The 56752-nt window shown below is 61.5% G+C and carries 51 protein-coding genes and 2 tRNA genes (1 of these 53 cut by a window edge); 35 read left to right on the top strand and 18 right to left on the bottom strand.

Annotation, left to right across the window (positions count from 1 at the left end):
• The 3 genes in view from carB to ACF8FB_RS10980 are tightly spaced (at most 2 nt apart) and all read left to right on the top strand, a layout consistent with a single transcriptional unit that may run on beyond the window.
• A protein-coding gene (gene carB / locus ACF8FB_RS10990; protein ID WP_003249937.1) for a carbamoyl-phosphate synthase large subunit crosses the window boundary here: on the top strand, positions 1 to 681 show its end. 2541 nt of this gene lie to the left of the window's left edge; only the last 681 of its 3222 coding nucleotides appear in the window; its start codon lies beyond the left edge, outside the window; its stop codon occupies positions 679 to 681.
• A gap of 2 nt (positions 682 to 683) precedes the next feature.
• The gene (gene greA, locus ACF8FB_RS10985) at positions 684 to 1160 is read left to right on the top strand and encodes a transcription elongation factor GreA (protein ID WP_024717413.1); all 477 of its coding nucleotides are present in this window, start codon (positions 684 to 686) and stop codon (positions 1158 to 1160) included.
• On the top strand, positions 1138 to 1587 hold the full coding sequence (locus ACF8FB_RS10980; RefSeq protein WP_012053750.1) for a hypothetical protein: 450 nt from the start codon (positions 1138 to 1140) through the stop codon (positions 1585 to 1587). The genes greA and ACF8FB_RS10980 overlap by 23 nt, the downstream gene beginning before the upstream one ends.
• A gap of 12 nt (positions 1588 to 1599) precedes the next feature.
• Here the strand turns inward: ACF8FB_RS10980 and yhbY are convergent, their stop codons facing one another.
• The gene (gene yhbY / locus ACF8FB_RS10975; RefSeq protein ID WP_003249945.1) at positions 1600 to 1908 is read right to left on the bottom strand and encodes a ribosome assembly RNA-binding protein YhbY; all 309 of its coding nucleotides are present in this window, start codon (positions 1906 to 1908) and stop codon (positions 1600 to 1602) included.
• Between the two features lie 102 nt (positions 1909 to 2010).
• Between yhbY and rlmE the strand changes: the two genes are divergently transcribed.
• From rlmE to ACF8FB_RS10895, 16 genes are all read left to right on the top strand, one after another.
• Positions 2011 to 2634: a 23S rRNA (uridine(2552)-2'-O)-methyltransferase RlmE gene (rlmE, locus tag ACF8FB_RS10970; protein WP_003249947.1), complete on the top strand. Its 624-nt coding sequence runs from the start codon at positions 2011 to 2013 to the stop codon at positions 2632 to 2634.
• Positions 2635 to 2840: 206 nt separating this feature from the next.
• Entirely contained in the window at positions 2841 to 4745 is a 1905-nt protein-coding gene (gene ftsH / locus ACF8FB_RS10965) for an ATP-dependent zinc metalloprotease FtsH (protein ID WP_012053749.1), read from the top strand.
• Between the two features lie 8 nt (positions 4746 to 4753).
• Positions 4754 to 5605 carry a dihydropteroate synthase gene (gene folP / locus ACF8FB_RS10960; RefSeq protein ID WP_010955359.1) on the top strand — a complete coding sequence of 284 codons (852 nt, stop codon included), beginning with the start codon at positions 4754 to 4756 and terminating at the stop codon, positions 5603 to 5605.
• A 16-nt stretch (positions 5606 to 5621) separates the two neighbouring features.
• Positions 5622 to 6962 (top strand): phosphoglucosamine mutase, encoded by a 1341-nt coding sequence (gene glmM, locus ACF8FB_RS10955; protein ID WP_392511333.1) that lies wholly within the window; start codon positions 5622 to 5624, stop codon positions 6960 to 6962.
• 65 nt (positions 6963 to 7027) lie between these two features.
• Complete coding sequence (tpiA, locus tag ACF8FB_RS10950) at positions 7028 to 7783, top strand: triose-phosphate isomerase (protein WP_003249956.1); 756 nt, start codon at positions 7028 to 7030, stop codon at positions 7781 to 7783.
• Between the two features lie 4 nt (positions 7784 to 7787).
• Positions 7788 to 8186 carry a preprotein translocase subunit SecG gene (secG, locus tag ACF8FB_RS10945; RefSeq protein WP_020193781.1) on the top strand — a complete coding sequence of 133 codons (399 nt, stop codon included), beginning with the start codon at positions 7788 to 7790 and terminating at the stop codon, positions 8184 to 8186.
• Between the two features lie 21 nt (positions 8187 to 8207).
• Positions 8208 to 8293: transfer RNA gene (locus tag ACF8FB_RS10940), tRNA-Leu, on the top strand.
• A 100-nt stretch (positions 8294 to 8393) separates the two neighbouring features.
• Positions 8394 to 8470 (top strand) — tRNA-Met (locus ACF8FB_RS10935).
• Positions 8471 to 8599: 129 nt separating this feature from the next.
• Positions 8600 to 9058, top strand: coding sequence for a ribosome maturation factor RimP (gene rimP, locus ACF8FB_RS10930; protein WP_003249960.1), 459 nt, complete (start codon positions 8600 to 8602; stop codon positions 9056 to 9058).
• Between the two features lie 59 nt (positions 9059 to 9117).
• Positions 9118 to 10599 carry a transcription termination factor NusA gene (nusA, locus tag ACF8FB_RS10925; RefSeq protein WP_003249963.1) on the top strand — a complete coding sequence of 494 codons (1482 nt, stop codon included), beginning with the start codon at positions 9118 to 9120 and terminating at the stop codon, positions 10597 to 10599.
• 27 nt (positions 10600 to 10626) lie between these two features.
• On the top strand, positions 10627 to 13167 hold the full coding sequence (gene infB / locus ACF8FB_RS10920) for a translation initiation factor IF-2 (protein ID WP_003249965.1): 2541 nt from the start codon (positions 10627 to 10629) through the stop codon (positions 13165 to 13167).
• Positions 13168 to 13283: 116 nt separating this feature from the next.
• The gene (gene rbfA, locus ACF8FB_RS10915; RefSeq protein WP_392511332.1) at positions 13284 to 13682 is read left to right on the top strand and encodes a 30S ribosome-binding factor RbfA; all 399 of its coding nucleotides are present in this window, start codon (positions 13284 to 13286) and stop codon (positions 13680 to 13682) included.
• Positions 13683 to 13685: 3 nt separating this feature from the next.
• Positions 13686 to 14603 carry a tRNA pseudouridine(55) synthase TruB gene (gene truB, locus ACF8FB_RS10910; protein WP_049586945.1) on the top strand — a complete coding sequence of 306 codons (918 nt, stop codon included), beginning with the start codon at positions 13686 to 13688 and terminating at the stop codon, positions 14601 to 14603.
• Between the two features lie 148 nt (positions 14604 to 14751).
• Positions 14752 to 15021: a 30S ribosomal protein S15 gene (gene rpsO / locus ACF8FB_RS10905; RefSeq protein ID WP_003249971.1), complete on the top strand. Its 270-nt coding sequence runs from the start codon at positions 14752 to 14754 to the stop codon at positions 15019 to 15021.
• A 250-nt stretch (positions 15022 to 15271) separates the two neighbouring features.
• Positions 15272 to 17377, top strand: coding sequence for a polyribonucleotide nucleotidyltransferase (gene pnp / locus ACF8FB_RS10900; protein ID WP_020193780.1), 2106 nt, complete (start codon positions 15272 to 15274; stop codon positions 17375 to 17377).
• A gap of 263 nt (positions 17378 to 17640) precedes the next feature.
• A complete protein-coding gene (locus ACF8FB_RS10895) occupies positions 17641 to 17991 on the top strand; it encodes a BON domain-containing protein (protein WP_003249976.1) in 351 nt (116 codons plus the stop codon).
• A 75-nt stretch (positions 17992 to 18066) separates the two neighbouring features.
• Here the strand turns inward: ACF8FB_RS10895 and ACF8FB_RS10890 are convergent, their stop codons facing one another.
• Positions 18067 to 18369: a putative quinol monooxygenase gene (locus ACF8FB_RS10890; RefSeq protein ID WP_010955355.1), complete on the bottom strand. Its 303-nt coding sequence runs from the start codon at positions 18367 to 18369 to the stop codon at positions 18067 to 18069.
• A gap of 60 nt (positions 18370 to 18429) precedes the next feature.
• On the opposite strand from ACF8FB_RS10890, the gene ACF8FB_RS10885 reads away from it, so the two are divergent.
• Complete coding sequence (locus ACF8FB_RS10885) at positions 18430 to 18843, top strand: VOC family protein (protein ID WP_010955354.1); 414 nt, start codon at positions 18430 to 18432, stop codon at positions 18841 to 18843.
• A gap of 81 nt (positions 18844 to 18924) precedes the next feature.
• Here the strand turns inward: ACF8FB_RS10885 and ACF8FB_RS10880 are convergent, their stop codons facing one another.
• From ACF8FB_RS10880 to dksA, 13 genes are all read right to left on the bottom strand, one after another.
• Positions 18925 to 21861, bottom strand: coding sequence for a DUF748 domain-containing protein (locus ACF8FB_RS10880; protein ID WP_392511331.1), 2937 nt, complete (start codon positions 21859 to 21861; stop codon positions 18925 to 18927).
• 78 nt (positions 21862 to 21939) lie between these two features.
• Positions 21940 to 22809, bottom strand: a complete 870-nt coding sequence (locus ACF8FB_RS10875; RefSeq protein WP_392511330.1) for an oxygenase MpaB family protein — start codon at positions 22807 to 22809, stop codon at positions 21940 to 21942.
• A gap of 42 nt (positions 22810 to 22851) precedes the next feature.
• A complete protein-coding gene (gene acs, locus ACF8FB_RS10870; protein WP_392510526.1) occupies positions 22852 to 24786 on the bottom strand; it encodes an acetate--CoA ligase in 1935 nt (644 codons plus the stop codon).
• Positions 24787 to 24960: 174 nt separating this feature from the next.
• Positions 24961 to 26625: a glucose-6-phosphate isomerase gene (gene pgi, locus ACF8FB_RS10865; protein ID WP_003249988.1), complete on the bottom strand. Its 1665-nt coding sequence runs from the start codon at positions 26623 to 26625 to the stop codon at positions 24961 to 24963.
• A gap of 206 nt (positions 26626 to 26831) precedes the next feature.
• On the bottom strand, positions 26832 to 27695 hold the full coding sequence (gene panC, locus ACF8FB_RS10860; RefSeq protein WP_350298567.1) for a pantoate--beta-alanine ligase: 864 nt from the start codon (positions 27693 to 27695) through the stop codon (positions 26832 to 26834).
• Positions 27692 to 28492 (bottom strand): 3-methyl-2-oxobutanoate hydroxymethyltransferase, encoded by an 801-nt coding sequence (gene panB / locus ACF8FB_RS10855; protein ID WP_392510319.1) that lies wholly within the window; start codon positions 28490 to 28492, stop codon positions 27692 to 27694. The genes panC and panB overlap by 4 nt, the downstream gene beginning before the upstream one ends.
• Positions 28493 to 28754: 262 nt before the next feature.
• Positions 28755 to 29234, bottom strand: a complete 480-nt coding sequence (gene folK / locus ACF8FB_RS10850; RefSeq protein WP_010955348.1) for a 2-amino-4-hydroxy-6-hydroxymethyldihydropteridine diphosphokinase — start codon at positions 29232 to 29234, stop codon at positions 28755 to 28757.
• Complete coding sequence (locus tag ACF8FB_RS10845) at positions 29231 to 30613, bottom strand: polynucleotide adenylyltransferase PcnB (protein ID WP_070096298.1); 1383 nt, start codon at positions 30611 to 30613, stop codon at positions 29231 to 29233. The genes folK and ACF8FB_RS10845 overlap by 4 nt, the downstream gene beginning before the upstream one ends.
• Before the next feature lie 913 nt (positions 30614 to 31526).
• The gene (locus ACF8FB_RS10840; protein WP_010955346.1) at positions 31527 to 32969 is read right to left on the bottom strand and encodes a sigma-54 dependent transcriptional regulator; all 1443 of its coding nucleotides are present in this window, start codon (positions 32967 to 32969) and stop codon (positions 31527 to 31529) included.
• 4 nt (positions 32970 to 32973) lie between these two features.
• Positions 32974 to 35949, bottom strand: coding sequence for a sensor histidine kinase (locus ACF8FB_RS10835; RefSeq protein WP_010955345.1), 2976 nt, complete (start codon positions 35947 to 35949; stop codon positions 32974 to 32976).
• A complete protein-coding gene (locus tag ACF8FB_RS10830) occupies positions 35933 to 36109 on the bottom strand; it encodes a hypothetical protein (protein ID WP_003250005.1) in 177 nt (58 codons plus the stop codon). The genes ACF8FB_RS10835 and ACF8FB_RS10830 overlap by 17 nt, the downstream gene beginning before the upstream one ends.
• A 244-nt stretch (positions 36110 to 36353) precedes the next feature.
• Positions 36354 to 37241: a tRNA glutamyl-Q(34) synthetase GluQRS gene (gene gluQRS / locus ACF8FB_RS10825; RefSeq protein ID WP_033730627.1), complete on the bottom strand. Its 888-nt coding sequence runs from the start codon at positions 37239 to 37241 to the stop codon at positions 36354 to 36356.
• A 63-nt stretch (positions 37242 to 37304) separates the two neighbouring features.
• The gene (gene dksA / locus ACF8FB_RS10820) at positions 37305 to 37751 is read right to left on the bottom strand and encodes an RNA polymerase-binding protein DksA (protein ID WP_392510318.1); all 447 of its coding nucleotides are present in this window, start codon (positions 37749 to 37751) and stop codon (positions 37305 to 37307) included.
• A 210-nt stretch (positions 37752 to 37961) separates the two neighbouring features.
• Between dksA and ACF8FB_RS10815 the strand changes: the two genes are divergently transcribed.
• Both ACF8FB_RS10815 and sfsA read left to right on the top strand, forming a co-directional pair.
• Entirely contained in the window at positions 37962 to 39134 is a 1173-nt protein-coding gene (locus ACF8FB_RS10815; RefSeq protein ID WP_392510317.1) for a pyridoxal phosphate-dependent aminotransferase, read from the top strand.
• Positions 39134 to 39847, top strand: coding sequence for a DNA/RNA nuclease SfsA (sfsA, locus tag ACF8FB_RS10810; protein ID WP_004575787.1), 714 nt, complete (start codon positions 39134 to 39136; stop codon positions 39845 to 39847). Before ACF8FB_RS10815 ends, sfsA begins: the two co-directional genes overlap by 1 nt.
• Here the strand turns inward: sfsA and ACF8FB_RS10805 are convergent.
• Complete coding sequence (locus ACF8FB_RS10805; RefSeq protein WP_010955342.1) at positions 39810 to 40154, bottom strand: Rieske (2Fe-2S) protein; 345 nt, start codon at positions 40152 to 40154, stop codon at positions 39810 to 39812. The genes sfsA and ACF8FB_RS10805 overlap by 38 nt on opposite strands.
• A gap of 148 nt (positions 40155 to 40302) precedes the next feature.
• Here ACF8FB_RS10805 and ACF8FB_RS10800 point away from each other — a divergent pair, with 148 nt between their 5' ends.
• The 4 genes from ACF8FB_RS10800 to ACF8FB_RS10785 all read left to right on the top strand — a co-directional run bounded on the left by ACF8FB_RS10800 (position 40303) and on the right by ACF8FB_RS10785 (position 43975).
• The gene (locus tag ACF8FB_RS10800) at positions 40303 to 41187 is read left to right on the top strand and encodes a hemin ABC transporter substrate-binding protein (protein ID WP_392511329.1); all 885 of its coding nucleotides are present in this window, start codon (positions 40303 to 40305) and stop codon (positions 41185 to 41187) included.
• A 50-nt stretch (positions 41188 to 41237) separates the two neighbouring features.
• Positions 41238 to 42221 carry an iron ABC transporter permease gene (locus tag ACF8FB_RS10795; RefSeq protein ID WP_162490572.1) on the top strand — a complete coding sequence of 328 codons (984 nt, stop codon included), beginning with the start codon at positions 41238 to 41240 and terminating at the stop codon, positions 42219 to 42221.
• Positions 42221 to 42988, top strand: a complete 768-nt coding sequence (locus tag ACF8FB_RS10790; protein ID WP_392511328.1) for a heme ABC transporter ATP-binding protein — start codon at positions 42221 to 42223, stop codon at positions 42986 to 42988. Before ACF8FB_RS10795 ends, ACF8FB_RS10790 begins: the two co-directional genes overlap by 1 nt.
• Before the next feature lie 102 nt (positions 42989 to 43090).
• A complete protein-coding gene (locus ACF8FB_RS10785) occupies positions 43091 to 43975 on the top strand; it encodes a ChaN family lipoprotein (protein WP_392510314.1) in 885 nt (294 codons plus the stop codon).
• Positions 43976 to 44131: 156 nt separating this feature from the next.
• Here the strand turns inward: ACF8FB_RS10785 and ACF8FB_RS10780 are convergent, their stop codons facing one another.
• Positions 44132 to 44434 carry a TfoX/Sxy family protein gene (locus tag ACF8FB_RS10780; protein WP_392511327.1) on the bottom strand — a complete coding sequence of 101 codons (303 nt, stop codon included), beginning with the start codon at positions 44432 to 44434 and terminating at the stop codon, positions 44132 to 44134.
• A gap of 157 nt (positions 44435 to 44591) precedes the next feature.
• Positions 44592 to 46154, bottom strand: coding sequence for an AAA family ATPase (locus tag ACF8FB_RS10775; RefSeq protein WP_392511326.1), 1563 nt, complete (start codon positions 46152 to 46154; stop codon positions 44592 to 44594).
• A gap of 115 nt (positions 46155 to 46269) precedes the next feature.
• Here ACF8FB_RS10775 and mrcB point away from each other — a divergent pair, with 115 nt between their 5' ends.
• The 9 genes from mrcB to msrQ all read left to right on the top strand — a co-directional run bounded on the left by mrcB (position 46270) and on the right by msrQ (position 56144).
• Positions 46270 to 48591, top strand: a complete 2322-nt coding sequence (mrcB, locus tag ACF8FB_RS10770) for a penicillin-binding protein 1B (RefSeq protein ID WP_392511325.1) — start codon at positions 46270 to 46272, stop codon at positions 48589 to 48591.
• 15 nt (positions 48592 to 48606) lie between these two features.
• Positions 48607 to 49407 (top strand): M48 family metallopeptidase, encoded by an 801-nt coding sequence (locus ACF8FB_RS10765; protein ID WP_010955334.1) that lies wholly within the window; start codon positions 48607 to 48609, stop codon positions 49405 to 49407.
• Complete coding sequence (locus tag ACF8FB_RS10760; RefSeq protein WP_003250034.1) at positions 49407 to 49739, top strand: YqcC family protein; 333 nt, start codon at positions 49407 to 49409, stop codon at positions 49737 to 49739. Before ACF8FB_RS10765 ends, ACF8FB_RS10760 begins: the two co-directional genes overlap by 1 nt.
• Positions 49740 to 50147: 408 nt before the next feature.
• On the top strand, positions 50148 to 51872 hold the full coding sequence (locus ACF8FB_RS10755) for an acetolactate synthase 3 large subunit (RefSeq protein ID WP_392511324.1): 1725 nt from the start codon (positions 50148 to 50150) through the stop codon (positions 51870 to 51872).
• Position 51873: 1 nt separating this feature from the next.
• Positions 51874 to 52365: an acetolactate synthase small subunit gene (gene ilvN, locus ACF8FB_RS10750; RefSeq protein ID WP_003250040.1), complete on the top strand. Its 492-nt coding sequence runs from the start codon at positions 51874 to 51876 to the stop codon at positions 52363 to 52365.
• Positions 52366 to 52421: 56 nt separating this feature from the next.
• Complete coding sequence (gene ilvC, locus ACF8FB_RS10745; RefSeq protein WP_003250043.1) at positions 52422 to 53438, top strand: ketol-acid reductoisomerase; 1017 nt, start codon at positions 52422 to 52424, stop codon at positions 53436 to 53438.
• Between the two features lie 150 nt (positions 53439 to 53588).
• A complete protein-coding gene (gene pssA / locus ACF8FB_RS10740; protein WP_003250045.1) occupies positions 53589 to 54440 on the top strand; it encodes a CDP-diacylglycerol--serine O-phosphatidyltransferase in 852 nt (283 codons plus the stop codon).
• A 79-nt stretch (positions 54441 to 54519) separates the two neighbouring features.
• Positions 54520 to 55533 carry a protein-methionine-sulfoxide reductase catalytic subunit MsrP gene (msrP, locus tag ACF8FB_RS10735; protein WP_003250049.1) on the top strand — a complete coding sequence of 338 codons (1014 nt, stop codon included), beginning with the start codon at positions 54520 to 54522 and terminating at the stop codon, positions 55531 to 55533.
• On the top strand, positions 55533 to 56144 hold the full coding sequence (msrQ, locus tag ACF8FB_RS10730; RefSeq protein ID WP_020192767.1) for a protein-methionine-sulfoxide reductase heme-binding subunit MsrQ: 612 nt from the start codon (positions 55533 to 55535) through the stop codon (positions 56142 to 56144). The genes msrP and msrQ overlap by 1 nt, the downstream gene beginning before the upstream one ends.
• Positions 56145 to 56752 lie beyond the last annotated feature (608 nt).

The raw sequence follows: 56752 nt of genomic DNA, 5'->3' as shown, positions 1-56752 counted from the left end.
ACCGTACCGTTCGTGTCCAAGTGCATCGGCACGTCCCTGGCGATGATCGCGGCCCGTGTCATGGCGGGTAAAACCCTGAAAGAGCTGGGCTTCACCCAGGAAATCATCCCGAACTTCTACAGCGTGAAGGAAGCCGTCTTCCCGTTCGCCAAGTTCCCAGGGGTTGACCCGATCCTCGGCCCTGAGATGAAATCGACCGGTGAAGTCATGGGTGTCGGTGACAGCTTCGGTGAAGCCTTCGCCAAAGCCCAGATGGGTGCCAGCGAAGTGCTGCCGACTGGCGGTACCGCGTTCATCAGCGTGCGCGACGACGACAAGCCACAAGTGGCTGGCGTTGCCCGCGACCTGATCGCCCTGGGCTTCGAAGTGGTTGCCACTGCCGGCACCGCCAAGGTTATCGAGGCGGCTGGCCTGAAAGTGCGCCGTGTGAACAAAGTGACCGAAGGTCGCCCTCACGTGGTCGACATGATCAAGAACGACGAAGTGTCGCTGATCATCAACACCACCGAAGGTCGCCAGTCGATCGCCGACTCCTACTCGATTCGTCGCAATGCGCTGCAGCACAAGATTTACTGCACCACTACCATTGCGGCTGGTGAAGCCATCTGCGAAGCGCTGAAATTCGGTCCGGAAAAGACCGTTCGTCGCTTGCAGGATCTGCATGCAGGACTGAAAGCATGAGCATTACCAAATACCCGATGACCGTCCAGGGCGCTCGCGCCCTGGAAGAAGAGCACCTGTTCCTGAGCAAGACCGAGCGCCCGCGCCTGAGTCAGGCCATTGGTGAAGCGCGTGAGCTGGGTGACCTCAAGGAAAACGCCGAATACCATGCCGCCCGTGAGGAGCAGGGCATGGTCGAAGCGCGTATCCGTGATATCGAAGGCCGTCTGCAGAATTCGGTGGTCATCGATGTGACCACCATCCCTCACACCGGCAAGGTGATTTTCGGTACCACCGTGGTACTGGCCAACACCGAAACCGATGAAGAGGTGACCTACCAGATCGTTGGCGAGGATGAAGCTGACGTGAAGCAGGGCAAGCTGTCGAGCGGCGCACCCATTGCCCGTGCCATCATCGGCAAGGAAGAAGGTGATACTGTCGTCGTCAAGACGCCTAGTGGCACGGTCGAGTACGAGATTGTCGAAGTCAAGCACATCTGACCGACGCCTGCGGGCGCCATCCCTCGAGGGGATCCTCTGGCAACTGGCCCAGGTTTTCTGGGTCGGTGGCCTGTGGGTGTTCCATGTAGGGCTGGTGCCTGCGCTCAAGGTCAGTGGCCTGGCCCCGCTGCTGGTACAGGATATCGCCGGGCAGATCGACCGCTGGTTGATCGGCGTGGCGTTGCTTGGCTTGTTGACCCAGCTGGCAGTGCTGGCGAGGGTGGACGGCCTGGCGGCCTGGTGGCGGCAGTTCCGCGGCCAGATGCTGTTGCTCGGCTTCGGGGCCTGCGTGGGGTATTACACCTTGCGCTACGGTATTTCCGTGGGCGAGCGCTGGCAGATGTTCTGCTTCCTGGTGCTGGGCTTTTCCGGCATCGTGCTGGTGGCCCAGCCGGTACCGGTCAGGGCGCGTTCACCGCGCCACTGATCGGAGCTACCGTTACTTGTAACGGTGGATGTTGGACAGCTGCTTGTTCGGCTGTGGGTTCTTGCGGTAGATCAGGGCTTTCTTGCCGATGGTCTGCACCAGCTCGGCACGGCCGGCCTTGCACAGCTCGGCGATGGTCTCGGCGCGTTCTTCGCGGTCTTCCGAGCGAATCTCGACCTTGATCAGCTCATGGTCGACCAGAGCGCGCTCCAGTTCGGCGATCACGCCTTCATTCAAACCGTTGCCAGCAACGATCAGGACCGGCTTCAGGTCATGACCAATGGACTTGTATTGCTTCTTCTGCTCGTTATTGAGCGGCATAATCTGACCCTTTCCGTCTGATTCTGTAAAATTGACCGGCATTTTACCCGAGGGCCACCGGCTCCGCCCAGTCAATCACGACGCATATCATCGAGGTGCCCCGTGGTACAACGTTCCAAAAGCAGCGCAAACTGGCTGCGAGAGCATTTCAACGACCCTTTTGTGAAGCAGGCGCAGAAGGATGGGTATCGCTCGCGTGCGAGCTACAAACTGCTGGAGATCCAGGAGAAGGACCGCCTTATCCGCCCAGGCATGAGCGTGATCGACCTCGGCGCGGCCCCTGGTGGCTGGTCCCAGGTGACCAGTCGTCTGATTGGTGGCCAGGGTCGCCTGATCGCTTCCGACATTCTGGAAATGGACTCGATCGCCGACGTGACCTTCATTCAAGGTGACTTCACCCACGACGAAGTGCTGCAGCGCATTCTCGAAGCGGTGGGCGATTCGCATGTAGACCTTGTGATTTCCGACATGGCCCCCAATATGAGTGGTACGCCCGCGGTGGACATTCCGCGTGCCATGTTCCTCTGCGAGCTGGCCCTCGATCTGGCGACCCGCGTACTCAAGCCCGGGGGCGACTTCCTGATCAAGATTTTCCAGGGCGAAGGTTTTGACGTGTACCTGAAGGACGTGCGCAGCAAGTTCGACAAGGTGCAAATGCGCAAGCCGTCGTCGTCACGGGACCGTTCCCGGGAGCAATACCTGTTGGGCAGGGGCTTCAAAGGGTAATGAAAGGTGTGAAGCGGGGTGGTCGATAGTTAATTCCAATCGGCCACTGCGTCAGGATCGTCCGAACTTCGTGTAGTCTAGCTTTCACAAAGGGTTACAGACGGTGCCTGCGGCTGCGTAGGTAATGTAGTAAGTTAGGGCGATGAATATCATGCGAGGCACGGCTGCGTCGTGCGCCGGCCTCAGAGGGTAGCTAATTGAACGACATGGCAAAGAATCTGATCCTGTGGTTGATCATCGCAGCTGTCCTGGTGACAGTGATGAACAACTTCTCCAGCCCTAACGAGCCGCAGACCCTCAACTACTCCGACTTCATCCAGCAGGTCAAGGATGGCAAGGTCGAGCGTGTGACCGTCGATGGCTACATCATTACTGGCAAGCGCACCGATGGCGACAACTTCAAGACTGTGCGCCCGGCCATCACCGACAATGGCCTGATCGGCGATCTGGTCGACAACCACGTGGTCGTCGAAGGCAAGCAGCCTGAGCAACAGAGCATCTGGACGCAGTTGCTGGTGGCGAGCTTCCCGATCCTGGTGATCATTGCCGTGTTCATGTTCTTCATGCGCCAGATGCAAGGTGGCGCGGGCGGCAAGGGCGGGCCGATGAGCTTCGGCAAGAGCAAGGCGCGCCTGCTGTCCGAAGACCAGGTCAAGACCACGCTGGCTGACGTTGCGGGCTGCGACGAGGCCAAGGAAGAGGTTGGCGAGCTGGTCGAGTTCCTGCGCGATCCGGGCAAGTTCCAGCGCCTGGGTGGCCGTATCCCGCGCGGTGTGCTGATGGTCGGCCCACCCGGTACCGGTAAGACCCTGCTGGCCAAGGCCATCGCGGGCGAAGCGAAAGTACCGTTCTTCACCATTTCCGGTTCGGACTTCGTGGAAATGTTCGTGGGTGTCGGTGCCAGCCGTGTGCGCGACATGTTCGAGCAGGCCAAGAAGCACGCCCCGTGCATCATCTTCATCGACGAAATCGACGCCGTTGGTCGCCATCGTGGCGCCGGCATGGGCGGCGGTCACGACGAGCGTGAGCAAACCCTCAACCAGTTGCTGGTGGAGATGGACGGCTTCGAGATGAATGATGGCATCATCGTCATCGCCGCCACCAACCGTCCGGATGTGCTCGACCCTGCGCTGCTGCGCCCCGGCCGCTTCGACCGCCAGGTGGTGGTTGGCCTGCCGGACATCCGTGGTCGCGAGCAGATCCTCAAGGTGCACATGCGCAAGGTGCCGATTGGCGAGAACGTCAACCCGGCGGTCATCGCGCGTGGTACCCCAGGCTTCTCCGGCGCCGACCTGGCCAACCTGGTCAACGAGGCTTCGCTGTTTGCCGCGCGTTCCAACAAGCGCCTGGTCGAAATGAAAGAGTTCGAGCTGGCCAAGGACAAGATCATGATGGGCGCCGAGCGCAAGACCATGGTCATGTCCGAAAAGGAAAAGAGAAACACTGCCTATCACGAGGCTGGCCACGCCATTGTCGGTCGCCTGGTGCCTGAGCACGACCCGGTCTACAAGGTTTCGATCATCCCGCGTGGTCGTGCCTTGGGTGTGACCATGTTCCTGCCGGAAGAAGACCGCTACAGCCTCTCCAAGCGTGCGCTGATCAGCCAGATCTGCTCGCTGTATGGCGGCCGTATCGCCGAGGAGATGACCTTGGGCTTCGATGGCGTGACCACTGGCGCGTCCAACGACATCATGCGCGCCAGCCAGCTCGCTCGTAACATGGTGACCAAATGGGGCCTGTCCGAGAAGCTCGGCCCGCTGATGTATGCAGAGGAAGAGGGCGAGGTGTTCCTCGGCCGCAGTGCCGGTAGCCAGCATGCCAGCGTGTCCGGCGAGACTGCCAAATTGATCGACTCCGAGGTGCGCAGCATCATCGATCAGTGCTACGCCACTGCCAAGCAGTTGCTGATCGACAACCGCGACAAGCTCGAGGCGATGACCGAAGCGCTGATGAAGTACGAGACCATCGATGCCGATCAGATTGACGACATCATGGCTGGGCGCACACCACGTGAGCCACGTGATTGGGACGATGACAAGCACTCGGGCACGCCTGCGGCCCAGGATGAGCGTCCGGAATCGCCAATCGGCGGCCCAGCGGCTGAACACTAAGGGCATCTATGAGCTCAGTGCAGTACCCCACCCGGTTGCCTTGCGGCAGCCGGGTTCTTGATTTGTCGCATACCCATGTCATGGGTATTCTCAATATCACCCCCGATTCCTTCTCCGATGGCGGTCGCTTCAGTCAGCGCGACGAGGCCCTGCGCCACGCCGAAGCGATGGTTGCCGCCGGCGCAACGCTGATCGATATCGGTGGCGAGTCCACGCGCCCGGGTGCGCGTGCAGTCTCGGTGACCGAGGAGCTGGAGCGTGTGGCGCCAATGGTCGAGGCCATCAACAGTCGCCTCGACGTGGTCATTTCGGTCGATACCTCCACGCCTGCTGTCATGCGTGAAGCCGCGCGCCTGGGGGCCGGGCTGATCAACGACGTGCGGGCCCTGGAGCGCGATGGCGCCCTGGACGCTGCGGCGGATACCGGTCTGCCGGTGTGCCTCATGCACATGCGTGGCGAGCCAGGCAACATGCAGGACGATCCGCAGTACCAGGACGTGACCGCCGACGTCACCCGTTATCTTGAACAGCGGATGGCCGCCTGCGCCGCAGCGGGCATTGATGCTGACAGAATCATCCTTGACCCGGGCTTCGGTTTCGCCAAGACACTGGCGCACAATCTGAGCCTGTTCAAGCACATGGAAGCGCTCTATCGCCTTGGGCGCCCACTGCTGGTGGGCGTTTCACGAAAGAGCATGATCGGCCTGACGCTGGAACGTCCGGTCGGCGAGCGCTTGTACGGCAGCCTTGCGCTGGCGGCGTTGGCCATGACCAAAGGGGCGAGCATCCTTCGGGTACATGACGTGGCCGAAACCGTTGATGTGGTACGCATGATCGCTGCGGTGCAAAACGCCGAATAAGAACATTGGAGTCCCTATGAGCAGAAAATACTTTGGTACCGACGGCATTCGTGGCCGCGTCGGCGAATACCCGATCACGCCTGACTTCATGCTGAAGCTTGGCTGGGCGGCCGGCATGGCCTTCCGCAAGCAAGGCCATTGCCGCGTGCTGGTGGGCAAGGACACGCGTATCTCCGGCTACATGTTCGAGTCCGCACTCGAAGCCGGCCTGTCCGCGGCAGGTGCCGATGTGATGCTGCTCGGGCCGATGCCGACACCGGCCATCGCTTACCTCACGCGTACCTTCCACGCCGAAGCCGGCATCGTCATCAGTGCCTCGCACAACCCGCACGATGACAACGGCATCAAGTTTTTCTCGGGCCAGGGCACCAAGCTGCCGGACGAGGTCGAGCTGATGATCGAAGAGCTGCTCGACCAACCGATGACCGTTGTCGAGTCGGGCAAGCTGGGCAAGGTTTCGCGTATCAACGATGCCGCCGGCCGCTACATCGAATTCTGCAAGAGCAGCGTGCCGAGCAGCACCAGCTTCGACGGCCTCAAGCTGGTGGTCGACTGCGCCCATGGTGCTACCTACAAGGTTGCGCCCAGCGTATTCCGTGAGCTGGGTGCCGACGTGACCGTGCTGCATGCGCAACCGGACGGCCTGAACATCAACGAAGGTTGCGGCTCGACACACATCGAATCGCTGCAGGCCGCTGTACTGGTCGGGCATGCCGATCTCGGCATTGCCTTTGACGGTGACGGCGATCGCGTGCTGATGGTCGACCACACGGGCGCCATCGTCGACGGTGACGAGCTGCTGTTCATCATTGCTCGCGACATGCAGGAACATGGCAAGCTGCAAGGCGGGGTGGTCGGTACGCTGATGAGTAACCTGGGCCTGGAGCTGGCGCTCAAGGACCTGGACATCCCGTTTGTGCGAGCCAAGGTCGGCGACCGTTACGTCATGGCCGAGCTGTTGGAGCGTGAATGGCTGGTCGGCGGTGAAAACTCCGGTCACGTCGTGTGCTGCAACCACACCACAACGGGCGACGCGATCATTGCCGCGCTGCAGGTGCTGATGGCGCTCAAGCGCCGGGGCGAAACCCTGGCCCAGGCCCGTCAGGCCCTGCGCAAGTGCCCGCAGGTGCTGATCAATGTGCGCTTTGGCGCCAGCAAGGTCGACCCGCTGGAGCACCCCGCCGTCAAGGAAGCCAGTGCCAAGGTTACCGAAGCGCTGGCGGGGCGGGGTCGTGTGCTGTTGCGCAAGTCCGGTACCGAGCCGCTGGTGCGGGTCATGGTTGAGGGCGAGGACGAAAGCCAGGTGCGGGCCCATGCTGAAGCACTGGCCAAACTGGTCGGCGAAGTTTGTGTCTGAAGGCGCTTGCCAGCGCAGATCTGGTTGGGTAAGATCTGCGCCCACTTTGACCGACGAGGTAAAGCATGCGTCGCCCTATGGTAGCTGGTAACTGGAAAATGCACGGTACCCGCGCTAGCGTCGCTGAGCTGACCAAAGGCTTGAGTAATCTCGCCTTGCCGAGCGGAGTGGAAGTCGCCGTATTTCCACCGGCCTTGTTCATCAATCAGGTGATTGATGGCCTGGCAGGTAAAGAAATTACTGTCGGCGCACAGAATTCTGCTGTACAACCCGAACAGGGTGCGCTGACCGGGGAAGTTGCTCCCGAGCAGCTGGTTGAAGCAGGTTGCAAGTTGGTGTTGATTGGCCATTCGGAGCGTCGCCAGATTATTGGTGAAACCGACGAAGTGCTCAATCGCAAGTTTGCAGCGGCCCAGGCCAAAGGCTTGAAGCCAGTTCTTTGCATAGGGGAAACCCTTGAGGAGCGCGAGGCTGGCAAGACGCTCGAAGTTGTCGGGCGTCAACTAAGCAGTATCATCGAAGCATTCGGTGTTAAGGCTTTTGCCGATGCAGTAATTGCCTATGAGCCTGTATGGGCCATCGGTACGGGCCTTACGGCCACGCCACAGCAGGCCCAGGATGTGCACGCCGCCATCCGCGGCCAGTTGGCGGCAGAAGATGCTGAAGTGGCTGCGAAGGTGCAGTTGCTATACGGCGGCAGCGTGAAGGCGGCCAATGCGGCCGAACTGTTCGGCATGCCGGATATCGATGGGGGGCTCATTGGTGGGGCTTCCCTGAACGCAGACGAATTCGGTGCAATTTGTCGCGCCGCAGGAAACTGAACAAATGCTGGAAACAGTCATCGTTGTTTTTCATCTGTTGGCAGCGCTGTCGCTTGTAGTGCTGGTTCTGTTGCAACAGGGTAAAGGTGCTGAAGCAGGTGCATCTTTCGGCGCGGGGGCCTCAAACACCGTGTTCGGGAGCCAAGGCTCTGCAACGTTCCTAAGTAAATTAACTGCTATACTCGCTGCCACTTTCTTTTTGACAGCACTTGGGTTAGGATACTTCGCGAAGCAACAAGCTCACCAGCTTAGCCAAGCAGGTCTTCCAGATCCAGCAGTGCTAGAAGTGAAAGAGCCGCAAAAACCGGCAGTTAATGATGATGTACCGGTGCTCCAGCAGCAGAAGAGCGAAACCACCAATAATACGGGTGATGTACCTCCTCCGGCTCAAGAGCAGAAGTAACGGGTTTCAAGTAGTAGTATTGCCGAGGTGGTGGAATTGGTAGACACGCAACCTTGAGGTGGTTGTGCCCATAGGGTGTAGGGGTTCGAGTCCCCTTCTCGGTACCAATTAAAGCTTGAGAGCCCGCTTTAGCGGGCTTTCTTGTAGGTGAATGTTTGGATTTGACCCTCAACAGGGTTCGGTCTTATACTTTTGCCCCAGCTTTGTCGCGGGGTGGAGCAGCTTGGTAGCTCGTCGGGCTCATAACCCGAAGGTCGTTGGTTCAAATCCAGCCCCCGCAACCAGCTTCAGCGGAGCCCCTTTTCAGGGGCTTTTTGCTAACCGAACAGTTTCGGCGTCGTTGTCCTACGGCGCTTTCAGGGATGGGCGCTTCGCCCATTTTTTATTTGCACAGCATGCACGAGGGGGTTCAGGTGTCGAGCAAGCTAGAACAGTTGCAGGCCTTGTTGGCCCCGGTTGTCGAGGGTCTGGGCTATCAGTGCTGGGGGATCGAATACGTTTCCCAGGGTAAGCATTCGGTACTGCGCATCTACATCGACAAGGAAGGCGGTATTCTGGTGGACGACTGCGAAGCAGTCAGCCGTCAGGCCAGCGCAATCCTCGATGTGGAAGATCCAATCAGCAGTGAGTACACCCTCGAGGTGTCTTCTCCAGGCATGGATCGCCCACTGTTCACGCTGGAACAGTTTGCCTCGCATGCCGGCGAACAAGTGAAGATCAAGCTGCGCTCACCCTTCGAGGGTCGTCGTAACTTCCAGGGCCTTCTCCGCGGTGTGGAGGAGCAGGATGTGGTGGTCCAGGTGGACAACCAGGAGTTCCTGTTACCGATCGACTCGATCGACAAGGCCAATATTATTCCCAGTTTTGACTGAGACGTGCCGGGCCCGGCGGACTATCCGGGCCCAATGGCTTGCGCAAGGCGAGGCGTACGATGAGCAAAGAAGTACTGCTGGTTGTTGAATCGGTATCCAACGAAAAAGGTGTACCGCCCGGCGTCATTTTCGAAGCGCTGGAAGTGGCCCTGGCCACTGCAACCAAAAAACGTTTTGAAGACGAAGTCGACCTACGTGTGGAAATCAACCGCCACACCGGTAGCTACGAGACTTTCCGTCGCTGGACCGTGGTCGACGAAGCCGATCTTGATGATCCGGCGATAGAGACCTGGCTGGACAAGATCAAGGACACCCACCCTGAAGCCAAGGTCGGTGACGTGATCGAAGAGAAGATCGAGTCCATCGAGTTCGGTCGTATTGCCGCCCAGACCGCCAAGCAGGTCATCGTGCAGAAGGTCCGTGAGGCCGAGCGTGCCCAGGTGGTCGATGCCTACCGTGAGCGCGTTGGCGAGATCATCTCCGGTACCGTGAAAAAGGTTACCCGCGACAACGTCATCGTTGACCTGGGCAACAATGCCGAGGCCTTGCTGGCTCGCGAAGACATCATTCCGCGCGAAACCTTCCGTGTTGGCGTGCGCCTGCGTGCGCTGCTCAAGGAAATTCGCACCGAAAACCGTGGCCCACAGCTGATCCTGTCGCGCACCGCGCCGCAGATGCTGATCGAGCTTTTCCGCATTGAAGTGCCGGAAATTGCCGAGGGTCTCATCGAAGTCATGGCTGCTTCCCGTGATCCGGGTTCGCGAGCCAAGATTGCCGTCCGCTCCAAGGACAAGCGTATCGATCCGCAAGGTGCCTGTATCGGCATGCGTGGTTCGCGCGTCCAGGCCGTATCCGGGGAGCTGGGTGGTGAGCGTGTGGATATCGTCCTGTGGGACGATAACCCGGCGCAGTTCGTCATCAACGCCATGTCGCCGGCTGAAGTCGCGGCGATCATCGTTGATGAAGATGCCCATGCCATGGACATCGCCGTCGCCGAGGACAACCTGGCCCAGGCCATTGGCCGTGGCGGTCAGAACGTTCGCCTGGCCAGTCAGTTGACCGGCTGGACCCTGAACGTGATGACCGAGAAGGACATCCAGGCCAAGCAACAGGCCGAAACCGGTGACATCCTGCGCAATTTCATCGAGGAACTGGAAGTCGACGAGGAGCTGGCCCAAGTGCTGGTCGACGAAGGCTTCACCAGCCTTGAAGAAATTGCCTACGTACCGTTGGAAGAAATGCTCAACATCGATGGCTTTGACGAAGACATCGTCAATGAGCTCCGCGCTCGAGCCAAGGACCGTTTGTTGACCAAGGCCATCGCTACCGAAGAAAAACTGGCAGACGCCCACCCGGCCGAAGACCTGCTCTCCCTTGAGGGCATGGACAAAGACCTGGCGGCTGAACTGGCGGTGCGCGGCGTGGTTAACCGCGAAGACCTGGCCGAGCAGTCGATCGACGATCTGCTCGACATCGACGGCATCGACGAAGAGCGTGCCGGCAAGTTGATCATGGCCGCCCGAGCCCACTGGTTCGAGTAATTAGGCGCGGCCTGAGGAGAGAAGTGCATGACGCAAGTCACGGTGAAAGAACTGGCCCAAGAGGTCGAGGCACCGGTAGAGCGCCTGCTGCAGCAGATGCGTGAGGCAGGTCTGCCGCACACCGACGCCGGTCAGGTAGTGACCGACAATGAGAAGCAGACCTTGCTGACTCATTTGAAAAGCAGCCACAAGAGCAAGGCGGAAGAGCCGCGCAAGATTACCTTGCAGCGCAAAACCACCAGCACCCTGCGTGTCGCCGGTAGCAAGAGCATCAGCGTAGAAGTACGCAAGAAGAAAGTTTTCGTTCAGCGCAGCCCTGAAGAAATCCAGGCTGAGCAGAAGCGTGAGCTGGATGAGCGCCGCGCGGCTGAAAATGCCGCTCGCGACAAGGTCGAGGCCGAAGTTCGCCAGCGCAACGAAGAGCAGGCTCGCCGTCAGGCCGCCGGCTCCGCAGCCGCCGCCCCTGCGCCTGCTGCCAAGCCAGAGCCGGCTCCTGCCGCTGCTCCGGTCGCTGCTCCGGCCCCGGTAGTCGCAGACGCCCCGGCCTCTGAAGACGCCGCAGCCCGTGCTGCCGAGCGCAAGAAAGACGAGACCCGTCGCAACGAAAGCCGTACCCGTGATGACGACCGTCGTCGTGGCGAAGCGCCTCGTGTGTCGATCAAGGTCAAGGTCAAGGAGAAGGAAAAGGCGCCGACTCCGCGTGCTGCTCCGCGCACTACCGACGAAGAGAGCGATGGCGCTCGTCGTGGTCGTGGTGGCAAGAGCAAGCTGAAAAAGCGTAATCAGCACGGCTTCCAGAACCCGACTGGCCCCGTCATCCGTGACGTGACCATCGGCGAGACCATCACGGTCTCCGAGCTGGCCAACCAGATGTCCGTCAAGGGCGCTGAAGTGGTCAAGTTCATGTTCAAGATGGGGACCCCGGTTACCATCAACCAGGTGCTCGACCAGGAAACCGCTCAGCTGATCGCCGAAGAGCTGGGCCACAAGGTCACGCTGGTCAGCGATACCGCCCTGGAAGACTCCCTGGCCGAATCGCTGAAGTTCGAAGGCCAGACCGAGTCGCGTGCGCCGGTGGTTACCGTCATGGGTCACGTTGACCATGGTAAGACCTCGCTGCTCGACTACATCCGTCGTGCCAAGGTTGCCGCTGGCGAAGCCGGTGGTATCACCCAGCACATCGGTGCCTACCACGTGGAAACCGACCGCGGCATGGTCACCTTCCTCGATACCCCAGGTCACGCTGCGTTTACCCAGATGCGTGCCCGTGGTGCCAAGGCGACCGACATTGTCATCCTGGTGGTGGCGGCGGACGACGGTGTGATGCCGCAAACCCGCGAAGCCGTTCAGCATGCCAAGGCAGCCGGTGTTCCGCTGGTCGTTGCAGTGAACAAGATCGACAAGCCAGGTGCTGACCTCGATCGCATCCGTAACGAGCTGTCCGTCGAAGGCGTTACCTCCGAGGACTGGGGTGGTGACACGCCGTTCGTCAAGGTTTCGGCGAAGATGGGTACCGGTGTCGACGAGCTGCTCGAAGCCGTTCTGCTGCAGGCCGAGATCCTCGAACTGACCGCTACCCCAACCGCGCCAGGTCGTGGTGTGGTTGTCGAATCGCGCCTGGACAAGGGCCGTGGCCCGGTGGCGACCATCCTGGTTCAGGACGGTACCCTGCGTCAGGGCGACATGGTCCTGTGCGGTTCCAACTATGGCCGCGTTCGCGCCATGCTCGACGAGAACGGCAAGCCTGTGAAGGAAGCTGGCCCGTCGATCCCGGTCGAGATTCTCGGCCTGGACGGTACTCCGGAAGCCGGTGACGAGCTGTCCGTGGTTGCCGACGAGAAGAAAGCCCGTGAAGTTGCCCTGTTCCGTCAAGGCAAGTATCGCGAGGTCAAGCTGGCCCGTGCTCACGCCGGCAAGCTGGAAAACATCTTCGAGACCATGGGTCAGGAAGAGAAGAAAACCCTCAACATCGTTCTCAAGACCGATGTGCGTGGTTCTCTGGAAGCGCTGCAGGGTTCGCTCGGCGGCCTGGGCAACGACGAAGTGCAAGTGCGCGTGATTGGTGGTGGCGTCGGTGGTATCACCGAGAGCGATGCCAACCTGGCGCTGGCTTCGAATGCAGTACTGTTCGGCTTCAACGTGCGTGCCGATGCCGGTGCGCGCAAGATCGTCGAGCAGGAAGGTCTGGATATGCGTTATTACAACGTGATCTACGACATCATCGAAGACGTCAAGAAGGCCCTGACCGGCATGCTCGGCAGCGATGTTCGCGAGAACATCCTGGGTGTCGCCGAAGTACGTGACGTGTTCCGTTCGCCGAAGTTCGGCGCCATCGCTGGCTGTATGGTCATCGAGGGTACCGTGTACCGCAACCGTCCGATTCGCGTACTGCGTGATGACGTTGTGATCTTCGAAGGCGAGCTGGAATCGCTGCGTCGCTTCAAGGACGATGCTTCCGAAGTCCGTTCGGGCATGGAGTGCGGTATTGGCGTCAAGAGCTACAACGACGTCAAGGTCGGCGACAAGATCGAAGTCTTCGAGAAAGTCCAGGTGGCTCGTACCCTTTAAGGGCGAGCGAGCCGCAAGCGCCTGCTACAGGGCGGCTTGCGGTACCTCTTCAGGTAGCGCCCGGTCAGGCATTCGTCTGTCCGGGCGTTTGCCGCTTTAAGTTACAGGTAGCAAGAATGGCCAAAGAATATAGCCGTACCCAACGTATTGGCGATCAGATGCAGCGCGAGCTGGCCGAGCTGATCCGTCGCGAAGTCAAGGACCCGCGTGTCGGTCTGGTGACTATCACCGCCGTGGACGTGAGCCGTGACCTGAGCCATGCCAAGGTGTTCATCACCGTCATGGGCGAGGAAACCCCGGATGCCGTGCAGCAGTCGCTCAAGGCATTGAATAGCGCCGCCAGCTTCCTGCGTCTGCACCTGGGGCGTTCGATGCAACTGCGCAGCGTGCCGCAGCTGCACTTCCATTTCGATGAAAGTGTCAGCCGTGGTGTGCACCTGTCGGCGCTGATCGAGCGTGCAGTGGCCGAAGACCGCCTGCACAAGGATGCCGACGAGTCGGACACCAAGGAGTAAGCGGTGGCCCAGGTCAAACGTATCCGCCGCAATGTCAGCGGCATCATCCTGCTCGACAAGCCGCTGGGCTTCACGTCCAATGCCGCCTTGCAGAAAGTGCGTTGGCTGCTGAATGCGGAAAAGGCCGGCCATACCGGTAGCCTCGACCCGCTGGCGACCGGCGTGTTGCCGCTGTGCTTCGGTGAAGCGACCAAGTTTTCGCAGTACTTGCTGGATTCCGACAAGGGCTACGAAACCGTCATGCAGATGGGGCAGACTACCAACACCGGCGATGCCGAGGGTGAGGTGCTGCAGACCCGCGACGTGACCGTTGGTCGCGCCGACATCGAAGCAGTGCTGCCACGTTTTCGCGGCCCGATCAGCCAGATACCGCCTATGTACTCGGCGCTCAAGCGTGACGGCCAGCCGTTGTACAAGCTGGCACGTGCAGGAGAGGTAGTGGAGCGCGAGGCGCGTTCTGTTACTATTAACCGCTTGGAGTTGCTCGAGTGCGAAGGCACCCGTGCACGGCTGAGCGTAGGATGCAGCAAAGGCACCTATATCCGCACGCTGGTGGAGGATATCGGTGAAGCCCTTGGTTGCGGGGCCTATGTCGCCGAGCTGCGCAGGACCCAGGCAGGGCCCTTTGCGCTGGCACAGACGGTCACCCTCGAGGAACTCGAACAGGCCCATGCCGAAGGTGGTAACGAAGCGCTCGACCGCTTCCTGATGCCATCGGACAGCGGGCTGCAGGACTGGCCGTTGGTCAGCCTGTCGGAACACAGTGCGTTCTACTGGCTGCATGGCCAGGCGGTACGCGCGCCGGACGCGCCACAATTTGGCATGGTTCGGGTGCAGGATCACAATGCACGCTTCATCGGTATCGGTGAAGTGAGCGAAGACGGGCGCATTGCGCCGCGTCGGCTGATTCGGTCGGAATGACCGAAACCGCGGGGTCAGGCAGTTGCCGAGCCCCACGGCATCAAGGGTGGCTGTCAGTAGGCACGGTCACACCTTTTTTTATTAATACAGGGATTTGTCCCTGGCCTATTGGACCCCGCATGCGGGATCCGTTATCAGGAGAAGCCACATGGCCCTCAGCGTTGAAGAAAAAGCTCAGATCGTTGCCGAATATCAGCAAGCCGCCGGCGATACCGGTAGCCCGGAAGTGCAGGTTGCTCTGCTGACCGCCAACATCAACAAGCTGCAAGGCCACTTCAAGGCCAACGACAAAGACCACCACTCCCGTCGTGGTCTGATCCGTATGGTCAACCAGCGTCGTAAGCTGCTGGATTACCTGAAGGGCAAAGACACCACTCGTTACAGCGCCCTGATCGGTCGCCTGGGCCTGCGTCGCTAATAGCGGCCTGGTCAGTGGTGTGCGTGGGGTGTCGCAGGCTTCGGCAGGGCTGTTTCGCAGCGCTGCCGTTGGGCACTTCACGCGTATCTCCGAGGTTGGCAGCCTGGCAATGCTGAGCGGTTTTTCCGCTTGGTGCCAGGCTCCCAGCCTCGTGTTGTATCTGGACGGTCAATGGGGCCGATTCCCCGTTCTGCCCAAGAATTCGCAAGAAACCAGTTCCCCCAAGAGCCACTGAAAAAGGTAGGAAACCGTGAACCCGGTAATCAAGACTTTCCAGTTCGGTCAATCGACCGTCACTCTCGAAACGGGCCGTATTGCCCGTCAGGCAACCGGCGCCGTGCTGGTTACCGTCGACAACGACGTCACCGTGCTGGTGACTGTGGTAGGCGCCAAACAGGCTGATCCAGGCAAGGGTTTCTTCCCGCTGTCGGTTCACTACCAGGAAAAGACCTACGCCGCTGGCAAGATCCCAGGTGGCTTCTTCAAGCGTGAAGGCCGTCCTTCCGAGAAAGAGACGCTGACCTCGCGCCTGATCGACCGTCCGATCCGTCCGCTGTTCCCGGAAGGCTTCATGAACGAAGTGCAGGTCGTCTGCACCGTGGTTTCCACCAGCAAGAAGACCGACCCGGACATCGCTGCGATGATCGGTACCTCGGCTGCCCTGGCCATTTCCGGCATTCCGTTCGAAGGCCCGATCGGCGCTGCCCGCGTTGCCTTCCACGAAAGCACTGGCTACCTGCTGAACCCGACCTACGAGCAACTGGCTGCCTCGAGCCTGGACATGGTCGTTGCCGGTACCTCCGACGCCGTACTGATGGTTGAATCGGAAGCTCAAGAGCTGACCGAAGACCAGATGCTGGGTGCCGTACTGTTCGCCCACGACGAATTCCAGGCTGTTATCCAGGCTGTCAAAGAGCTGGCTGCCGAAGCTGGCAAGCCGACTTGGGACTGGAAACCTGCCGTTGCCAACACCGAGCTGTTCAATGCTATCCGCGCCGAGTTCGGCGAAGCGGTTTCGCAGGGTTACACCATCACCGTCAAAGCCGACCGCTACGCGCGTCTGGGTGAGCTGCGTGACCAGGCGGTTGCCAAGTTCTCCGGTGAAGAAGGCCAGCCTTCGGCTTCCGAAGTAAAAGAGATCTTCGGCGAAATCGAATACCGCACCGTTCGCGAAAACATCGTCAACGGCAAGCCACGTATCGACGGCCGCGACAACAAGACCGTACGCCCGCTGAACATCGAAGTGGGTGTGCTGCCAAAAACTCACGGTTCGGCACTGTTCACCCGTGGCGAAACCCAGGCCCTGGTCGTTGCGACCCTGGGTACTGCCCGTGATGCCCAGCTGCTGGACACCCTCGAAGGCGAGAAGAAAGACCCCTTCATGCTGCACTACAACTTCCCACCGTTCTCGGTAGGTGAGTGTGGCCGCATGGGCGGTGCTGGCCGTCGCGAAATCGGCCACGGCCGTCTGGCCCGCCGTTCGGTTCAGGCCATGCTGCCTGCTGCTGACGTGTTCCCGTACACCATCCGCGTGGTTTCGGAAATCACCGAATCCAACGGTTCCAGCTCCATGGCTTCGGTCTGCGGTGCTTCCCTGGCCCTGATGGACGCCGGTGTGCCGATGAAGGCGCCGGTTGCCGGTATCGCCATGGGCCTGGTCAAGGAAGGCGACAAGTTCGCAGTCCTGACTGACATCCTGGGTGACGAAGACCACCTGGGCGACATGGACTTCAAGGTAGCCGGTACCGCCAAAGGCGTCACCGCGCTGCAGATGGACATCAAGATCAACGGCATCACCGAAGAGATCATGGAAATCGCCCTGGGCCAAGCCCTGGAAGCGCGCCTGAACATCCTCGGCCAGATGAACCAGGTCATTGGCCAGTCGCGTACCGAACTGTCGGCCAACGCCCCGACCATGATCGCGATGAAGATCGACACCGACAAGATCCGTGACGTCATCGGTAAAGGCGGCGCCACCATTCGCGCCATCTGCGAAGAGACCAAGGCTTCGATCGACATCGAAGACGACGGCTCGATCAAGATCTTCGGCGAAACCAAGGAAGCGGCAGATGCTGCCAAGCAGCGCATCCTGGGCATCACCGCTGAGGCCGAGATTGGCAAGATCTACGTCGGCAAGGTTGAGCGCATTGTCGACTTCGGCGCCTTCGTCAACATCCTGCCTGGCAAGGACGGTTTGGTGCACATCTCCATGCTGAGCGATGCTCGCGTCGAGAAAGTCACCGACATCCTCAAGGAAGGCCAGGAAGTTGAAGTGCTTGTACTGGACGTGGACAACCGCGGTCGTATCAAGCTGTCGATCAAGGACGTCGCTGCGGCTAAGGCCTCGGGCGTCTAAGCGAACGTCACGCAATAGAGAAAGGGCCCTTCGCAGGGCCCTTTTTTCATGGGGACGGGAACCTTTTGCGGACTTGCATCTTGCATGCAGGTTTACCGCGCTGATTGCAAAATGCACGATCACCGAAGTGATAGATATTTGCTAACTTATTGATTTAAAAGGAAATAACAGAAGCAGCAAAGCTGGCACAGCCCGTGCAACTACCTTCATACCTGACGCCAGGACATACGGCGCAGACCTTTCGAAAAACAGGAGTGACCCACATGAAGAAGTTCGCCATTGCTGCCGCTACTGCTACCGCTCTGACCCTGACCATGGCTAACGGTGCATTCGCCGCTGAGCCAACCCAGGCTCCAGTCATGTTGGCGGCCAACACCGTCGACAACGCCAAGCAAGAAGGCTCCGACACTTGGATCACTACCAAGGTCAAAGCTGATCTGCTGACTGAAAAAGGCATCCCAGGCAGCGACATCAAAGTCGAGACCAGCCAAGGCGTTGTTTCGCTGTCTTCTGATGTGAAGGTTACCGAATCGCAGAAAGCAGAAGCGGTGCGCATTACCAAGAACATCAAAGGCGTCAAGAGCGTAATGTCTGACGGCCTGAAAGCCGAATAAGGAATGTCCCGTCGGCCAAATGGATTTGGCCACTTTCATCGAAGCCCTGGCCCGTGCCAGGGCTTTTTCTTGCGCTCAATACACCGGGTTGCGCGCGATCACATCGCTTTCGAAGCATTCCTGCTCAAGGATCAGAGGCTCCACCAATGGACGGCTGTCGCGAAAATGCGCAGTCTGGGTATGCGCGTCATACGCCGCATCATCGCGGTAGATTTCGTACAGGTAGATCACCTCCGGGTCGACCCGGTCCTGCGACACATCGAACACCAGGCAGCCTGGCTCACTCGCCACGGAAGCTGCAGCATTGACCTTGATTGCACTGAGGAAAGCTTCGGCGCATCCAGGCTTCACTCGGGTCTTTATGAACAGGCTATACACAAATCTCTCCTTTTGTTTTAAATTCAATAATGAATTGTATACAAAAATGGAGCTTCGCCAATGTCCGAATTGCCTGCACGCCCTGGCCGCCTGAATGGCTTGCGCCACATCGCCCTGCTGGTGCCTAACCTGGAAGAGTGTGAACGCTTCTACGTCGATGTGCTGGGCATGGAAGTGCTGAATCGCGCCAATGAGGACCTGGTGTACCTCACTTGCGGTAACGACAACCTGTCATTGGGGCGTGGGGCAGGGGCGGCCAACGGGTTGCAGACCCTGGATCACTACGGGTTCATTGTCGACAGCGTGGAGGAGTTGGAAGCCTGGTACCAGTACTTCAAGGCTCATGGCGTGACCTTGCTCGACCGGCCGTTCAACCATGGTGACGGCGCACGCAGCTTCCACCTGCTGGACCCGGCCGGGAACAAGGTTCAACCGCTGTATCACCCGGCGGTGTCGGGGCAGCGGTTGGTTTGAAGCCCGTGCTGGCCTCTTCGCGGGCACGCCCGCTCCCACAGGTAGTGCGCAGGCCTGTGGGGGCGGGCCTGCCAGAGGGGATTACTCGGCATCCAGGTGCATCGGTGTCACCACCCGGCCATCGCTTTGAGGCTGCCCCAGGCTGGTATCGATGAAGTACACCCGGTCGTCTTCCAGCTTGCCCTTGTCGACCAGATAGTCCTTGATGCTGCTGGCCCGCTCCTGCCCCAAGGTACGCAGCAAGGCGGTACTCTCGGCCCACGACTTGATCACGGCCTCGCGCAGCTTGGCGGCGCGCTCGTCACGGCCCAACTGCTCCCATTCGGCAGGCGGCTGCTGTTTCAGGCGGGTACGGTAAATGCCTTCGAGCATCGCGGGCTTGTCGCTGTCGTCCACCACCAGCATCGAGGCATTGGCCGGCACCTTGTCACCCCGTCGCTGCAGGATCTTGTACCAGGTGGCCTGGTACTCACGCTCAAGGCGCTGTTGGGCAATCAGCGGGCCGTCGCTGGCCTGGGCGCTGGTGCCTTCGATTTCCAGGCGCAGTTCCGGGCGCTCTTTCAGCGCGGATGCCAGCTTGTCCAAGGACGACTGGGCCTCGCCGCTGAGTTCGCTGGAGCCGGGGGCGAAGGCCACGTTGCCAAGGTCTTCCGAGCTACCGCCGCTGATCAGCCCGCCAATGAATTTGAATGGCGCCTGCGCCGCGCGCAGCACCAGGTTGCGCAGGGTTTGCCAAACAATCGGCATCACGCTGAATTGCGGGTTGTTGAGGTCGCCAGACACCGGCAGCTCGATCGAGATCTTGCCCTCGGTATCCTTCAGCAATGCCACCGCCAGGCGGATCGGCAGGTCGACCGCATCCGGGCTGTCGACTTTCTCGCCCAGCTGCAGTTGCTCCACTACTACCTTGTTCTCGGCCTTGAGTTGGCCGTTGGTGATCAGATAGTGCAGGTCCAGGTTCAGCCGGCCCTTGCGGATGCGGAAGCCGGCGAACTTGCCGGAGTAGGGCGTCAGCGTGGTCAATTCGACGCGCTTGAAGCTGGTGGCAATGTCCAGGCTGGCCAGTGGGTTGAACGGGTTGAGTGCGCCCTTGATGGTAACCGGTGCGTAGCGGTCTACCTTGCCCTTGACGTCGACCTTGGCCGGCTGTGGCTTGCGGTTGTCGATGGTGCCGATCTGGCCGTTGAGTTGCTGGATGGCCGTGGCGAAGTTGGGGGTAAGCGACAGGTCGGCAAAGTTGGCCGAGCCGTCGTTGATGTCGATCTGCCCGATATGGATGCCAAGCGGCTTGTTGCTGCTGGCCGTGGTCGGCTTGGGCTGGCTGCTCGCCGGGGCGTCGGCCGGTTGCGGGATCAGCAGGTCATTGACATTGGTGGTGCGGTCTTCGTTGATGATGAAGCGTGCATAGGGCTGCAGCAGGGTCACCTTGTCGATCGACAGAGCATCGCCGTGCACGTAGGACAAGCCGTCGACGTTCACCTGCTGCCATTTGACGAAGTCGCGGCTCTTGATGGTGTCGAGGGTGTGCAACTGGCTGACCTGCGCCTTGCCGGTCACATTGAAGGCCAGCGGCGCGGTGTTCTTCAGGTCGACCTTGAGGTCGCTCGAGAGCATGCCGCTGCGCAGCTCCAGCAGGATGAACGGGCTGATGTAGGCCTGGGCCACACGCAGGTCGATGTCGCGGGTGCTCACATCCAGCTTTGCCCATATCGGTGCCAGGTTGACCTGGCCTGCGGCCTGCAGCTTGCCTTGCTTGCCCACACCGGTATCGAGTTTGAGGGTGAAGGGCGACTGGTTGAGGCTGTCGAAACCTTGCAGGTCGGCATTGAGAGGGCCAATGTCCAAGGCTACCGGTGCCTTTTGGCTGCGATCTTCCAGGTGTACCAGGTAGTTGCGCAACTGCACGTCCTTGAGCAGCACTTGCCAGGGTTTGCTTGGCTCGTTGACCGCCTTCTCTTCAGGCGTAGGTGCTGCGGCCGCCGGCTCGGCCTTTTCCTTCGGCGTGGCCTTGGCGGGTTGGCTGGCGAACAGCTTCTGCCAGTCGAGCTGGCCATCTTTTTCCAGCGCCGCCCAGGTTTCGAGCTTTTCGCTGCGAACCTTGCCCACGGTGACCTGCTGTTTGACCAGATCAATGGTGGTTTCGCTAACCTCCAGGCTGGCCAGGCGTGCCAACGGTCGGCCATCCGGCGCCTTGATGGCGAATGGCGCGATGCGCACTGAGACGTTATCCAGCAGCAGCTCGGTCTGTTTGGCGAGGTTGAGCTTGTAGTGCGTATCGAGGCTTACCACGCCGTCTTCCAGCACCAGTGGCACGGCATCGCGCACGTAGGGCCAGAACAGCTTCATCTTGCCGTCAGTGACCTTCAGTGTGCCTACGGAGGCGATCGGCGACAGGCTCAGGGTGCCCTTCCAGTCGATGCGTCCGCCATTGGGACCGCTGGCCACCAAGGTCATGTCGGCATTGTCGTTGGGCAGGGTGCTGAGGTTTTTCAGCTCCAGATTCATGTTGTCGTAGAGGAACTCGATCGGCTCGCTGGGCCGCAGGTCCTCGAAGTGCAGGTAGCCGTCGACGAGCTTGATGCTGCCAATACGCAGCGGGAACGGGTCACTGGGCGGCTCTTCGGGTTTGGCTTCGCTGGCCGGTAGTTTGAACAACCCGGTCAGGTTGAGGGTACCGTCCTTGGCGAACAGCACTTCGTTGCGCGGTTTGTCGAGTTCCACCGCTTCCAGATGCAGGGCTTTGGTCCACAGGCTGTCGAGTGAGGCGTTAGCGTAAAGACGCTCGAAGCCGACCTGCTCCTTGCCCGGCTCGCCGATCTGCAGGCCCCACAGCGTCAGCTCGAGGCTGAAGGGGTTGAGTTCGATCCGTTCGAGGTGAGCCGGCACGGTGGCGTATTGGGCCAACTGCTGGTTGGCAATGCGCAGTGCGACACCAGGAAGAATGAGAAAGCCAAGCAGGCTATACAGGGCTACCAAGGCCACGATTGCGCCAGCGGCGCGAGTCAATCCTTTGTACATGTGTCGCTTCGTCAGTCTAAGCAGGAGTGCTTGGAGTATGGCACGTTAAATCAGTTCCGCAGGGGCCACCCTTTGCGCTCAATCAATGCCCATGCGCCGTTTGGCTCGGTGTGCCGAACCGTCGCGCATTGCCCAGCGCAACACCGGCGCGGTGCGTCGCAGGCCCAGACGGATCAGGCGCTGCTGCAGGGGCCCGTGCTGCAGGCCGAGCAGGGCCTGGGCCCAGCCGGGCAGCAAGTCGATACCCGCGTGCAGCATCAGTTTGCCAACCGGCTGTGCCAGGCGGCTGGGGGCAGGGGCGTCGAGCAGGATTCGTATCACCTCATGGCTGCGCGCATCACAATGCAGCTGCGGGCGTATGTGTTGCAGATAGTCTTCAACTTGCTGGCACGAGCGCGGCACGTCACGGGCACCGAGGCGCTCGGCAATCAGGGCGATTTCGTTGTAATAGGCATCCTGCTCGGCGCGTGGCAGGTGTGGGTTGCGGTAACGCAGGTGGGCGGCGAGGAAACGGCTGACCTCCGCTACATGCACCCAGGTCAATAGATCCGGGTCGCTGGCCGCATAAGGGCGGCCATCGGGTGCAGTGCCGGTGACCTGCAGGTGAATGGTGCGCACTTTGTCGATCAGCCACTCGGCATCGCCAGTGGCGCCGAAGGTGGTGCCGGAAATGAACTGGCTGGTGCGGCGCAAGCGGCCGAGCAGGTCTTCACGAAAATTGGAGTGGTCCCACACACCGGCCAGGGCCAGGGGATGCAACAACTGCAGCATCAGCGCGCTGATGCCACCGACCAGCATGCTCGGGAAGTCGCCATGGACGCGCCAGCTGATGCTGTGCGGGCCGAACAGGCCGGGGTCGCCCTTGGGCGATTGCAGGTCGAGCTGGCCGAGGGCCAGCCCGGTGAGGCTCATGACCTGGGTTTCGATGCGGCGACGAAGGGCTTCCATGGCGACCTGCTGTGCAGGGCGGCCATGATTGCTGGCCGCCGGTTACTGGTTGAGGCGTTTGTCGATCAGGCCCTGTACCACGCTTGGGTCGGCCAGGGTCGAGGTATCGCCCAGGTTTTCCAGCTCATTGCAGGCGATTTTGCGCAGTATACGCCGCATGATCTTGCCTGAGCGCGTCTTGGGTAGCGCTGGCGCCCACTGAATCAGCTCAGGCTTGGCGAAGCTGCCGATTTCCTTGCTGACCAGGGCCAGCAGCTCGGCCTTGAGCGTGTCATCTGGTGTCACGCCATTCATGGTCGTGACGAAGGCGTAGACGCCTTGGCCCTTGAGGTCGTGGGGGTAGCCGACCACCGCGGCTTCGGCCACGCTGTCATGCAGCACCAGTGCACTTTCCACTTCAGCGGTGCCGATGCGGTGCCCGGACACGTTGATCACATCGTCGATGCGCCCGGTAATCCAGTAGTCGCCATCGGCATCGCGACGGGCACCGTCGCCAGTGAAGTAGTAGCCGGGCAAGGGCTTGAAGTAGGTGTCGACCATCCGCTGGTGGTCGCCGTAGACACTGCGGATCTGCCCGGGCCAGCTGGCTTTGATCGCCAGCACGCCGGCGCCGGGGCCTTCGATCAGTTTGCCTTTTTCGTCCAGGAGCACCGGTTGCACGCCGAACATCGGCTGGGTGGCGCAGCCGGGTTTGAGTGACTGTGTGCCGGGCAGTGGGGTGAGCATGATGCCGCCGGTTTCGGTCTGCCACCAGGTATCCACAATCGGGCAGCGCTTTTGCCCGACCTCCTCGAAGTACCATTCCCAGGCTTCCGGGTTGATCGGCTCGCCGACGCTGCCCAGCAGACGCAGGCTTTTGCGTGAGGTGCTCTGCAGTGGCGCGGAGCCCTCACGCATCAGTGCGCGCAGGGCGGTCGGGGCGGTATAGAAGATGTTCACCTGGTGCTTGTCCACCACCTGCCAGAAGCGCGAGGTATCCGGGTAGTTGGGCACGCCTTCGAACATCAGCGAGATTGCGCCATTGGCCAGCGGGCCATAGACGATGTAGCTGTGGCCGGTCACCCAGCCGACATCGGCGGTGCACCAGAACACCTCGCCGTCACGATAATCGAACACCACCTTGAAGGTCATCGTTGCCTGCAGCAGGTAGCCGCCGGTGGTATGCAGCACCCCTTTGGGTTTGCCGGTGCTGCCGGAGGTGTAGAGGATGAACAGCGGGTCTTCGGCCTCCATCGGTTCTGGGGGGCAGTCGTCGCCGGCATCCTTCGTCGCTTCGTGATACCAGAGGTCGCGGCCCTCGGTCCAGGCAACATCGCCGCCAGTGCGGCGCACCACCAACACGCTACTGACCGCTGGGCAGCTGGCCAGGGCCTTGTCGACGTTCTGTTTCAGCGGGATGCGTTTGCCGCCACGCACGCCTTCATCGGCGGTGATCACGGTGCGGCAGTCGGCATCGAGAATGCGGTCTCGCAAGGCATCGGGGGAGAAACCGCCGAACACCACCGAGTGGATGGCGCCGATGCGAGTGCAGGCGAGCATGGCGAAGGCGGCCTCGGGAATCATTGGCATGTAGATGCACACCCGGTCGCCTTTCTTCACACCGCGCGCTTTCATTGCATTGGCCAGGCGGCAGACCTGACGGTGCAGTTCGCGGTAGGTGATGGCCTTGGAGTCCTTGGGATCGTCGCCTTCCCACAGCAGGGCCGTTTGCTCGCCGCGCTGGGCCAGGTGACGGTCGATGCAGTTGTAGCTGACGTTGAGTTGCGCACCGTCGAACCAGCGGGCCTTGCCGGTATGCAGGTCGCATTGCTGCACGCTTGACCACGGTTTGATCCAGTCCAGGCGTTTGGCCTGTTCGGCCCAGAAGGTGTCTGGGTCTTCGACCGACTGGCGGTAGAGGCGGCGGTAGTCTTCGGGGGGGAGGGCGGCGGACTGGCTGACGGCCAGTGCCTGGGGGTATTTGCGGATATCGAACATGGCGGGTGGTCCTGCTCTTGTAAGGGGCGATGGACTGCAACGGCTATTCGATAAGACAGTGTAGCTGGGAGCGGTGTTCAACCTGGGCCGGCCTCTTCGCGGGTAAACCCGCTCCTACGAGGTAATGCGTAGTCTCGTAGGAGCGGGTTTACCCGCGAAGAGGCCGGCACAAGATCAACCGCGGTGACGGCCGCGGAAGTAGTTGATCAGGCCTTGGGTGGAACCGTCTTCGGCACTGTCTTCCAGGCTACCGACCAAGCGCTGGTAAACGCCCTTGCCCAGTTCCTTGCCCAGCTCGACGCCCCACTGATCGAAGGCGTTGATACCCCAGATAACGCTCTGTACGAACACCTTGTGCTCGTACATCGCCACCAGCGCACCCAGCCGGCGTGGGCTGATGCGCTCGACCACCAACGTGTTGCTCGGGCGGTTACCCGGGATCACCTTGTGTGGGGCCAGCTTTTCGATGTCTGCTTCGTTGAGGCCTTTAGCGCGCAATTCGGCTTCAGCTTCCTCGCGGGTTTTGCCCAGCATCAGCGCCTGGCTCTGCGACAGGCAGTTGGCGTACAGCCACTGGTGGTGGTCGGCCACCGGGTTGAAGCTCACCACCGGCACGATGAAATCGGCCGGAATCAACTGGGTGCCCTGGTGCAGCAACTGGTGGTAGGCATGCTGGCCGTTGCAGCCCACGCCGCCCCAGATCACCGGCCCGGTGTCGGTCTTCACCGGGGTACCGTCTTGCAGCACGCTCTTGCCGTTGGATTCCATGTCCAGCTGCTGCAGGTGCTTGGTGATGTTGCGCAGGTAGTGGTCGTACGGCAGGATCGCGTGGCTGTTTGCGTCCCAGAAGTTGCCATACCACACGCCCAGCAGGGCCAGTAGCACCGGCATGTTCTTGTCGAACGGTGCGGTCTGGAAGTGCTGGTCCATGGTGTAGGCGCCGGACAGCAGTTCCTTGAAGTTGGCAGTGCCGATGGCCAGGGCGATCGGCAGGCCGATGGCCGACCACAGCGAGTAGCGCCCGCCCACCCAGTCCCACATCGGGAAGATGTTTTCTTCGCGGATACCGAACGCTACAGCAGCAGCCTTGTTGCTGGACACTGCAATGAAGTGGCGGTACAGCTCGGCTTCCGAGCCGCCTTGGGCCAGGTACCAGGTCCGCGCGGCCATGGCGTTTTTCAGCGTCTCGAGGGTGTTGAACGACTTCGACGAGACGATGAACAGGGTGGTTTCGGCGCGCAGGTTGGCCGACAGCTCGTGGAACTCGCTGCCGTCGATATTGGCCAGGTAGTGGCAGCGCACGCCGCGCTGGGCGTAGGGTAGCAGCGCTTCGGACACCAGCTCGGGGCCGAGGAACGAACCGCCGATGCCAATGTTGACCACGTCGGTGATCGGCTTTTCGCTGTAGCCGCGCCACAGGCCATCGTGAATGCGGCCAACCAGTTCGGTAATCTGGTTGAGCACCTTGTGCACTTCCGGCATGACGTTCACGCCGTTGACGCTGAGTTTGTCACCTACGGGCCGGCGCAAGGCGGTGTGAAGCACCGGGCGGCCTTCGGAGGCGTTGATGATCTCACCGCTGAACATCGACTTGATGGCGTCTTGCAGGCCCACTTCATTGGCCAGGCTGACCAGCAGCTCGCGGCTTTGCTCGGTGATCAGGTTTTTTGAGTAGTCGAGGAACAGGCCGCAAGCGCTGAGGGAAAACTGGTCGAAGCGCTTGGCATCGGCGGCGAAGGCTTCGCGCATGCTGAAGCTTTGCATGGCGTCGCGGTGTTTCTGAAGCGCCTGCCAGGCGGGCAGGGCCGTCACATCGTGGGGTGTACGGTAATACGCCATTGCGCGGGGTTCCCTTGGTGCGTGGTGAGGGCTTGGACACGGCAGTCGTTGCCGGGTTCAGGCTGGCACCATTATAGGCAAAGGCCACGTGCTGGGAATGGGTATGGCAGGGGGATTTTGGGGGCATTGCAAGCAAGCCCGCCCCTACAGGTAAACGTGCAGGAGCGGGCTTGCCCGCGAATGGGCTGCAAGGCAGCCCAAGACCGTTATGCGGTCTTCTCTTCCAAATGCAGGTAGAGATTGTCGATCAACCGTGTGTTACCCAGGTAAGCCGCCGCAATCACCACCAGGTCTCGATCATCGATCACTGCCGGGCGCAAACTTACGGCATGGCGTACTTCCAGGTAATCCGGGCGGAAACCCGCTGCGCTCAGTTGCGCCTGGCCTTCAGCGACCAGCGCGGCAAAATCCCGCTGGCCACGGCCGATGCCCGCTGCAATGTGCTGCAGTGTGCGGTACAGCGCTGGCGCAGTTGTACGCTGCTCTGGCGTGAGGTAGCCATTGCGCGACGACAGCGCCAAGCCATCTTCTGCACGCACGGTGGGTTCGCCGATGATCTGGATCGGCATGTTCAGGTCGCGCACCATGGCGCGGATCACCGCCAACTGCTGATAGTCCTTCTCGCCGAACACGGCAAGGTCTGGCTGGACCATGTTGAACAGCTTGTTCACCACGGTGGCCACACCCTCGAAATGCCCAGGGCGGCTGGCGCCGCACAGGCCTTCGGAAAGCTGGGGCACGCTGACGCGGGTTTGCACGCTCATGCCGTCGGGGTACATCTCTTCCACCGTGGGCGCGAACAGCAGGTTGCAGCCGGCCTGCACCAGGCGCTCCTGGTCGGCTGCCAGGGTGCGTGGGTACTTGTCGAGGTCTTCGTTGGCGCCGAACTGCAGCGGGTTGACGAAGATACTGGCGACCACGAAATCGGCGCGCTGGGCAGCCTTGGTCACCAAGGCCGCATGGCCGCTGTGCAGGTTGCCCATGGTCGGCACGAAACCGATGCGTTTGCCCTCACCGCGGGCGCGGGCCACTGCCGCGCGCAGTTCGCGGACGGTCTTGACTGTATTCATGCACTGAACCCGTGTTCGCTGCCTGGGAAACTGACTTGCTTGACCGCCTCGACGTAAGCGACGAGGGCGCTATGGATATCCGGTTGGCCCTGCATGAAGTTCTTCACGAACTTCGGTACCCGGCCGCTCAGCGACAGGCCGAGCATGTCGTGCAGTACCAGTACCTGGCCATCGGTGGCGCTGCCGGCGCCAATGCCGATTACCGGGATGCCAACGGCATTGGTGATTTCCGCCGCCAGTTCGCTGGGTACGCACTCGAGCAGCAGCATGGCCGCACCGGACTGTTCCAGGGCAATGGCGTCGGCACGCATCTGCCGGGCCTGGGCCTCCTGGCGGCCCTGCACTTTGTAGCCGCCCAGCACGTTGACGGTTTGCGGGGTCAGGCCCATGTGCGCGCACACCGGCACACCACGTTCGGCCAGCAAGCGGATGGTTTCGGCCAGCCAGGCTGCGCCTTCGATCTTGACCATGTGGGCGCCGGCCTGCATCAGTGTGGCGCTGTTGGCAAAGGCCTGCTCGGGGGTGGCATGGGCCATGAACGGCAGGTCGGTAAGGATCAGCGCGCCGTCGTTGCCGCGTTTGACGCTGGCGGTGTGGTAGGCCATCTCCGCCGTGGTGACCGGCAAGGTGCTGTCGTGGCCCTGCAGGACCATCCCCAGCGAGTCGCCCACCAGCAACACTTCAACGCCGGCCTGGCTGGCGGCCTTGGCGAAGGTCGCGTCGTAGCAGGTCAGCATGGTGATTTTTTCACCCTTGGCCTTGAGGCCGTTAAGGGTGGTAAGGGTTACTTCAGGCATGTAGGAAACTCCTCGTTCAGGCGCTGTAAAAAACGACTGCATTCAACGCGTGTAGTCATCTTCCGGAGCGGCACATCATCGCGCGTGATGTTCGGGCACAGGTCCGTCCGGGCCTAAATACGGGTATGCGGCACTTTGGTGCCACACGGGACGCCTATAGTCGTGAGCGAGGTGTGGGAAGTCAATCACCCTGTTACCGCATTGTTACGATCAGGGTGTTACTGGCGTTACCGAGGTGGCGATGCAGGCTGGAACGCCCGGTCTACAGGCGTTCCAGGCCGACGAACGGGCATTCGTCGAGCAGTTGCGCGAGGGCGCGGCCATCGGCCAGGCGGAAATCCCCCGGTACCAGCTCGGCCAACGGATACAGCACGAACGGGCGGGCATGCATGTGGTAATGCGGCACTTTCAGGCGTGGCTGGTCGAGCACCTGGTCACCGAACAGCAGGATGTCCAGGTCCAGCGTGCGTGGGCCCCAGCGCTCCTTGCGCACGCGGCCCTGGTCGTTTTCGATGGCCTGCAGCGCATCGAGCAATGCCAGTGGTGCCAGGGCGGTGTCCAGGGCGGCGACAGCATTGGTGTAGCGCGGTTGGCCGGGCAGCAGCGAATCACTGGTGTACAGGGCCGAGGCGGCTACCAGGCGCGTGGCTTCGACCTGGTCCAGCGCCTGCAAGGCACTACGCAGTTGCTCGGCAGGTGCGTCCAGGTTGCTGCCCAGACCTACGTAGGCGCGAATGGTCACTCGAACGCCTCGTCGCCACTGCGCTTGCGTTTGCTGCCGCTGCGCTTGCGCTTGCGCGGGCCGGCACTTTCGTCACGGCTACCAAGCTCGCGGATCATCTCGCGGCGCTCGCTGTCGTTTGCCTCCTGGTAATCGGTCCACCACTGGCCCAGGTCGTCGGTTTCTTCCCCGGCGCTTTCACGCAGCAGCAGGAAGTCGTAACCGGCGCGGAAACGCGGGTTGTCCAGCAGCATGTCGGCGCGCTTGCCGCTGCGGCGCGGCAGGCGCTCCTGCATGTCCCAGATCTCGCGGATCGGCAGGGTAAAACGCTTGGGGATGGCAATGCGCGCGCACTGCTCGGCGATCAGGTCGTGGGCTGCACCGTTCATGGCCGGGATCGGCGGCACGCCCTGGTTCTGCAGGTGCAGCACACGGGCCGGCAGAGCTGGCCAGAGCAAAGCAGCAAACAGGAAGGCTGGCGTCACCGGCTTGCCCTGCTTCACGCGCAGGTCGGTGTTGTTCAGTGCCTGGCTGATCAGCGTGTGGGTGTAGGTCGGCCGCTCATCCAGCGCGTGGGCACTGGCCGGGAACAGCGGTTCGAACAACTCCAGGTCAACCAGCATTTCGAAGGCGATGGCACCTTGGCCGCTGAGGAACAGCTTGAGGCATTCCTCGAACAGGCGCGCGGGTGGAATCTCGCGCAGCATCGGGGCCAGGCCGCGAATCGGCAGGTAAGTGTGCTTTTCGATGCCAAAGTCGAGCTTGGCAGCAAAGCGCACCGCGCGCAGCATGCGCACCGGGTCTTCCTGGTAGCGGTGGGTCGGGTCTCCGATCAGCCGCAGCAGGCGATTGCGCACGTCGTGCACACCGTTGGCGTAATCGAGAATGCGCTCGCTGACCGGATCGTAGTACAGGGCGTTGATGGTGAAGTCGCGGCGTTGCGCGTCCTCTTCCAGGGTGCCGTACACGTTGTCTCGCAGAATGCGGCCACTGGCGTTATGCGACGAACGGTGGGCATCGCCCTGGTCGTCCTCGGAGTGGTGGGCGCGGAAGGTGGCGACTTCAATGATCTCACGGCCGAAATGCACATGGACCAATTTGAAGCGACGACCAATGATGCGGGCGTTGCGGAACTCGGCACGGACCTGTTCGGGGGTGGCGCTGGTGGCGACGTCGAAGTCCTTCGGCGTGATGCCCAGCATCAGGTCGCGGACACAGCCACCGACCAGGTAAGCCTGGTAGCCGGCGCTTTGCAGGCGCTCCACGATGTTCACCGCATGACGGCTGAACTGGTGGCGCTGCAGCGAGTGCTGGCTCTTGTTGATCACCTCGGGCGTGGTGCGCCTGTGGTGCGGGCCCGGTACGGGCGGGCGGAAAGACTGGAACAGCTTCTTCAGCATGGGATGCACTGTGTGAAGGAATGTTCGGCCAAGAATAGGAGAATGGCCGCATGATGGGCGGGGATTCTAGCATTTACTCGGGGAATGGTGTAGGCGGGTAGCAGGATGCCTGCCAGAAGGGTAGAAACGACAAGGGGAGCCTAAGCTCCCCAAGAAGTCGTTGCGTGCTCTTATTGTTTTTTTGCTGGGCTTCTTGTTTTTGTTGAGTGCCCTGCCCACAAATCTCGAAACTTGTGGACGACCCCCAAACCGGGGGTAAAGAGCAAACGGATTGCTTTGGCCGCTGATGACACGTTGATCAGTCGATCCAACCAGTTCAGGCGCTGCTTTTAGTGCAGTTTTTGTTGTTCTCTGCCTGGTTGTGGGGCAAGCCCCAAACACGCATCCTCTCCAAAAGAATCAGTTAGCTGCGCCTCCGCCATCTTGTTTTTATTGTGCGTGAGCCGTTTCGTCTTGTTCTTATTCTGAGTTGCAGTGCTTGTTATTGTTCTTGTACCAAACATATAGCAGGTGCCGTGCCAACTTTTCAAAACCCAATAAAATCAAGGGGTTGAGCGGGCTCTGCAATTTTTGGCAGGTCGAAGATGTCGCAATTTCGTTACCGTACGCCTCGGGGACTGTTACGGCGGAAAGCTTGGGTAACAGATTTTTACGGGAGGTGAGGTGTTACCTGGGGTGTTCCCAGGCCAGATGTGTTCGCGACACCCCGTTCTGCGCCTGTGCCATTGGCGCGCATCCCCCTCGGTGCACGACAGGATATTGAAGGGGACACACAAGGGGCCGCGCGCCAATGGCTCAGGATTGATTGGCCCGAAACAGATGTAGGAGCGAGCTTCGCTCGCGATGCGCCGCGTGGGCGGCGCTCGATCCCACAGGCGCCGCACTTGCTGCGGCGAACACTGGGCAGGTTGAATTACTCGCTGGTAGCGTTGCTCTTGCGCCGTGGGATGCCCAGGCGCTGGCGGCGTTCCCACAGGCACTTGCGGCTTACGCCGAGCTTGCGTGCCAGTTCGGTCTCGGTCATGTGGTCCTGGTGTTCAAGCACGAAGTGCTGGAAGTAGTCTTCCAGCGACAGGTCTTCGGTCGGCTCGTGGCTGGCATTGCCCGCGTTGGCCACCACCAGGGCATTGTCGAGGATGTCATCCTCATCCAGGTCGCTCAGCTCGATGTCGATGCCCAGCAGCTCGGCGGAAATTTCTGCGCTCTCGCTGAGGATCACCGCGCGCTCCACGGCGTTTTCCAGTTCACGCACGTTACCGGGCCAGCTGTAGTGACGAATGGCTTGCTCGGCCTCGGCCGAGAAGTGCAGGTCGTCGCGGCCGATGCGAGCGCTCTGGCGGGCGAGGAAGACGTTGGCGATCTCGTTGACGTCGCTGCCACGCTCGCGCAGGGCCGGCAGCTTCAGGGCGATGACGTGCAGTCGGTAATACAAGTCTTCACGGAACTGGCCGGCCTTGGCCAGGTTTTTCAGGTCGCGGTGGGTCGCGGCGATCAGGCGCACATCGACCTTTTGCGACTGCACCGAACCTACCCGGCGTATCTCGCCTTCCTGCAGCACACGCAGCAGGCGAGCCTGGGCTTCGAGCGGCAGTTCGCCAATTTCATCGAGGAACAGCGTACCGCCATCGGCGGCCTCCACCAAGCCGGCGCGCCCGGCGCTGGCGCCGGTGAACGCGCCTTTTTCGTGGCCGAACAGTTCGGATTCGATCAGCGTTTCGGGGATGGCCGCGCAGTTCACCGAGATCATCGGTGCCTTGGCCCGGCGAGACAGGTTGTGCAGGGCGCGGGCCACCAGCTCTTTACCGGTGCCCGACTCGCCCTGGATCAGCACATTGGAGTCGGTAGGCGCGACCTTGCGGATCTTGCTGTACATGTCCTGCATGGGCTGGCACGAGCCGATGATGCCGATCTCGCCATTGGCCGTTGCCGCGCTGCCTTTGTCGGACGCTGTAGCCTTGCCATTGCTGGCGCGTGGCTCGGCTGGCGGTGCAGCAGCGGGGGCGTTCTGCCGGTCACGCAGAATACGCGCTACTGCCTGCAGCATCTCGTCGTGGTCGAAGGGCTTGGCGATGTAGTCCACCGCGCCCATTTTCATCGAGTCCACCGCTGAGCGCAGGCTGGCGTAACTGGTCATGATCAGCACCGGGGTGCCCTGGCCGAGCTTGATCAGCTCGGTGCCGGGCGCGCCGGGCAGGCGCAGGTCGCTGACGATGAGGTCGAAAGTGGCAATGCTGAAGCGTTCCTGGGCTTCCTGCACCGAGCCGGCCTCGCTGACCTGGTACTGGTTCCGCTCAAGCAGGCGACGCAGGGCCGAGCGGATGATGGTTTCGTCTTCGACGATCAGAATGTGCGGCATTGATTCAATTCTCTCGACGGTCTCGAATTTCAGGGGACGTCGCTACGACATGCCGGGGCAGGGTCACGCGGATCCGGGTGCCACGTTGCCGTTCGATATCGGCCGGGCTGTCGATGGTGATTTGCCCATAATGCTCTTCCACGATGGAATAGACCAGAGCGAGCCCCAGTCCGGTTCCTTCGCCCGGGTCCTTGGTGGTGAAGAAGGGTTCGAACAGGCGGTCCATGATGTTCTTCGGAATCCCGCTGCCTTCGTCTTCGACGATCAGGTCGACGGTGTGCTCGTTAACCTCGCTGCGCACGCGCACGGCGCTGCCGGGCGGCGAGGCATCGCGGGCGTTGGAGAGCAGGTTGATCAGCACCTGGGCCAGGCGCTGCGGGTCACCTTCGGCCCAATGGTCCGGGTCGCAAAGGTTGAAGAACTGTACTTCGAAATTGCGCCGGTTCAACGCCAGCAGACCGATGGCATCTTGTGCCACTTCAGCCAGGCACACGGGCTCCTCGCTGTTCTGGTGGCTGCCGCCGGCATGGGCGAAGCTCATCAGCGACTGGACGATGCGCGATACGCGCTTGGTCTGGTCAAGGATCTGGCTGGACAACTCGATGATTTCGCCATCGTCTTCGCGTTCCTCGCGCAGGTTTTGCGCCAGGCAGGCGATGCCGGTGATCGGGTTGCCGATCTCGTGGGCCACGCCGGCGGCCAGGCGGCCGATGCTGGCCAGGCGCTCGGAGTGCACCAGCTTGTCTTCCAGTGCCTGGGTTTCGGTAAGGTCTTCCACCAGCAGTACCAGCCCGCTGTTACCGGGGGCCAGTGGCTCGTCGATGGCTGCCTTGTGCAGGTTCAGCCAGCGCGGCTGGCCGTCCAGCGCCAGGCGCTGCTTGTGCAGGTGCTCGTCGGGCACGTTGATGAAGCCTTGCAGCAGGCCGCGCCAAGGCTCGTCGATGGTGACCAGGCGCGAGCCGACCACATGCTTGGCGGCGATGCCGGTGAGCTCTTCCATGGCCTTGTTCCACATCAGGATTTCCTGGTCCTTGGCCAGCGAGCAGACGCCCATGGGCAACTCCTGCAGGGTCTGGCGATGGTAGCGGCGCAAGGCATCGAGCTCGGCGGCCAGCCCGGTCAGGCGCGAGTGGTAGTCTTCCAGGCGGCTTTCGATGAAGTGGATGTCTTCGGTCACGTAGTTTTCGTTACCGGACTTGTACGGCAGGAAAGTCTCGACCATGTCCTGGGCCACGCTCGGCCCCATCAGGCCGGACAGGTTGGCTTCGATGCGGTCGCGCAGGCGGCGCAGGGCATAGGGGCGGCGTTCGTCGAACGGCAGGTAGAGGTCGCGCAGTGCTTGCTCGACTTCCTTTTGCGCGGCCTTGGCGCCCAGCGGCTTGGCCAGCTGGGTGGCGAATTCCTGCGGCGAGGCGGCGTGCAGCTCGCGGCGCTGCGGACGGCGCACGTTATCCACGGCACAGGCTTCGGCCGCGCTGACCTCTTCGGTACTGGCGTTGGTGAACAGTGAGATCAGGGTGAACAGCAGCACGTTGGCCGCCAACGAGGCGATGGCTGCCATGTGCCAGCTGGTGTCGTCCAGCACATAGATCATGTCCAGCAGCGGGATGTAGAAGCCCTGCAAGTTGCCGAGAAGCGGCAGCAGCATGGTCACCATCCACACCAGGGTGCCGGCCAGCAGCCCGGCGATGAAACCGCGGCGGTTGGCGGTTGGCCAGTAGAGTACCGACAGCACCCCAGGCAGGAACTGCAAGGTGGCGACGAAGGCGACGATGCCCAGGTTGGCCAGGCTCTGGTGGTAGTTCTGGCTCAGGTAGAACATGAAGCCGGCGGTGATGATGGCGACGATCAGTGCACGGCGGGTCCACTTAAGCCAACGGTAGATGTTGCCCTCGGCCGGCGGCTGGTAAAGCGGCAGCACCAGGTGGTTCAGGGCCATGCCCGACAGCGCCAGGGTGGTGACGATGATCAGGCCGCTGGCTGCCGACAGGCCACCAATGTAGGCCAGCAGTGCCAATGCCTGGTTGTTGGCGGCGATGCCCAGGCCCAGGGTGAAGTACTCGGGGTTGGTGCTGGCGCCCAGGCGCAGGCCGGCCCACAGCACCAGCGGCACGGCAAGACTCATCAGCAGCAGGAACAGCGGCAAGCCCCAGCTGGCGCTGACCAGCGAGCGCGGGTTGAGGTTTTCGGTAAAGGCCATGTGGTACATGTGCGGCATGACGATGGCCGAGGCGAAGAACACCAGCAGCAGGGTGCGCCATGGGCCTTCCTGCAGGGGGGTGTGCAGGGCGGCAAGGGCGGTCTGGTTCTGCAACAGCCAGACTTCCAGCTCGTGCGGGCCGCCGAATACGCCATACAAGGCATACAGGCCGATGCCGCCCAAGGCCAGCAGCTTGATCACCGACTCGAAGGCGATGGCGAATACCAACCCCTCATGTTTCTCGCGCGTGGCGATGTGCCGCGAGCCGAAGAAGATGGTGAACAGAATGATCAGCGTGCAAAAGGCAAAGGCCACCCGGGCCTTGACCGGTTCACCGGTAAGGATGCTGATCGAATCGGCCACCGCCTGGATCTGCAGGGCCAGCAACGGGAGCACGCCAATCAGCATGATGATGGTGGTCAAGGCCCCGGCCCAGGTACTGCGGAAGCGGAAGGCCAGCAGGTCGGCCAGCGATGACAGCTGATAGGTGCGGGTGATCTTGAGGATCGGGTAGAGCAGCACCGGCGCCAGCAGGAATGCGCCAGACACCCCCAGGTAACAGGCAAGGAAACCGTAGCCGTACTGGTAGGCCAGGCCAACCGAGCCATAGAAGGCCCAGGCACTGGCGTAAACGCCCAGCGACAGGGTGTAGGTAAGTGGGTGGCGAATGATCGAGCGCGGGATCAGCCCGCGCTCGCTGATCCAGGCCACGCCGAACAGCACCATGAGGTACCCGGCGCTGATCAGGATCATCTGGGTCAGGCTAAAGCTCATCGGCATCTCTTTGGCTCTGCAGGATGAAGGTGACGACGATCAGGATCAGCCAGAGCAGGTAGGGGCGGTACCAGGCTCCGGTCGGTTCGATCCACCAGTCCATGATGGCCGGGGAGAACAGGTAGATCCCCACGACCAGAAGCAGGACCAAACGATAGATGTACATGCTGGCCTCGATGGTTGGGCGCTACGGGCTTGAACTTATTATTGGCGCAAATGGCAGGGGGGATGCTAGCGGGAATCCACAGCGTTCGCCAAGGGTTTGAATTTACTGGGCTTTTGTTTTTAGGGGGGCTTTACCTGTGCCGGCCCTTTCGCGGGCATGCCCGCTCCCACAGGTAGACCACAGGCCTTGAAGGCGGCGTGGTTCCTGTGGGCGCGGGCGCACCCGCGAAGAGGCCGGTAAAGGTTCAGCGCAAATCAGCCTCTGGCACCGTGGTCCGCTGCGCGATGGCTTCCGGCCGCCATTGCGTGCGCGCGACTGCCAGCACCTCTGCCGGCGTCGCCAACAGCAGTTCCGGGTCTGTCTCCTGCCCCAGCGCCCGCAATGCCCGCAGCAGCAGGGGGGTAGCATGCTCCGCCTGCAGTGGCGGTGAACGGTACGACTTGCCCAGCTTGTGCCCATCCGGCTGCACGATCAGCGGAATATGCAGGTAACGCGGCTGTGAGAAGCCCAGCAACTCCTGCAGGTACAGCTGGCGCGGGGTGTTGTCGAGCAGGTCGGCACCCCGCACGATGTCGGTAACACCCTGCCAGGCATCGTCCAGCACCACGGCCAGCTGGTAGGCGTACAACCCGTCACGACGCTGGATGACGAAGTCGCCCACCTCACGCCCCAGGTGTTGCTGGTACTCACCCTGCACTCGGTCGGTAAAGCGGTAGATCAGCTCCGGCACCCGCAAGCGGATGGCTGCCCCTTCACGGGCATGCCCGGCGTTGCGGCAAAAGCCTGGGTAGATGCCGTTGTAGCTTTCCAGCTGCTTGCGAGAGCAGGTGCATGCGTACGCCAGGCCCATGTTGAACAGGCGGTCTACCACGGCAGCATAGGCATCGTGGCGCTGGCTCTGGAATACCACCTCGCCATCCCAGTGCAGACCGTAACGTTCCAGCGTCTGGAGGATGGCATCGCGGGCGCCGGGCATCTCCCGGGGCGGGTCGGTGTCTTCCATGCGCAGCAGCCAGCGGCCGTTGACGGCGCGGGCATCGAGCCAGGAGGCGAGGGCGGCGACCAGCGAGCCGAAGTGCAGGAAGCCGCTGGGGGTGGGGGCGAAGCGCCCGATGTAGCTGGAGTCGGTCATGGTCAGGCTGGGCATATAAATGAAACGGGGCGCATGATGCGCCCCGTTCAGGTGGAAGAAAGATCAGCCTTTGCCGACCGTTTTTTCCTTTTTCTCGGCAATTTCCTTGCAGTCGAAGCACAGGTCGGCGGTAGGGCGGGCTTCCAGGCGGCGCAAGCCGATCTCGATGCCGCACGACTCGCACCAGCCGTACTCTTCGTCCTGAATCTTCTGCAGGGTTTTATCGATTTTCTTGATCAACTTGCGCTCGCGGTCGCGGTTGCGCAGTTCGAGGGCGAATTCCTCTTCCTGGGATGCGCGGTCTGCGGGATCTGCAAAGTTGGCTGCTTCTTCTTTCATATGGTCAACGGTCTTGTCGACGCCGACCATCAGCTCTTGCTTCCAGCCAGCGAGGATCTTGGTGAAGTGCTTGCGCATGGGCTCACCCATGTACTCCTCACCCTCGGTCTCCTGATAGGGTGCAACCCCATAAAGATTCTGGTTGGCTTTTTGCTTTTCTAGGGTGGACATGAATAGACCGCCTCTCACTCATCTGATCCAATGCGCAGGATGCTCCATCTCCGGCGACCGCCGGCCCTGCGACTGCGAGCCGCCGAACTTACCAGATAGATCGGGGGTGCGCTACCCCGCCCGATCCTGCTAGTTGACACCGGCCTGAGCGGTACGTTCGGTGGTGTGCAGAGGTAGAATCTCCAGTTTAGACCCAATTGAGAGAAGGTCATGGCCCAACCCTACAGTGCGCGCAGCCGCGCCATCGAACCTTTCCACGTCATGGCACTGCTGGCCCGGGCCAACGAGCTGCAGGCGGCCGGGCACGACGTGATCCACCTGGAAATCGGCGAGCCGGACTTCACCACGGCCGCACCCATCGTCGCGGCCGGCCAGGCCGCGCTGGCCGCCGGGCACACTCGCTACACCGCCGCACGCGGTCTGCCGGCACTGCGTGAGGCAATTGCCGGGTTTTATGGGCAGCGCTATGGCCTGAACATCGACCCGGAACGCATCCTTATTACCCCAGGTGGCTCCGGCGCGCTGCTGCTGGCCAGCAGCCTGCTGGTGGACCCGGGCAAGCACTGGCTGCTGGCCGATCCGGGTTACCCGTGCAATCGCCACTTCCTGCGCCTGGTCGAGGGCGGGGCCCAATTGGTGCCGGTGGGCCCGGATGTGAACTATCAGCTGACTGCCGACCTGGTTGAGCGCTACTGGGACATGGACACCGTCGGAGCCCTGGTCGCTTCGCCGGCCAACCCGACCGGTACCGTGCTGGGGCGCGAGGCGTTGGCCTGCCTGGCCAGAACCACCCATGAGCGGCATGGCCATCTGGTCGTGGACGAGATCTACCACGGCCTTACCTATGGCATGGACGCGCCGAGCGTGCTGGAAGTCGACGACTCGGCATTCGTCCTGAATAGTTTTTCCAAGTATTTCGGCATGACCGGTTGGCGCCTTGGCTGGCTGGTGGCCCCGCCCGGCGCGGTCGCCGACCTGGAGAAACTGGCGCAGAACCTGTACATCAGTGCGCCGAGCATGGCGCAGCATGCCGCGCTGGCCTGTTTCCAGCCCGAGGCGCTGGCCATTTTCGAGGAGCGCCGCGCCGAATTCGCCCGCCGTCGCGACTACCTGCTGCCCGCCCTTCGTGAACTGGGCTTCCGCATTGCCGTCGAGCCGCAAGGTGCGTTCTACCTGTATGCCGATATCAGCGCTTTTGGGGGGGACGCGTTTGCATTCTGCCGGCACTTCCTGGAAACCCAGCACGTGGCGTTCACGCCGGGCCTGGACTTCGGTCGCCACCTGGCCGGGCACCATGTGCGCTTCGCTTACACCCAGAGCCTGCCGCGCCTGGAAGAAGCGGTGCAGCGTATTGCCCGTGGCCTGCAGAGCTGGCAAGGCTGATGCGTTTCTCTCCTTCACTCGAGCAGGGCCGCCTGTTGCGTCGCTACAAGCGCTTTTTGGCCGATATCGAACTGGCCAGCGGCGAGCAGATGACTATCCACTGCCCGAATACCGGCTCCATGCTCAACTGCATGCGTGAAGGTGGGCAGGTGTGGTTCAGCCGCTCCAACGACCCCAAGCGCAAGCTGCCAGGGACCTGGGAAATCAGCGAAACCCCCCAGGGGCGGTTGGCCTGCGTGAATACCGGGCGGGCCAATGCGTTGGTCGAAGAGGCCCTGCGCGCCGGCACAATCACTGAACTGGCCGGTTTCACTGCACTCAAGCGCGAAGTGGCCTATGGCGAGGAAGGCAGCCGTATCGACTTTCGCCTGGAATTCGAGGGTGCCCCGGCCTATGTCGAGGTCAAGAGTGTGACGCTGGGCTACCCCGACACTGCAGTTGCGGCCTTCCCTGATGCGGTGACTCAACGCGGTGCGAAACACCTGCGTGAGCTGGCAAAGCTGGCCCGGCAGGGCGTGCGGGCCGTGCAGCTGTATTGCGTGAACCTGACCGGTATCGACGCTGTGCGCCCGGCTGAAGAAATCGATACGGCCTACGCCCAGGCGCTGCGCGCTGCCGTAGCGGACGGGGTGGAGGTGCTGGCCTATGGCACTCGGCTGGACGCCGAGGGTATCGTCATCGATCGCCGCTTGCCGGTGCTGCTGACCCCTTGAACCAGATGCCCTGGCTGTCTTCGTGGCAGCCCAGGGGCTGCAGCTGCTCCCCCTCACAGGGGCCTGCCACGCATTCGCCGCTTTCTATCAGGAACAGGGCTCCGTGATGGGCGCAGTGGATGAGGCTGGCGCTGTCATCCAGAAACGCGTCCTCTGCCCAGTTCAGCGGGATGTCCCGGTGCGGGCAGCGGTTGCGGTACAGGTACACCTGGCCTTGGCGACGCACGCCGAACAGTTCGAGGCCGTCTACGCTGAAGGCGCGGCTTTGGCCCTCGGCCAGGCCGAGGGATGTACAAAGGAAGTGCATGGCAAGGATGACCCGTGAAACACGCGATGGCTTGACGCTCCAATGCGAATAATTATCAAATTGATCGCATTCTCTGCGCCCGGCTGCCTATGGTGCGCAGTTCCGCCGCTCGCCACAAGGCGTGTAGCCCGTCTTCAGAAGGAACCCGATGATGCGCCGTCCAGCTGCTTTTCTCGCTCTGTGTGCAGGCCTTGTGCTCTCTACCCAAGCCTTGGCAGCCGAGCTGCCGCAACGCTGGGTCAGCGCGGGTGGCGCCTTGAGCGAGTGGATAACCGCATTGGGAGGTGAAGGGCACCTGGTCGGTGTGGACACTACCAGTCAGCACCCGGCCTCGTTGAAAGCCTTGCCCAGTGTGGGTTATCAGCGGCAACTGTCGGCCGAAGGCATCCTCAGCCTGCGCCCGGATGTGCTGGTGGGCACCGAGGAAATGGGGCCGCCACCGGTACTGGCGCAAATCCGCAAGGCCGGCGTGCGGGTCGAGTTGTTCTCCAGCAAGGCCGAGCTGCCGGCAGTGGATGAAAACCTCAGGCACCTGGGGCAGTTGCTCGGTGCAGAGCAGCAAGCGTCCGCGCTTGCTGCGGACTACCGCCAGCGGCTTGATGCGTTGCAGGCCAACGTCAAGCTGGCCCAGGCCGGGCAGCAGGCTCCCGGGGTGTTGCTGCTGGTCGGCCATGCCGGGGCCAAGCCGCTGATCGCCGGGCAAGGCACTGCCGGTGACTGGCTGCTGGACCAGGCGGGTGGGCGTAACCTGGCCGCGCACCCAGGCTACAAGAACTTCTCCAACGAAGCCTTGGCGGCGCTTGACCCGGATGTGATCGTGTTTTCCGACCGGGCGCTGGCCGATGAGCAGGCCTTGCAGGCGCTGTTGAAAGAAAACCCCGCGCTGGCTGCCTCGCGGGCCGTGCGTGAGAAACGCCTGGTCTCACTGGACCCGACGCTGCTGGTCGGCGGGCTCGGGCCTCGGCTACCGGCGACCTTGCAGTCGCTGGCAGCCACCTTCTACCCGGCTGCCCAGGCCAGCTTCGCACGATGAAACAACGGGTCCAGTCACGTACGTTGTTCATTAGCCTGAGCCTGCTGTGCCTGTTGGCAATCTGGCTGTCACTGGCGCTGGGGCCAGTCAGCCTGCCGATGTTCGATACGCTGCGCGCTGGCCTGCGCCTGTTGGGGCTGCCCGTTTCCGAAGATGGCCTGCAGCAGGCCGAGATGATCCTTGGTCAGATCCGCCTGCCGCGCACCCTGTTGGGGTTGGCGGTGGGCGCGGTGCTGGCGCTGTCCGGGGTGGCCATGCAGGGGCTGTTCCGCAACCCGCTGGCCGACCCCGGGCTGGTAGGGGTTGCCGCCGGCGCCGCAGTGGGGGCAGCGGTTGCCATTGTCGGCGGCGCCTGGTTTGGCGGCATGCCGGATGCTTTCGCGCCTTATCTGCTGTCGTTCTGCGCGTTTGTCGGCGGGCTTGGGGTAACTGCGCTGGTCTACCGCCTGGGGCGCCGCGATGGCCAGACCAACGTCGCCACGATGCTATTGGCTGGCGTGGCCATGACCGCGCTAGGTGGCGCGGCCGTGGGGCTGTTCTCTTACCTGGCCGATGATGCCACCTTGCGCACGCTGACGTTCTGGAACCTTGGCAGCCTCAATGGCGCCAGCTATGAGCGGCTGTGGCCATTGTTGCTGGTGGCGACAGGGGTAGCGGTGTGGTTGCCGCGCCGGGCCAAGGCACTGAATGCCCTGTTGCTGGGGGAGTCGGAGGCGCGCCACCTGGGCGTTGACGTGGAGCGGCTCAAGCGTGAATTGGTGTTCTGCACGGCGCTGGGGGTGGGGGCGGCAGTGGCCGCAGCCGGGTTGATCGGCTTCATTGGCCTGGTAGTGCCGCACCTGGTTCGCCTGCTGGCCGGGCCCGATCACCGTGTGGTGCTGCCAGCCTCGCTGCTGGCCGGCGGTGTGCTGATGTTGTTCGCCGACCTGGCGGCGCGGCTGCTGCTGGCGCCTGCCGAGCTGCCGATTGGTATCGTCACGGCCTTCATCGGTGCGCCGTTCTTCCTGTTCCTGCTGATGCGAGGGCGCGGCTGATGTTGCAAGTCGAGGGCCTGTATCTGTGCAGGGCCAGCAATGAGGTGCTGCACGACATTCACCTGCAGTTGCCTCCGGGGCAGGTCGTGGGTGTGCTTGGCCCAAACGGTGCCGGCAAGAGCAGCCTGCTGAGTGTGCTGTGCGGTGAACTGGCGCCCGACCGCGGGCGGGTAACGCTGCAGGGCCGCCCCCTGGCCGATTGGGCCGGGCAGGAACGGGCAAGGCGCCTGGCAGTGTTGCCACAGGTGTCCAGTTTGGGTTTCTCGTTTCGGGTGGAGGAAGTGGTGGGCATGGGGCGCATGCCTCATGGCACCGGTCAGCGGCGCGATGCGGAAATTGTCGAAGCGGCGTTGCGGGCGGCAGATGCCTGGCACCTGGTGGCGCGCAGTTACCTGGCGCTTTCCGGTGGCGAGCGGCAACGGGTGCACCTGGCCCGCGTGCTGGCGCAGCTATGGCCGGGCGAGGAGGGCAGCACGTTGCTGCTCGACGAACCGACCTCGATGCTCGACCCGCTGCATCAGCACACCACCCTGGAAGCCGTACGCCGTTTCGCCGACTGCGGTGCTGCAGTGTTGGTGATCCTGCATGACCTGAACCTGGCGGCGCGTTACTGTGACCGTATCCTGTTGCTGGAACAGGGGCGCTGCCACGCGTTTGCCACGCCCGAAGCGGCACTGACCCCAGCGGCCCTGAAGGCGGTGTACGGTATCGACGTACTGGTGCAGGCGCACCCCGAGCGTGGGCATCCGCTGATCATCACCCGTTGATTCTCGAACCGTGCACGGCCTTTGTGGAAGCGACCTTGTCTTGCGACCGGCCCGCCCCCGGTGCAGGCCATTTAAAGTGTGGATGACATGGAGTAACTGCCGATGCGACACCCGCTGCTGTCCGGTTTCTCGCTGTGCCTGGTACTGGCGATAGGCGGCTGTCAGGCCAGCCTGCCGCCGTTACCCGCCTGGCAGAGCAGTGAAGGTCGCACGCATGCCGAGCTGGGAACGATTGTCGACCTGTCCAATGAGCAGGTCATAAGCCCTGAAACGCTGGTGCAGCGCCTGGCTGATGCACCCCGAGTGCTTGTCGGCGAGAAGCATGACAACCCTGACCATCACGCGCTGCAACTGTGGCTGCTGCGCGCTCTTCAAGGCCAGCGCACTCAGGGCAGCCTGTTGCTGGAGATGCTGCAGCCCAGCCAGCAATCGCGGGTGGACAAGCTGGTGGGGCAGCCTTTGCCGGAAGACTTGCCCAAGGCACTGGCCTGGCAGGAGGGCTGGGATTGGCAGTTGTACGGGCCGATTGTCACCGAAGCCTTGCAGCATCGGGTGACGTTGCTGGCCGCCAACCTTTCGCCCGCCGAGATGCGTCAGGCCTATCGACAGCCGGCGCCGGTGCCGGGCGAAAAGTCCAATGCACCCGCGGTAAAGGCTGCCTTGCTGGAACAGGTGCGCGCCGGGCATTGCGGGATGCTGCCGGAAAACCAGTTACCGGCGATGCTGGCCGTTCAGCAGCAGCGCGACCGGCGCATGGCCGAGCGCTTGCAGGCGGCACCGCAGCCGGCGCTGCTGTTTGCCGGGGCTTACCATGTGCGCAAGGACCTGGGCATACCCTTGCATCTGGCTGACCTGGGGGTGTCGGGGGAGAGCAAGGTTTTGCTGCTGGCTGAGGTGGGCGAGCGAGTCGAGCCTGGCGAGGCTGATTATGTGTGGTACACGGCGGCGATGCCGGAGCAGGATTATTGTGCGCAGCTGCGGCGTTGATCCTGAAAAAGCACAGGCAAAAAAAAGACCCGGCAAATTGCCGGGTCAATAACCGTGATTAGCCTGATGAGGAGATAATCTGAGAGTCCGAACCAGGGGCTCTTAGCTTATCCAACCAGTCTCGCGACCAGTTGTGATAATCATAACAATTCTCATTTAGACGTCAATCCCTTTATCCCGATTATTTGGTTTTTTTTGCGTAGGGTTTTTCGCGTCCAATTGTTGATTGAGTGCTTCCTTGCGTTCGAGCGGCAAATCGTTCCAGTGCATGTCCAGCAGGGCGCCTTCAATGGCATACAACAGCACCTTCGATGCACGGAACCCTCGTGTCTTCACGGCCTGGTACGCACCCACCGCGCCCAGGCGGCGCAAATCCGATGCACTGTGGATGCCGGCTGCATGCAGCCACTGCGCAGACGTCTTGCCAAGGTTCTTCAGGTGCTGCAATTCATCGTTCATCGAGCCTCCTTGCGATGGCTGAACGGGAATGGGGGATAAATCGCGAGCAGGTCTGAGAGGAGTGTAGCGGGCGTTGGGAAATATGCGGCTTTTTGCCATCGGGTGATGAGCGGCCTGTGCCTGCCCCTTCGCGGGCAGGCACAGAAAGATGACGAACTTACAGGCCAGGCAACCGCTGGCGAATCTGCTCGATCACCTGATCCATGCTGCCGGCAGCCTGGGTATCGACGCGGGTGCTGTGCACCAGCTCCTGCGCATCCAGCGCCTCACGGCTGGCCTGCTGGGCCTTGATCACCTCCAGCGTGGCATCCGACGGGTCGCTGTTTTCTGCCTGGCGCTGCTCCAGCCAACTGGCGATGACCGCCTCTGGCGCGTGGCAGTCGAGGATGAGGAACGGCACGCCGGTCTGGCTGGCAACGTCTGCCGCAGCCTGACGCTGCTCACGCTTGAGGTAGGTGGCGTCCAGCACCACCGGGAAGCCGGCGCGCAGCACGGTCGCTGCCACCTCGTGCAGGCGCTGATAGGTGGCTGCGCTGGCGTCCTGGTCGTATATGCCCGTACTCAGCTGGCCGGCGTCGGCCTGCTGTTGTTCGCCGAACAGGCGCTTGCGCTCTACGTCCGAACGCACGCGCACTGCACCCAAGGCCTCGACCAGGCGCATGGCCACGTGACTTTTGCCCACCGCCGAAACACCATGGGTGATGGCCAGCAGGCGCGAGGGGATGGCGCTGTAGCTTTCGGCCAGGTTGGCGTAGTTGCGGTAGGTGCGCAGGGTGGTGGCACGCTGCACGCCATTAGCGTCGGCCGGCATGCTGAACAGTGCGACCTTGGCCCGCACCAGCGCGCGGTAGGCTTTGTAGAAGTTGAGCAGTTCCAGGCCTTCGTAGTCCCCTGTCAGTTCCAGGTACTGGCTGATGAATCGCCGGGCCAGGCACTTCAGGCCGCGGTCTTCCAGGTCCATGGCCAGGAAGGCGGTGTCGGCGTAGACGTCAGTCAGTCGGAAAGGCTCGTTGAATTCGATGCAATCGAAAATCACTACCCTGCCATCGATCAAGGTGGCATTGCCCAGGTGAATGTCACCGTGGCACTCACGGATGAAGCCATTGGCCTTGCGCTTTTCCAGCAGCCCTTGCAGGCGCTCAAAGCTGCTGCGGGCCCAGGCCTGCAGGGCGTCAAGTTGCTGCAGATCGGCTTTGTCGCTGAGGAATGGGCGAATCTGCTCGAAGTTCTGCTCCACCGGGGCCATCACGCTGTCTGGCGTGCCCAGCGGGTGCTCCATCGGCACACGCGGAGCCTGAAGGTGAAAATCGGCAATCTGTCGGGCCATCTGGTCGATGTGCGTGGCGTTCAGTTCGCCATTGGCTTGCAGGGTGTTGAGCATCTGGCCCTGGGGGAACTGGCGCATCTTCAGCACATACTCGATGGCTTCACCTTCGCCACCGATCTGCGGTGCGTCGACGCTACCGGTGATCGGCAACACTTCCAGGTACAGGCCTTCGGTCAGGCGTTGGTTCAGGCGCAATTCTTCGTTACAGAAATGCTGGCGCTGGTCCAGTCCGGTGAAGTCCAGGAAGCCGAAATTCATCGGTTTCTTGATCTTGTAGGCGTATTCGCCAGTGAGCAGGACCCAGGAGATATGCGTCTCGATGAGCTGAAACCCCTCCACGGGGTGAGGGTACAGGGCAGGGTTCTGCAACGCAGTAATAAGAGCTTGGCTCACGGCAAATCCTTCCGGGGCAAGGGAATTCGAATGCGCCATTATGGTCAATGGTGCCGTCCCTGCCTACCGCCGGGCCGTCTGCCCAGCCTTTATAAAGTGCGTATAATCCGCCGCCATGACCCGAACCCGAAATCCCCGCACCCCTCAGAAACGCCCGACCGGCCGCTCCCGCGCCTGGCTGGGCTGGGCTTTGAAGCTCAGCCTGGTTGGCCTGGTGATCGTCGCCGGCTTCGCGGTTTACCTCGATGCCGTCGTCCAGGAAAAGTTCTCCGGCAAGCGCTGGACCATCCCGGCCAAGGTGTATGCCCGACCGCTGGAGCTGTTCACCGGCCAGAAGTTGAGCAAGAACGACTTCCTCACCGAGCTCGATGCGCTCGGCTACCGTCGCGAAAGCGCGGCCAACGGCCCGGGCGCTGCGTCCGTCAACGGCAATACCGTCGACCTCAATACCCGTGGCTTCCAGTTCTACGAGGGCATGGAACCGGCGCAGTTCGTCCGCGTGCGCTTCTCTGGCGATTACGTTGCGGGCCTTTCCGGTGCCAACGGCAAGGCGCTTGACGTGGTGCGGCTGGAGCCGCTGATGATCGGCGGCATCTATCCGAAAAATCTCGAAGACCGCATCCTGATCAAGATCGATCAGGTACCCAAATATCTGCTCGAAACCCTGGTGGCAACGGAGGACCGCGAGTTCTACAGCCACTTCGGCGTGTCGCCAAAGTCCATCGTCCGGGCCATGTGGGTCAACACGTCGTCCGGCTCGATGCGCCAGGGTGGCAGTACCCTGACCCAGCAGTTGGTGAAGAACTTCTACCTCAGCAGCGAGCGCAGCCTCAGCCGCAAGCTGACCGAGGCGATGATGGCGGTCCTGCTCGAACTGCACTACGACAAACGCGAAATCCTTGAGGCCTACCTCAACGAGGTGTTCGTCGGCCAGGACGGTCAGCGCGCGGTGCACGGCTTTGGTCTGGCTAGCCAGTTCTTCTTCAGCCAGCCGCTGTCCGAGCTGAAACTGCATCAGATTGCCCTGCTGGTGGGTATGGTCAAAGGCCCGTCCTACTACAACCCGCGGCGTCATCCCGAGCGGGCCCTGGCTCGCCGCAACCTGGTGCTCGACCTGGTGGCCGAACAGGGCGTGGCCAGCCAGGCAGAAGTCGATGCGGCGAAGAAAATGCCGCTGGGCGTGACCAAGCGTGGCAGCCTGGCCGACAGCTCGTTCCCGGCCTTCCTCGACCTGGTCAAGCGACAGTTGCGCCAGGATTACCGCGACGAGGACTTGACCGAAGAAGGCCTGCGCATCTTTACCAGCTTCGACCCTATCCTGCAGATGAAGGCCGAAACCTCGATGAGCGAGACCTTCAAGCGCCTGGCGGGCCGCAAGGGGGCAGACGATGTGGAAGCGGCGATGGTCGTGACCAACCCTGAGACCGGTGAAGTACAGGCGCTGATCGGTAGCCGCCAGGCAGGCTTCGCCGGCTTCAACCGAGCCATCGATGCTGTGCGGCCGATCGGCTCGTTGGTCAAGCCGTCGGTATACCTTACTGCGCTGGAGCAGCCGAGCAAGTACACCCTGACCAGTTGGGTGCAGGACGAGCCATTTTCGGTCAAGGGCGCTGACGGCCAGGTCTGGCGCCCGCAAAACTATGACCGCCGCCCGCATGGCACGATCTACCTGTACCAGGGGCTGGCCAACTCCTACAACCTGTCGACCGCCAAGCTCGGCCTGGAAGTGGGTGTGCCGAATGTGATCAAGACCATTGGTCGCTTGGGCGTGAATGTCGACTGGCCTGCGTTCCCGGCCATGTTGCTGGGGGCAGGTGGCATGTCGCCGATGCAGGTGGCAACCATGTATCAGACCATCGCCAACGGCGGCTTCAACACGCCGATGCGCGGCATCCGCAGCGTGCTCACCGCCGAGGGCGAGCCGCTCAAGCGCTACCCGTTCCAGATCCAGCAAACCTTCGACCCAGGTGCCATTTACCTGGTGCAGAACGCCATGCAACGCGTAATGCGCGAAGGTACAGGGCGCTCGGTGTACAACACCTTGCCACGCTCGCTGACCCTGGCGGGCAAGACCGGTACCAGTAACGACTCGCGTGACAGCTGGTTCTCCGGCTTCAGTCAGGATCTGCTGGCCGTGGTGTGGATGGGGCGTGACGATAACGGCAAGACACCGTTTACCGGCGCCACCGGCGCCTTGCAGGTGTGGACCAGCTTCATGAAGAAAGCCGACCCGCTGCCGCTGGATATGGCGCAACCGGATAACGTGGTGCAGGCCTGGATCGACCCTTACACAGGCCATGGGTCTGATGCCAGCTGTCCGGGAGCGGTGCAGATGCCGTATATTCGCGGGAGTGAGCCGCCGGCCGGCGCAACCTGTGGCGGCGAGCAGGACCCAGTCGAATCGGTAATGGACTGGGTCAAGGGCTGGATGAATTAAGCACAGGCTGCATTGATGAGGTGTGATGTGAACAAGTGGCTGTTTCCTGCCGTGACGGCGTTGGCTGTGCTCCAGGGGTGCTCCAGCGTCCCGCGTGGCAATATTCCGGTAGTCGATTCGAGCACCCGCGTGTCCAACAGCGAACGCGTGACGGCCAACCGCTCGGCGGGTGGCTATAACGCCGGCACCGCTCAGGCGCAGACGCTGCCGGAGGATTCCGGTGTCACCGTGATGATCCCGCAGGGCGCAGGCGCTTCGGGCATCCAGACGTTCCCGGCGTCCAATGGCGCCGCGCCGATCAGTACCTCGCCGATCACGCCAGGGCCGATCAGTACAGGGCCTGTCAGTTCGGCGCCGATGACCACCAATCCCAACCCGATTGCCGACGAACCATTCGACATCGCTGCGATGAACAGCACCCCGCAAAGCGCCAGTGCGCCAACCGGTATTCCGCGCAGCGCCGCCGCCGGTGGCCTGTCGGCCGACGAGCAGCTGGACGGTCCTGTGCTGGCACTGTTGACCACCGCGCAGACGCAGCAGGGCAGCGGCGACTTCAACGGTGCCGCTTCGAGCCTTGAACGTGCCCAGCGCATTGCTCCGCGTGAGCCGCAGGTGCTGTATCGCCTGGCCCAGGTGCGCCTTTCGCAAGGTGATGCAGCGCAGGCCGAGCAGTTGGCGCGCCGCGCCCTGACTTACGCCAACGGCCGCCCAAGCCTGCAGGCAGAGCTTTGGAACACGATCGCCCAGGCCCGTGAAAAGCAGGGTGACAGCGCTGGGGCTGCGCTGGCCCGGCAAAAGGCGCGGGTCAATTCGTGATGATCGAGCAACGCGTGCTGGATATTGCCGACCACCTGCTCTTGATCGAGCGCGAGCTGCAGGTGCAAGGTTGGTGGGATGACGAGCCGCCAAGCGACGAGGCACTGGCCAGTACGGTGCCGTTCGCCGTGGATACCCTCAGTTTTGAGCAGTGGCTGCAATGGATCTTCCTGCCCCGCATGAAGATCATCATCGAGCTGGGGCACCCGCTGCCCAATGCATCGAGCATCCTTGTCATGGCCGAAACCGTGTTTACCGACCGGCCGGAGCAAAGTCGTGAGCTACGCCGCCTGTTGGCAGCTTTTGATCAATTGATCGCTCCTTCCGCCTGATTTCTTCAGTTTTTCCGTCAAGGGCCGCAGATTGTGGCCCTTTTTTTTGGAAATCTTCTTAATTCTGCTGCTGAAGCGATTTTTAGTGGTGGCAGGAATTCATCTTGAGGAAAAATTGGCAATAATTTTTCTTGACTTGTTGGCGCCGAATCACAAGAATCCAACTTCCGCTGTAGAGGGACTGCCAGAAGCAGACCCGCTAAGCAGATCATGAGGTGCACACCCGCGCCGACCTGTTACACCCCGCAACGCGTTACCTCGCGCTGGGTGGGAAACCCCCGCAACACTCTGGGGATCTCCCAATACTTGCTCAGTCAGTGCTGACGTTCGCTCATGCTCTGCTTGGCAGTAAACCTATTAAGACCCGTCCAGTGAGGGCGGTATTCTGGCGTTTTAGAGGTGAACAACGTGGAGCTTTTATCTGGCGCTGAGATGGTCGTCCGCTTCTTGCGTGACGAAGGCGTTAAGCACATCTACGGGTACCCTGGTGGTGCTCTCCTGCATGTTTACGACGCACTGTTCAAAGAACCGGAAGTGGAACACATCCTGGTTCGTCACGAGCAGGCGGCCACCCATATGGCGGACGGCTACGCTCGCGCCACCGGCAAGGCCGGTGTGGTGCTGGTAACCTCCGGTCCTGGCGCGACCAATGCCATTACCGGCATTGCCACCGCCTACATGGACTCGATTCCGATGGTCATCCTGTCCGGCCAGGTGCCTAGCACCATGGTGGGCACCGATGCCTTCCAGGAAACCGACATGATCGGTATCTCGCGGCCGATCGTGAAGCACAGCTTCATGATCAAGAATCCGACCGAGATCCCTGAAGTTCTGAAAAAAGCTTTCTACCTGGCGCAATCCGGTCGTCCAGGTCCAGTCGTGGTCGACATTCCAAAAGATATGACCAACCCGGCTGAGAAGTTCGAATACGTCTACCCGAAAAAGGTCAAGCTGCGCTCCTACAGCCCGGCGGTCCGCGGTCACTCCGGCCAGATCCGCAAGGCTGCCGAGATGCTTCTGGCGGCCAAGCGCCCGGTCGTCTACTCCGGTGGCGGTGTGATCCTCGGCGGTGGCTCCGAAGCCCTGACTGAAATCGCCAAGTCGCTGAACCTGCCGGTCACCAATACCCTGATGGGGTTGGGTGGCTTCCCGGGTACCGACCGCCAGTTCCTCGGCATGCTCGGCATGCATGGCAGCTACACCGCCAACATGGCCATGCATCATGCCGATGTCATCTTTGCCGTCGGTGCGCGTTTCGACGACCGCGTTGTAAACGGCCCGGCCAAGTTCTGCCCGAACGCCAAGATCATTCACATCGACATCGACCCGGCGTCGATCTCGAAGATGATCAAGGCCGACGTGCCAATCGTCGGCCCGGTCGACAGCGTGCTCAGCGAAATGCTCGGCATCCTCAAGGAAATCGGCGAGCAGCCTGACAAAGCTTCGCTGGATGCCTGGTGGAAGCAGATTGACGAATGGCGTGGCAATGGCGAGTTGTTCCCTTACGACAAGGGCGATGGCAACGTCATCAAACCGCAAAAAGTCATCGAGACACTGTGCGAAGTGACCAATGGCGATGCCTTCGTCACTTCCGACGTGGGCCAGCACCAGATGTTTGCCGCGCAGTACTACCGCTTCAACAAGCCAAACCGCTGGATCAACTCCGGTGGCCTGGGCACCATGGGCTTCGGCTTCCCGGCGGCGATGGGCATCAAACTCAACTTCCCGGATCAGGACGTGGCCTGTGTGACCGGCGAAGGCAGCATCCAGATGAACATCCAGGAGCTGTCCACCTGCATGCAATACGGCCTGCCGGTGAAGATCGTCAACCTGAACAACGGTGTGTTGGGCATGGTCCGCCAGTGGCAGGACATGGCCTACAACGGTCGTCACTCGCACTCGTACGTCGAGTCGCTGCCTGACTTCATCAAGCTGGCCGAGGCCTATGGCCATGTGGGTATCCGCATCACCAGCCTGAAGGACCTCAAGCCGAAGCTGGAAGAAGCGTTTGCGATGAAGGACCGTCTGGTGTTCATCGACATCGCGGTTGACCGCAGTGAGCACGTCTATCCGATGCAGATCAAGGATGGCTCGATGCGTGACATGTGGCTGAGCAAGACGGAGCGTACCTGATATGCGGCACATCATTTCCCTGCTGCTGGAAAACGAACCAGGTGCGTTGTCCCGCGTGGTCGGCCTGTTCTCCCAGCGCAACTACAACATTGAAAGCCTGACTGTAGCGCCAACCGAAGACCCGACCCTGTCGCGTCTGACGCTGACCACCGTTGGCCATGACGAAGTGATCGAACAGATCACCAAGAACCTGAACAAGCTGGTCGAAGTGGTCAAGCTTGTCGACCTGTCGGAAAGCGCTCACATCGAGCGTGAACTGATGTTGGTCAAGGTCAAGGCCACCGGTGCCCAGCGTGCCGAGATCAAGCGCACCACGGATATCTTCCGTGGCCAGATCGTCGACGTGACCGCCAGCGTGTACACCGTGCAGCTGAGCGGTACCAGCGACAAACTGGACAGCTTCATCCAGGCGATCGGCACTGCATCGATTCTGGAAACCGTGCGCAGCGGCGTTACCGGCATTGCCCGTGGCGACAAAGTGCTCAGCATCTAAATCCAAAAAATTAGCGATGGCTCCGCAGGGGCCGAGATATAACCAGGGGTATTTTCATGAAAGTTTTCTACGATAAAGACTGCGACCTTTCCATCATCCAGGGTAAGAAAGTCGCCATCATCGGTTACGGCTCCCAGGGCCACGCTCAGGCGTGCAACCTGAAAGACTCCGGTGTAGACGTTACCGTCGGTCTGCGTAAAGGTTCGGCTACCGTTGCCAAGGCTGAAGCCCACGGCCTGAAAGTTGCCGACGTTGCTACCGCTGTCGCTGCGGCTGACCTGGTCATGATCCTGACCCCGGACGAGTTCCAGGGCGCTCTGTACAAGAACGAAATCGAGCCGAACATCAAGAAGGGCGCTACCCTGGCCTTCTCTCACGGCTTCTCGATCCACTACAACCAGGTTGTTCCGCGTGCCGACCTCGACGTGATCATGATCGCGCCGAAAGCCCCGGGCCACACCGTTCGCTCCGAGTTCGTCAAAGGCGGCGGCATCCCTGACCTGATCGCTATCTACCAGGACGCTTCCGGCAACGCCAAGAACGTCGCACTGTCCTACGCTTCGGGCGTAGGTGGTGGTCGTACCGGTATCATCGAAACCACCTTCAAGGACGAAACCGAAACCGACCTGTTCGGTGAGCAGGCTGTTCTGTGTGGCGGTACCGTCGAGCTGGTCAAAGCCGGTTTCGAAACCCTGGTCGAAGCTGGCTACGCGCCGGAAATGGCCTACTTCGAGTGCCTGCACGAGCTGAAGCTGATCGTAGACCTCATGTACGAAGGCGGCATCGCCAACATGAACTACTCGATCTCCAACAACGCCGAATACGGTGAGTACGTCACTGGCCCGGAAGTCATCAACGAAGAATCCCGCAAGGCCATGCGCAATGCCCTGAAGCGCATCCAGGACGGCGAGTACGCGAAGATGTTCATCTCCGAAGGTGCTACCAACTACCCATCGATGACCGCCAAGCGCCGCAACAACGCCGCTCACGGCATCGAAATCATCGGCGAGCAGCTGCGCTCGATGATGCCGTGGATCTCGGCTAACAAAATCGTCGACAAGACCAAGAACTAAGTCTTATCGAAAGATGAAAAACGCGGCTTCGGCCGCGTTTTTTCGTTCTGGCATCCAGCTTCTGGTATAAAGCAGACCAGTGGCTCGCTGTCAGAACCTGTTTCGCGGGCCCGTGTCGAACATTTTCCATCCTGTTGCAAGGTACCCTCCATGAGCGAACGTCCCGAAGAGCCGAACAAGCCCTCCGACGCCGAAAGCCTGCTACCTGTCGATGAGCACGTTGAAGAAGGGCATGACGCCGAAGGCCGCAAGGTGCGCCACCGCGGCATCTACCTGTTGCCCAACCTGTTTACCACCGCCAACCTGTTTGCCGGTTTCTATTCCATCATCAGCTCGATGAGCGCACAGAGCGCCCTGAGTGCCGGCGACCCGCGCGAGGCGAGCAAGTACTTCGCTTTTGCCGCTATCGCCATCTTCGTGGCCATGGTGCTCGACGGCCTGGACGGCCGCGTTGCGCGCATGACCAATACCCAGAGTGCCTTCGGTGCCGAGTATGACTCGCTGTCGGATATGGTCGCCTTCGGCGTGGCCCCGGCTTTGCTGGCCTTCGGCTGGGCGCTGGGTGACATGGGCAAGGTCGGCTGGATGGTTGCCTTCATCTATGTGGCCGGTGCCGCGTTGCGCCTGGCGCGCTTCAATACCCAGGTCGGTACCGCCGACAAGCGCTACTTCATCGGCCTGGCCAGCCCGGCTGCCGCCGGTGTGGTGGCAGGCACCGTATGGGCGTTCAGCGACTACGGCATCCAGGGCTCCAAGCTGTCGTTCCTGGTCGCGCTGCTGGTGGCTGCTGCTGGCATGCTGATGGTCAGCAACATCAAGTACAACAGTTTCAAGGAGCTGGACCTCAAGGGGCGCGTGCCGTTCGTGGCGATCCTGGCGGTGGTGCTGGTGTTTGCCGTCGTGTTCAGCGACCCGCCGCGTATCCTGCTGTTGATCTTCCTTGCCTATGCAGCATCGGGGCCGATCCAGTTCCTGCTGAAGGCGCGCCGTCGCAAAGCGTGAAAATCACTTAACGCTGGAATAACCTCACGGCTCCATAGTCTTACTGGTACATCCGTTACTCAGTGCTATGGAGCCGTTCATGCTTATCAAGCTTCCCAGGTCTTCCGAGTGCAAGGCGTCGGAGATCACCCCCGAAGGCATTTACCTTTCCCGTCGTACCCTGCTGGGTGGCTCATTGGCTGGCTTGGCGCTAGGCGCATTGCCGGGCGGGGTGGGCGCGGCGCAAATGTCGCGTTATGCCGATGTGCAGGCTGGGGCCGCGCCGGCCTGGTTCACTGACAAGCTCGCGGCCACGCGCTGGCAGGCGGTGACGGTGAAGGACGAGGCGATCACGCCGTTCAAGGATGCCACTCACTACAACAACTTCTACGAGTTCGGGCCCGACAAGGGCGACCCGGCGGCCAATGGCGACAGCCTGAAGACCGAACCGTGGTCCATTGTGGTGGATGGTGAGGTGGGCAAGCCCGGACGCTATGCACTGGAGGACTTCGTCAAACCCTATCAGCTTGAGGAGCGGATCTATCGGCTGCGCTGCGTTGAGGCGTGGTCGATGGTCATTCCGTGGCTGGGGTTCCCCTTGGCTCAGGTGCTCAAGCAGGTCGAGCCGACTTCCAGTGCGCGTTATGTGCGTTTCGAAACGCTGAAGGATCCGCAGCATATGCCTGGGCAGCGTTCTGGCTTCGCCTTGATCGACTGGCCTTATAGAGAAGGGTTGCGCCTGGATGAGGCGATGCACCCGTTGGCAATTCTCGCGGTGGGTATGTACGGCCGGGAACTGCCCAACCAGAACGGTGCGCCGTTGCGTTTGGTGGTGCCTTGGAAGTATGGCTTCAAGAGCATCAAGTCGATTGTGCGCATCAGCCTGGTAGCGGAGCAGCCCGGTACTACCTGGGAAGGGCTGGCGCCGGATGAATATGGTTTCTATGCCAATGTGAACCCGACAGTCGACCACCCGCGCTGGAGCCAGGCGCGCGAACGTCGTTTGCCCAGCGGGTTGTTCAGCCCCAACGTGCGGGAGACACAGATGTTCAATGGCTATGCCGATGAAGTGGCGTCGCTGTATACCGGGCTCGATCTGCGGAAGAACTACTGATGCGTTACCCCTGGTTTCGCTTGGCCATCTTCATCGTAGGCTGCCTGTTCCCGGTGTGGTGGCTATATGAAGCGGCGATGAACCTGCTGGGGCCTGATCCCGGGAAGATCATGATGGATCGCCTTGGGCTTGGGGCGCTTACCTTCTTGTTGGTGACCTTGAGCATGACCCCACTGCAGAAGCTGACGGGCTGGTCTGGCTGGATCGTGGTTCGCCGGCAGCTGGGGTTGTGGGTGTTCGCTTATATAGTGCTGCACATCCTCTGTTACCTGTTCTTTATTCTTGGGCTGGATTGGGGGCAGTTGGCGGTGGAGCTGCGCAAGCGGCCCTACATTATCGTGGGGGCGCTGGGGTTCCTGGGTTTGCTGGTGCTGGCGGTCACCTCGAACCGGTATAGCCAACGGCGGCTTGGGGCGCGGTGGAAGAAGCTGCACAGGTTGGTGTATGCGGTGCTTGGGTTGGGCTTGCTGCATTTCCTTTGGATCGTGCGTTCCGACCTTCGGGAATGGGCGATCTATGCGTTTATTGGGGCTGTGTTGATGGTATTGCGGATACCTGCTGTTGCGCGGGCTCTTCCCAAGGTTGCCAGGAAGCAGGGTAGGGCGGTTTGAGAGTGGGGTGGGGCTGCCAAGGGCCTGTCTTGAGATCGCATTGCCTGTGGAAGGTGTCTGCCTTTGTTTCTCTGGAGTCTGTGAGATCGAGCGCCGCCCGCGCGGCGCATCGCGAGCAAGCTCGCTCCTACATTTGTTTCGGGCCAGTCCGTCCTGTGCCGGGCGCGCGCGACCGCCTTGTTTGTACAACGCGATATCGAGACAGGCACCAAGGCGTGCGCGCGCGAATCCCACAGGCATAACTGGCCCGAAACAAATGTAGGAGCGAGCTTGCTCGCGATGCGCCGCGCGGGCGGCGCTCGGTCTCACAGGCGCCAAATGCGTTGTGGCGAACACCTGGTAGCCTTGATACGGTCTTTTCCCCCTATATTTCACTTTCTTGAAATTAAAGGTTGACGCCCTCTCGAATCCCCTTATAATGCGCCCCACTTCCAGCGATAACGGAACGACAAACTCCTTGAAATTCAATGAGTTATACGATTCTGAAGGTGCTGTAAGGGCTACGATCGAATGATCGAAAGCGGTTGAGATGATGGTTGACAGCGCTTCCAAGTGCTGTATGATTCGCATCCCGCTACGAGAGGTCGCAGCGAGCCAAGTGTTTGAAG

The organism is Pseudomonas sp. yb_2 (assembly GCF_043103905.1).
Classification (GTDB): domain Bacteria; phylum Pseudomonadota; class Gammaproteobacteria; order Pseudomonadales; family Pseudomonadaceae; genus Aquipseudomonas; species Aquipseudomonas alloputida.
This window is presented reverse-complemented; position numbering and strand designations above follow the sequence as displayed.

What these genes read in the sequence shown, in the direction of transcription:
- yhbY (WP_003249945.1), bottom strand. Translation starts at nt 1,908, where the DNA reads ATGCCGCTCAATAACGAGCAGAAGAAGCAATACAAGTCCATTGGTCAT.
- ftsH (WP_012053749.1), top strand. Translation starts at nt 2,841, where the DNA reads ATGGCAAAGAATCTGATCCTGTGGTTGATCATCGCAGCTGTCCTGGTG.
- folP (WP_010955359.1), top strand. Translation starts at nt 4,754, where the DNA reads ATGAGCTCAGTGCAGTACCCCACCCGGTTGCCTTGCGGCAGCCGGGTT.
- glmM (WP_392511333.1), top strand. Translation starts at nt 5,622, where the DNA reads ATGAGCAGAAAATACTTTGGTACCGACGGCATTCGTGGCCGCGTCGGC.
- tpiA (WP_003249956.1), top strand. Translation starts at nt 7,028, where the DNA reads ATGCGTCGCCCTATGGTAGCTGGTAACTGGAAAATGCACGGTACCCGC.
- secG (WP_020193781.1), top strand. Translation starts at nt 7,788, where the DNA reads ATGCTGGAAACAGTCATCGTTGTTTTTCATCTGTTGGCAGCGCTGTCG.
- nusA (WP_003249963.1), top strand. Translation starts at nt 9,118, where the DNA reads ATGAGCAAAGAAGTACTGCTGGTTGTTGAATCGGTATCCAACGAAAAA.
- infB (WP_003249965.1), top strand. Translation starts at nt 10,627, where the DNA reads ATGACGCAAGTCACGGTGAAAGAACTGGCCCAAGAGGTCGAGGCACCG.
- rbfA (WP_392511332.1), top strand. Translation starts at nt 13,284, where the DNA reads ATGGCCAAAGAATATAGCCGTACCCAACGTATTGGCGATCAGATGCAG.
- rpsO (WP_003249971.1), top strand. Translation starts at nt 14,752, where the DNA reads ATGGCCCTCAGCGTTGAAGAAAAAGCTCAGATCGTTGCCGAATATCAG.
- ACF8FB_RS10895 (WP_003249976.1), top strand. Translation starts at nt 17,641, where the DNA reads ATGAAGAAGTTCGCCATTGCTGCCGCTACTGCTACCGCTCTGACCCTG.
- ACF8FB_RS10885 (WP_010955354.1), top strand. Translation starts at nt 18,430, where the DNA reads ATGTCCGAATTGCCTGCACGCCCTGGCCGCCTGAATGGCTTGCGCCAC.
- ACF8FB_RS10880 (WP_392511331.1), bottom strand. Translation starts at nt 21,861, where the DNA reads ATGTACAAAGGATTGACTCGCGCCGCTGGCGCAATCGTGGCCTTGGTA.
- ACF8FB_RS10875 (WP_392511330.1), bottom strand. Translation starts at nt 22,809, where the DNA reads ATGGAAGCCCTTCGTCGCCGCATCGAAACCCAGGTCATGAGCCTCACC.
- acs (WP_392510526.1), bottom strand. Translation starts at nt 24,786, where the DNA reads ATGTTCGATATCCGCAAATACCCCCAGGCACTGGCCGTCAGCCAGTCC.
- pgi (WP_003249988.1), bottom strand. Translation starts at nt 26,625, where the DNA reads ATGGCGTATTACCGTACACCCCACGATGTGACGGCCCTGCCCGCCTGG.
- panC (WP_350298567.1), bottom strand. Translation starts at nt 27,695, where the DNA reads ATGAATACAGTCAAGACCGTCCGCGAACTGCGCGCGGCAGTGGCCCGC.
- panB (WP_392510319.1), bottom strand. Translation starts at nt 28,492, where the DNA reads ATGCCTGAAGTAACCCTTACCACCCTTAACGGCCTCAAGGCCAAGGGT.
- ACF8FB_RS10845 (WP_070096298.1), bottom strand. Translation starts at nt 30,613, where the DNA reads ATGCTGAAGAAGCTGTTCCAGTCTTTCCGCCCGCCCGTACCGGGCCCG.
- ACF8FB_RS10840 (WP_010955346.1), bottom strand. Translation starts at nt 32,969, where the DNA reads ATGCCGCACATTCTGATCGTCGAAGACGAAACCATCATCCGCTCGGCC.
- ACF8FB_RS10835 (WP_010955345.1), bottom strand. Translation starts at nt 35,949, where the DNA reads ATGCCGATGAGCTTTAGCCTGACCCAGATGATCCTGATCAGCGCCGGG.
- ACF8FB_RS10830 (WP_003250005.1), bottom strand. Translation starts at nt 36,109, where the DNA reads ATGTACATCTATCGTTTGGTCCTGCTTCTGGTCGTGGGGATCTACCTG.
- gluQRS (WP_033730627.1), bottom strand. Translation starts at nt 37,241, where the DNA reads ATGACCGACTCCAGCTACATCGGGCGCTTCGCCCCCACCCCCAGCGGC.
- dksA (WP_392510318.1), bottom strand. Translation starts at nt 37,751, where the DNA reads ATGTCCACCCTAGAAAAGCAAAAAGCCAACCAGAATCTTTATGGGGTT.
- ACF8FB_RS10815 (WP_392510317.1), top strand. Translation starts at nt 37,962, where the DNA reads ATGGCCCAACCCTACAGTGCGCGCAGCCGCGCCATCGAACCTTTCCAC.
- sfsA (WP_004575787.1), top strand. Translation starts at nt 39,134, where the DNA reads ATGCGTTTCTCTCCTTCACTCGAGCAGGGCCGCCTGTTGCGTCGCTAC.
- ACF8FB_RS10805 (WP_010955342.1), bottom strand. Translation starts at nt 40,154, where the DNA reads ATGCACTTCCTTTGTACATCCCTCGGCCTGGCCGAGGGCCAAAGCCGC.
- ACF8FB_RS10800 (WP_392511329.1), top strand. Translation starts at nt 40,303, where the DNA reads ATGATGCGCCGTCCAGCTGCTTTTCTCGCTCTGTGTGCAGGCCTTGTG.
- ACF8FB_RS10790 (WP_392511328.1), top strand. Translation starts at nt 42,221, where the DNA reads ATGTTGCAAGTCGAGGGCCTGTATCTGTGCAGGGCCAGCAATGAGGTG.
- ACF8FB_RS10785 (WP_392510314.1), top strand. Translation starts at nt 43,091, where the DNA reads ATGCGACACCCGCTGCTGTCCGGTTTCTCGCTGTGCCTGGTACTGGCG.
- ACF8FB_RS10780 (WP_392511327.1), bottom strand. Translation starts at nt 44,434, where the DNA reads ATGAACGATGAATTGCAGCACCTGAAGAACCTTGGCAAGACGTCTGCG.
- mrcB (WP_392511325.1), top strand. Translation starts at nt 46,270, where the DNA reads ATGACCCGAACCCGAAATCCCCGCACCCCTCAGAAACGCCCGACCGGC.
- ACF8FB_RS10765 (WP_010955334.1), top strand. Translation starts at nt 48,607, where the DNA reads ATGAGGTGTGATGTGAACAAGTGGCTGTTTCCTGCCGTGACGGCGTTG.
- ACF8FB_RS10760 (WP_003250034.1), top strand. Translation starts at nt 49,407, where the DNA reads ATGATCGAGCAACGCGTGCTGGATATTGCCGACCACCTGCTCTTGATC.
- ilvN (WP_003250040.1), top strand. Translation starts at nt 51,874, where the DNA reads ATGCGGCACATCATTTCCCTGCTGCTGGAAAACGAACCAGGTGCGTTG.
- ilvC (WP_003250043.1), top strand. Translation starts at nt 52,422, where the DNA reads ATGAAAGTTTTCTACGATAAAGACTGCGACCTTTCCATCATCCAGGGT.
- pssA (WP_003250045.1), top strand. Translation starts at nt 53,589, where the DNA reads ATGAGCGAACGTCCCGAAGAGCCGAACAAGCCCTCCGACGCCGAAAGC.
- msrP (WP_003250049.1), top strand. Translation starts at nt 54,520, where the DNA reads ATGCTTATCAAGCTTCCCAGGTCTTCCGAGTGCAAGGCGTCGGAGATC.
- msrQ (WP_020192767.1), top strand. Translation starts at nt 55,533, where the DNA reads ATGCGTTACCCCTGGTTTCGCTTGGCCATCTTCATCGTAGGCTGCCTG.